Source organism: Belliella aquatica (genome assembly GCF_014637795.1).
Lineage (GTDB): Bacteria > Bacteroidota > Bacteroidia > Cytophagales > Cyclobacteriaceae > Belliella > Belliella aquatica.
The window spans coordinates 57,672-98,623 of the sequence record NZ_BMFD01000015.1; the positions used below are offsets into that span (position 1 = coordinate 57,672).

At 36.5% G+C, this 40,952-nt stretch carries 39 protein-coding genes and 1 tRNA gene (1 of these 40 only partly in view); 22 read left to right on the top strand and 18 right to left on the bottom strand.

The features are described 5' to 3' along the window. Positions 1–246, bottom strand: partial view of a UDP-3-O-(3-hydroxymyristoyl)glucosamine N-acyltransferase gene (gene lpxD, locus IEV57_RS16090; RefSeq protein ID WP_188444072.1) — the start only. It extends 777 nt beyond the left edge of the window; 246 of the gene's 1,023 nt are visible here — the first part of the coding sequence; the start codon lies at positions 244–246; the stop codon falls past the left edge of the window. Between the two features lie 19 nt (positions 247–265). Then, a complete protein-coding gene (locus tag IEV57_RS16095; protein WP_188444073.1) occupies positions 266–1,504 on the bottom strand; it encodes an HD domain-containing protein in 1,239 nt (412 codons plus the stop codon). Between the two features lie 51 nt (positions 1,505–1,555). Between IEV57_RS16095 and porX the strand changes: the two genes are divergently transcribed. From porX to IEV57_RS16110, 3 genes are read left to right on the top strand one after another with little or no spacing between them, the layout of a single operon-like run. Further along, the gene (gene porX, locus IEV57_RS16100) at positions 1,556–3,115 is read left to right on the top strand and encodes a T9SS response regulator signal transducer PorX (protein WP_188444074.1); all 1,560 of its coding nucleotides are present in this window, start codon (positions 1,556–1,558) and stop codon (positions 3,113–3,115) included. A 4-nt stretch (positions 3,116–3,119) separates the two neighbouring features. Beyond that, positions 3,120–3,563: a tRNA (adenosine(37)-N6)-threonylcarbamoyltransferase complex ATPase subunit type 1 TsaE gene (gene tsaE, locus IEV57_RS16105; protein ID WP_188444075.1), complete on the top strand. Its 444-nt coding sequence runs from the start codon at positions 3,120–3,122 to the stop codon at positions 3,561–3,563. Continuing rightward, the gene (locus IEV57_RS16110; RefSeq protein WP_188444076.1) at positions 3,556–4,758 is read left to right on the top strand and encodes an alanine dehydrogenase; all 1,203 of its coding nucleotides are present in this window, start codon (positions 3,556–3,558) and stop codon (positions 4,756–4,758) included. Before tsaE ends, IEV57_RS16110 begins: the two co-directional genes overlap by 8 nt. On the opposite strand, the gene IEV57_RS16115 is transcribed toward IEV57_RS16110, so the two are convergent. Beyond that, entirely contained in the window at positions 4,755–5,228 is a 474-nt protein-coding gene (locus IEV57_RS16115; protein WP_188444077.1) for a response regulator, read from the bottom strand. The two genes, IEV57_RS16110 and IEV57_RS16115, sit on opposite strands and share 4 nt — an antisense overlap. A 223-nt stretch (positions 5,229–5,451) precedes the next feature. Between IEV57_RS16115 and IEV57_RS16120 the strand changes: the two genes are divergently transcribed. The 6 genes from IEV57_RS16120 (at position 5,452) to IEV57_RS16145 (ending at position 12,236) form a co-directional block, all read left to right on the top strand. Continuing rightward, a complete protein-coding gene (locus tag IEV57_RS16120) occupies positions 5,452–6,561 on the top strand; it encodes a ThiF family adenylyltransferase (RefSeq protein WP_188444078.1) in 1,110 nt (369 codons plus the stop codon). Next, the gene (locus tag IEV57_RS16125; protein WP_188444079.1) at positions 6,545–7,240 is read left to right on the top strand and encodes a hypothetical protein; all 696 of its coding nucleotides are present in this window, start codon (positions 6,545–6,547) and stop codon (positions 7,238–7,240) included. Before IEV57_RS16120 ends, IEV57_RS16125 begins: the two co-directional genes overlap by 17 nt. Next, positions 7,237–9,360, top strand: coding sequence for a 7TM diverse intracellular signaling domain-containing protein (locus tag IEV57_RS16130; RefSeq protein ID WP_188444080.1), 2,124 nt, complete (start codon positions 7,237–7,239; stop codon positions 9,358–9,360). Before IEV57_RS16125 ends, IEV57_RS16130 begins: the two co-directional genes overlap by 4 nt. Then, entirely contained in the window at positions 9,353–10,441 is a 1,089-nt protein-coding gene (locus tag IEV57_RS16135) for a hybrid sensor histidine kinase/response regulator (RefSeq protein WP_188444081.1), read from the top strand. The genes IEV57_RS16130 and IEV57_RS16135 overlap by 8 nt, the downstream gene beginning before the upstream one ends. A gap of 147 nt (positions 10,442–10,588) precedes the next feature. Continuing rightward, positions 10,589–11,128 (top strand): inorganic diphosphatase, encoded by a 540-nt coding sequence (locus IEV57_RS16140; RefSeq protein WP_188444082.1) that lies wholly within the window; start codon positions 10,589–10,591, stop codon positions 11,126–11,128. Further along, a complete protein-coding gene (locus IEV57_RS16145) occupies positions 11,100–12,236 on the top strand; it encodes a porin (RefSeq protein WP_229744540.1) in 1,137 nt (378 codons plus the stop codon). The genes IEV57_RS16140 and IEV57_RS16145 overlap by 29 nt, the downstream gene beginning before the upstream one ends. Here the strand turns inward: IEV57_RS16145 and IEV57_RS16150 are convergent. Together IEV57_RS16150 and IEV57_RS16155 are read right to left on the bottom strand one after the other, a co-directional pair. Then, positions 12,233–12,685 (bottom strand): hypothetical protein, encoded by a 453-nt coding sequence (locus IEV57_RS16150; protein WP_188444083.1) that lies wholly within the window; start codon positions 12,683–12,685, stop codon positions 12,233–12,235. The two genes, IEV57_RS16145 and IEV57_RS16150, sit on opposite strands and share 4 nt — an antisense overlap. Then, positions 12,682–13,278: an acyl carrier protein phosphodiesterase gene (locus tag IEV57_RS16155; RefSeq protein WP_188444084.1), complete on the bottom strand. Its 597-nt coding sequence runs from the start codon at positions 13,276–13,278 to the stop codon at positions 12,682–12,684. Before IEV57_RS16155 ends, IEV57_RS16150 begins: the two co-directional genes overlap by 4 nt. A 74-nt stretch (positions 13,279–13,352) precedes the next feature. Between IEV57_RS16155 and IEV57_RS16160 the strand changes: the two genes are divergently transcribed. Continuing rightward, positions 13,353–15,284 (top strand): AAA domain-containing protein, encoded by a 1,932-nt coding sequence (locus IEV57_RS16160; RefSeq protein WP_188444085.1) that lies wholly within the window; start codon positions 13,353–13,355, stop codon positions 15,282–15,284. A 20-nt stretch (positions 15,285–15,304) separates the two neighbouring features. Here the strand turns inward: IEV57_RS16160 and IEV57_RS16165 are convergent, their stop codons facing one another. Beyond that, positions 15,305–15,829 (bottom strand): DUF4924 family protein, encoded by a 525-nt coding sequence (locus IEV57_RS16165; RefSeq protein WP_188444086.1) that lies wholly within the window; start codon positions 15,827–15,829, stop codon positions 15,305–15,307. A gap of 208 nt (positions 15,830–16,037) precedes the next feature. On the opposite strand from IEV57_RS16165, the gene lepA reads away from it, so the two are divergent. The 4 genes from lepA (at position 16,038) to IEV57_RS16185 (ending at position 19,846) form a co-directional block, all read left to right on the top strand. Continuing rightward, positions 16,038–17,825, top strand: coding sequence for a translation elongation factor 4 (gene lepA, locus IEV57_RS16170; RefSeq protein ID WP_188444087.1), 1,788 nt, complete (start codon positions 16,038–16,040; stop codon positions 17,823–17,825). Between the two features lie 315 nt (positions 17,826–18,140). Beyond that, positions 18,141–19,025: a bifunctional 5,10-methylenetetrahydrofolate dehydrogenase/5,10-methenyltetrahydrofolate cyclohydrolase gene (locus IEV57_RS16175; protein WP_188444088.1), complete on the top strand. Its 885-nt coding sequence runs from the start codon at positions 18,141–18,143 to the stop codon at positions 19,023–19,025. Positions 19,026–19,121: 96 nt separating this feature from the next. Next, a tRNA-Leu gene (locus tag IEV57_RS16180) sits at positions 19,122–19,204 on the top strand. Positions 19,205–19,312: 108 nt separating this feature from the next. After that, positions 19,313–19,846, top strand: a complete 534-nt coding sequence (locus tag IEV57_RS16185) for a DsrE family protein (protein WP_188444111.1) — start codon at positions 19,313–19,315, stop codon at positions 19,844–19,846. Here IEV57_RS16185 and rnhB read toward each other — a convergent pair. The 5 genes from rnhB to IEV57_RS16210 all read right to left on the bottom strand — a co-directional run bounded on the left by rnhB (position 19,843) and on the right by IEV57_RS16210 (position 26,087). Next, positions 19,843–20,442 (bottom strand): ribonuclease HII, encoded by a 600-nt coding sequence (gene rnhB, locus IEV57_RS16190; RefSeq protein ID WP_188444089.1) that lies wholly within the window; start codon positions 20,440–20,442, stop codon positions 19,843–19,845. The genes IEV57_RS16185 and rnhB overlap by 4 nt on opposite strands. After that, positions 20,417–23,086 (bottom strand): MGH1-like glycoside hydrolase domain-containing protein, encoded by a 2,670-nt coding sequence (locus IEV57_RS16195; RefSeq protein WP_188444090.1) that lies wholly within the window; start codon positions 23,084–23,086, stop codon positions 20,417–20,419. The genes rnhB and IEV57_RS16195 overlap by 26 nt, the downstream gene beginning before the upstream one ends. A gap of 195 nt (positions 23,087–23,281) precedes the next feature. Next, positions 23,282–23,833 (bottom strand): hypothetical protein, encoded by a 552-nt coding sequence (locus tag IEV57_RS16200; protein WP_188444091.1) that lies wholly within the window; start codon positions 23,831–23,833, stop codon positions 23,282–23,284. Between the two features lie 234 nt (positions 23,834–24,067). After that, entirely contained in the window at positions 24,068–25,219 is a 1,152-nt protein-coding gene (locus IEV57_RS16205) for a glycosyltransferase family protein (RefSeq protein WP_188444092.1), read from the bottom strand. Positions 25,220–25,223: 4 nt separating this feature from the next. After that, a complete protein-coding gene (locus tag IEV57_RS16210) occupies positions 25,224–26,087 on the bottom strand; it encodes a UDP-2,3-diacylglucosamine diphosphatase (protein WP_188444093.1) in 864 nt (287 codons plus the stop codon). 211 nt (positions 26,088–26,298) lie between these two features. On the opposite strand from IEV57_RS16210, the gene IEV57_RS16215 reads away from it, so the two are divergent. Continuing rightward, complete coding sequence (locus IEV57_RS16215; RefSeq protein ID WP_188444094.1) at positions 26,299–26,751, top strand: hypothetical protein; 453 nt, start codon at positions 26,299–26,301, stop codon at positions 26,749–26,751. Between the two features lie 148 nt (positions 26,752–26,899). Here IEV57_RS16215 and IEV57_RS16220 read toward each other — a convergent pair whose 3' ends face one another. Continuing rightward, on the bottom strand, positions 26,900–28,243 hold the full coding sequence (locus tag IEV57_RS16220; RefSeq protein WP_188444095.1) for a sensor histidine kinase: 1,344 nt from the start codon (positions 28,241–28,243) through the stop codon (positions 26,900–26,902). Then, positions 28,233–29,615: a sigma-54-dependent transcriptional regulator gene (locus tag IEV57_RS16225; protein WP_188444096.1), complete on the bottom strand. Its 1,383-nt coding sequence runs from the start codon at positions 29,613–29,615 to the stop codon at positions 28,233–28,235. The genes IEV57_RS16220 and IEV57_RS16225 overlap by 11 nt, the downstream gene beginning before the upstream one ends. Before the next feature lie 213 nt (positions 29,616–29,828). Between IEV57_RS16225 and IEV57_RS16230 the strand changes: the two genes are divergently transcribed. Next, positions 29,829–30,257, top strand: a complete 429-nt coding sequence (locus IEV57_RS16230; RefSeq protein WP_188444097.1) for an FKBP-type peptidyl-prolyl cis-trans isomerase — start codon at positions 29,829–29,831, stop codon at positions 30,255–30,257. A 65-nt stretch (positions 30,258–30,322) separates the two neighbouring features. Here IEV57_RS16230 and IEV57_RS16235 read toward each other — a convergent pair whose 3' ends face one another. The 5 genes from IEV57_RS16235 to hemA form a co-directional block, all read right to left on the bottom strand. Continuing rightward, positions 30,323–30,829, bottom strand: coding sequence for a T9SS type A sorting domain-containing protein (locus IEV57_RS16235; protein ID WP_229744541.1), 507 nt, complete (start codon positions 30,827–30,829; stop codon positions 30,323–30,325). A 21-nt stretch (positions 30,830–30,850) separates the two neighbouring features. Continuing rightward, entirely contained in the window at positions 30,851–31,681 is an 831-nt protein-coding gene (locus IEV57_RS16240; RefSeq protein WP_188444098.1) for a hypothetical protein, read from the bottom strand. Next, entirely contained in the window at positions 31,678–32,439 is a 762-nt protein-coding gene (locus IEV57_RS16245; protein WP_188444099.1) for a UDP-2,3-diacylglucosamine diphosphatase, read from the bottom strand. Before IEV57_RS16245 ends, IEV57_RS16240 begins: the two co-directional genes overlap by 4 nt. Positions 32,440–32,475: 36 nt before the next feature. Next, entirely contained in the window at positions 32,476–34,041 is a 1,566-nt protein-coding gene (locus tag IEV57_RS16250) for a WG repeat-containing protein (RefSeq protein WP_188444100.1), read from the bottom strand. Between the two features lie 280 nt (positions 34,042–34,321). After that, complete coding sequence (gene hemA / locus IEV57_RS16255; protein WP_188444101.1) at positions 34,322–35,590, bottom strand: glutamyl-tRNA reductase; 1,269 nt, start codon at positions 35,588–35,590, stop codon at positions 34,322–34,324. A gap of 235 nt (positions 35,591–35,825) precedes the next feature. On the opposite strand from hemA, the gene IEV57_RS16260 reads away from it, so the two are divergent. From IEV57_RS16260 to IEV57_RS16285, 6 genes are all read left to right on the top strand, one after another. Then, a complete protein-coding gene (locus IEV57_RS16260; RefSeq protein WP_188444102.1) occupies positions 35,826–36,506 on the top strand; it encodes a ComEA family DNA-binding protein in 681 nt (226 codons plus the stop codon). Positions 36,507–36,601: 95 nt separating this feature from the next. Then, the gene (locus tag IEV57_RS16265) at positions 36,602–37,171 is read left to right on the top strand and encodes an RNA polymerase sigma factor (protein WP_188444103.1); all 570 of its coding nucleotides are present in this window, start codon (positions 36,602–36,604) and stop codon (positions 37,169–37,171) included. Beyond that, positions 37,164–37,916, top strand: a complete 753-nt coding sequence (locus tag IEV57_RS16270; RefSeq protein WP_188444104.1) for a hypothetical protein — start codon at positions 37,164–37,166, stop codon at positions 37,914–37,916. Before IEV57_RS16265 ends, IEV57_RS16270 begins: the two co-directional genes overlap by 8 nt. Positions 37,917–37,935: 19 nt before the next feature. Further along, positions 37,936–38,961 (top strand): hypothetical protein, encoded by a 1,026-nt coding sequence (locus tag IEV57_RS16275; RefSeq protein WP_188444105.1) that lies wholly within the window; start codon positions 37,936–37,938, stop codon positions 38,959–38,961. Between the two features lie 34 nt (positions 38,962–38,995). Next, positions 38,996–39,790: an outer membrane beta-barrel protein gene (locus IEV57_RS16280; RefSeq protein ID WP_188444106.1), complete on the top strand. Its 795-nt coding sequence runs from the start codon at positions 38,996–38,998 to the stop codon at positions 39,788–39,790. A 10-nt stretch (positions 39,791–39,800) separates the two neighbouring features. Further along, the gene (locus IEV57_RS16285) at positions 39,801–40,745 is read left to right on the top strand and encodes a DUF4097 family beta strand repeat-containing protein (RefSeq protein ID WP_188444107.1); all 945 of its coding nucleotides are present in this window, start codon (positions 39,801–39,803) and stop codon (positions 40,743–40,745) included. Positions 40,746–40,952: the final 207 nt, after the last annotated feature.

A 40,952-nucleotide genomic window follows, 5' to 3' on the forward strand; every position in this document is an offset into this window, starting at 1 on the left:
AGTGTATGCGTCTTTTACCCTTATTAAATTCGTTGAAATTGCTTTTTTTGCTTGGAAGTCTTCTGAGACAATCACCGCTGAAGCCTCGGTTTCATAAATGTATGTCTCGTATTTTTCATTGGCCAAAAAACTTAATCCTCCAGGTTTTCCTTCTTGGATTTTGTCAAGTCTATTAACTTTCTCAGATCCGTCGCCTTCAACCTTGCCATTCAAAAGCGCTGCAACCTGTTCTATGGTAAACTCCATATTGAATTTTATTTATTATCTACAAAATTAAATTTTTAGCCCGACAAGCATAATGTTTTTTTACAATTTTACTCATTGCTTTGATGTTTGGTAAGTCAGCAGCTTGGGCGACATCAATGATTTCTCCTTTTTTGGTTAAGATGTGTATTCTCTCCTGAGCCACGTAAGCATTATTGCTGATTGATCCGTGAGAAAAGAAATATTTCATATCTTCATTGGGAATTTGAAGTCTTTTTTGGGTTTTTTCTATCATAGAATCCAACTCTTCTTTCGAAAACGCCTCATTACTCAAATTAATTTTAAAGAGATTGCGAGAAAGAAACATCTGAGAAATATTTCTCAAAATGTAATCAGGTTCTTTTTTCCAAAGTTTGATCGCTCCCCATATATCATAGTCATCGAGTTCTAGAAAAGTTTTGATTAATACATCGGACTTCTGAAAATCCTGTAAGGTGATGTCGTTTTGGAGAAAAAACAGGAATTCTTCTGAAGCAAAGAGATTTCTCCCACCTTGTTGCACATCCTTGGCTCTTGAAATCAAGTTGATCAGCATTTTTTCCGCACTGACAGTCGTCTTATGCAGATATACTTGCCAATACATCAGTCTTCGTGCGCTCAGAAAGTTTTCAATGCTGTAAAGTCCTTTTTCTTCCACCACAAGTTGATCGTCCTTGATGGCCATCATTTTGATTATTCTATCTGCACCTATGGTTCCTTCTGATACTCCCGTGAAGAAACAATCTCTTTGAAGATAATCTAGCCTATCTATGTCGAGTTGGCTCGATACCAGCTGATGAAAGAACTTTCTTTCATATTGATTCTTAAAAATTCTTAAGGCAAGATCTAATTGGCCGTTTAATTGTTTGTTTAATAGATCAATCACCAAAAGGGAAAGAGATTCGTGCGGGATGTTTTTGAGTAAGCTAAACTCTAAAGCATGTGAAAATGGCCCATGACCAATATCATGAAGTAATATAGCGATCAGTGCAGCTTCATACTCTTCATCGCTAATTTCATTACCTTTATTCCGGAGATTATCTAAAGTAATACTCATCAGGTGCATAGCGCCGATCGCATGATGAAATCTTGTATGAAGCGCACCAGGGTACACAAAATCTGTCAAACCTAGTTGCTTGATACGCCGTAACCTTTGAAAGTAAGGGTGATCAATAATAGTAAAAATCAATTCACTGGGAATTGTGATGAACCCATAAACAGGATCATTTAATATTTTGTGGCTTTTCAATGTCTCTGACATTTGATTGAAGTCAAAAGTAATTATAATTTTAAAAGAATTAAACCAAATTTTATGCAAAAATTTAAAATCCTTTGGGCTGATGACGAAATAGATCTATTAAAACCACATATACTTTTTTTGGAGCAGAAAGGCTATGAAATCAAAACCGTAAATAGTGGGATAGATGCTATCGAGCAAGTAGAAGAAGCTAATTATGATGTGATTTTTCTCGATGAAATGATGCCGGGAATGACAGGACTTGAGACTTTGCAACAGATCAAAATGATCAAACCTCAAATTCCCGTAGTGATGATCACCAAAAGTGAGGAAGAGCACATCATGGACGATGCGATAGGCGGAAAGATTGCAGATTATCTGATCAAGCCTATTAATCCCAACCAAATATTGCTCTCTGTCAAAAAAATTCTTCAGAACAAGCAATTGATCTCCGAGAAAACAAATCTTTCTTACAGACAAGATTTTATGAATATCAGTGCGGCATGCAGCGATGCTTCCACACATCAAGAATGGACAGAAGTATACAAGAAACTCACTTATTGGGAGCTTGAGATTGACAAGACAGAAAATAAGAGCATGCAAGAGATCTTAGAATCTCAAAAAGTAGAGGCCAATACCGCTTTTGCCAAATTTATCAAAAACAACTATATAGATTGGCTGAATGATTCTAAAGCCGACAAGCCTTTATTGTCGCCAAACTTGATGAAAGAAAAAGTATTTCCTCACTTGAAAGAAGGGAAGCCATTGTTTTTTGTAGTGATTGATAATTTAAGGTTAGATCAATGGGAGATTTTAGAGCCCTTAGTCAACGAATATTTCAACACAAAAGAAGATGATACTTATTATAGTATTTTACCTACGACGACGGCTTTTGCAAGAAATGCGCTGTTCAGTGGGATGATGCCTTCTGACATGGCGAGGTTTCACCCAGATCTGTGGGAAGGGGAGGATACTGATGAGGGAAAGAATAATAAGGAAGAAGAGTTTTTAGCAGAAAATCTCCATAAAAATAGACTGAATATTCGCTACAGTTACAACAAAATTCTTCAAGCTTATCAAGGTAAAAGTTTAGTTGATCAATTTCATAATTTATTGACCAATGATCTGAATGTGATCGTCTTTAATTTTGTAGATATGATGTCACATGCAAGGACAGATATGAAGATGATCAGAGAATTGGCGCCAGATGAATCAGCTTATCGCTCTTTAACAAAAAGCTGGTTTGAGCATTCTTCGCTATTTGAGCTTTTCAAAAGAATCAGTGCAGCAGGCGCGGAGGTGATCGTAACCACAGACCATGGTACCAAACGAGTCAACAAACCATACAAAATCATAGGCGATAAAAATGTCACGACAAACTTAAGATACAAACAAGGGAAGAATCTAAACTTTGAAAGTGGGAAAGTTTTTGAAATCAGCAAGCCTGAAGATGCCAAACTTCCTAGATTTAATGTGTCAACAAGTTATGTTTTTGCCGTGGAAGATTATTTCTTTGCATATCCTAACAATTACAACTACTACGTGAATTACTATAAAGACACATTCCAGCATGGAGGGGTGTCTTTGGAGGAGATAATAATTCCGGTAGTTCATCTGATACCAAAGAATAATTAATATATTGAAAAAAATCTATTGTAATCATCTAGATGATATTCCTCAAGTAGCCAAAGAAGTTGCAGCGCATTGCTTAGCTGAAAAAATATGGATATTTAAGGGGAGAATGGGAGCAGGAAAGACTACTTTGATCAAGTCAATCGCCAAAGAATTTGGGATTGAAGATCTTGTCTCTAGTCCTACCTTTTCAATCGTCAATGAATATATCAATGCTTCAAACGATAAATTTTATCATTTTGATTTCTACAGAATAGAAGATCCTGAGGAAGTTTTGGATATTGGTATAGATGAATATTTCTATGGAGGCTCTTATTGTTGGATCGAATGGGCTGAAAAAATCCCTGAGTACATTCCTGATACATTTATGCTCCTTGAAATAGTAGTAGATAATGATGGGAAACGAGAAATAAATATTTCCAAAATCGTAAATGGCAAGCAGCATGGTTGATACCACCGAAACTGTTGAGATTCTTCCAAAAGAGGCGTCCTTAAAGGTTAAAAAATCAAAGGGCGACTTCGTAATTGGGATTCCGAAAGAACTTGATGAACAAGAGAAACGTGTTCTTTTGACTCCAGAAGCTGTGAAGCTTTTGACGAATAATGGACTCAAAGTGGTCGTAGAGACAGAAGCAGGAAAGCGATCAAAGTTTACGGATAAGGAATATTCTGATGCAGGAGCCAAAGTGGTTTACTCTGCAAAAGAGGCTTTTGAATCAGAAGTAGTTTTGAAAGTAGAGCCACCTACGGTGGAGGAAATCAATCAGATGTTGCCAGGTTCATGTTTGATCTCAGCACTTCAATTGGGAAAGCAAAGCGCAGAATATATCCATGCACTTAACTCAAAGAAAATAACAGCAGTCTCCTTCGAAAATTTGGAAGATAAAGTGGGAGGAATGCCAGTGGTGAGAGCCATGAGTGAGATCGCAGGGAGCACGGTGATGTTGATTGCTTCTGAGTTTTTGAGTAGTGTCAATGATGGGAAGGGGTTAATTCTTGGTGGGATTACAGGTGTACCGCCCACCCAAGTTGTAATTATAGGAGCTGGAACTGTCGCTGAATATGCTGCCCGGACAGCATTGGGGCTTGGAGCCAATATTAAAATTTTTGATAATCATATTTATAAATTAAGGAGAATCAAGCAGCTACTTGGTCAGCAGGTTTTTACTTCAACAATTGATAATATTACTTTAGCACAAGCATTAAAAGAGGCTGATGTAGTGATCGGTGCTTTGCGGGCCGAAAAAGGAAGAAATAAAATAGTTGTTACCAATGAAATGGTAGCGGCAATGATGCCAGGAAGTATTATTATAGATGTGAGTATTGATCAAGGAGGTTGTATAGAAACTGCTGAGATGACAACCCATGCTTCTCCAACCTATCTAAAGCATGATATTATTCACTATTGTGTACCGAATATTGCCTCGAGAGTTTCGAGGACAGCATCGGTTGCTTTGAGCAATATTTTCACCCCTTTACTCCTTCAAATGTCAGATTTGAAAGGAGCAGAGGAGATGATTTTTAATTACAAATGGTTTATGAAAGGTGTTTATACCTATCGGGGAAGTTTGACAAATGCACATTTAGCAAGGAAGTTCCTGATGACTCACAAAGAACTTCAACTGCTATTGGCAGCTAGATATTAAGAAAGTAAGTTTTGTCGAAGTAAAAATTCAAGTTGATCGTTCGATTTGATCAAATCTTCTGTGAGCTTTTTATTTTCTTTTCTCAATGCATAGATTTCAAAGGCATTTTTAATAACTGTTCTCATATAATCCTCTTCCCAAGGTTTGGTGAGGTAGTGATAAACCTGACCTTTGTTGATAGCATCAATGACTGCTTGAATGTCAGTATAACCTGTCAGTAGAATCCTAATAGGATCGGGATAGAGAGGAATGATGGATGCTAAGAAGTCCACACCTGTTTCCTCGGGCATTCTTTGATCGGTGATAATTATATCTACCTCTTGAGTCTTTAAAAAGTCTCTAGCTACTTGAGCCGAAATGGCGATATATACCTTGTAGTCTCTTCGGAATGATGCTTTAAAAGCTTGAAGATTATTCTCTTCATCATCCACGTATAGAATTTTGATTTTTTCCTCTTTAATTTCAGACATTGATTTCTAATTCTTATGGGATCTCAAGCAAGTTAGTTAGTCGGAAACTGATTTGCAACTTTTGAGTTTTTTGACATTACTGAGGTAGAGATATTTCATTTTCTATCACTTATTACCAAATATCTAAATAAAATTCATTTCTGTGAATATTTTTACCTTTTTTTATATGATTCTAGCTACAAAAATATAACTTTACCTCTAACTATCACCTGCAAATAATTAGATGATCACCCATAAAGTACTTGATTTGAATAGTCAAAAAGAAGCAGTGATTTTGAGACCTGATGCACCTAGCGATTTGCAATTGATTCATCAGCTTCGAGAAAATCAACAAATACAAATTTTAGATGAAATAAAGAGTCAAGTTGCAGAACTCATCAAACTCCAAAATCCCAGCCAAAATTGGTCTTCTGAGACTCTGACGGTTGCCGTTGAAGATTTTTTTAATGAGCATGATCAAGAAACCTACGGTGTTTGGGTTTTCTATCCATGGAAAAGCACCCTAGTACATTTGCTGCCAGAGGAAGATTTTATCGCTGTTCGTACAGTGAGGAATAAATTCAAAATTACCCAAGAGGAGCAAGATTTATTAGCAAGTAAAAAAATTGGTATTATAGGGCTGTCAGTTGGTCAGAGTGTAGCTATAAGTCTAGCGATGGAAAGGTCTTTTGGGGAGTTGAGAATCGCAGATTTTGATACACTTGAGTTAGGAAACATGAATAGATTACGCTCTAGTGTGGTCAATTTAGGGGTTCCGAAAACCACTTTGGTAAAAAGAGAGATTTCAGAAATTGATCCTTTTTTGAAAGTCATCATATATGAAGATGGGATCACTACAGAAAATATGCATGATTTCTTTACCAAATCCGGTCAGCTTGATTTATTAATTGAAGAGTGTGATAGTTTGGAGGTGAAGATACAAGCAAGATTTAAAGCGAGAAGTCTAGGTATTCCAGTTTTGATGGATACCAGTGATAGAGGAATGGTAGATATTGAGCGCTTTGATTTGGAACCAAATAGGCCATTATTTCATGGCTTATTATCCAAATTGGGAACTGAGGAAGAAATCCAAGATAATTTGCAACATAATAAAACTAGTATTTTAATGTCTATTTTAGATTACAACAATTTATCTGAAAGAGGTAAAAATAGTATATTTGAATTGGGTAAGACTATTACTAATTGGCCGCAGCTTGGTTCTTCAGTGATCATGGGAGGTGCAATGTGTGCTCATTTTACGAGGGGAATACTTTGTGGTCATGGATTGAATTCCGGAAGAGAGTATGTTGATTTAGACACCTTATTTAGAAATCGGAATGAAAGTAAAAATTAGGGTTGTTAAGGCAATAACCTCACCTGAGGATACAGATAAGTATATTCAAGGTCATTTTAAAGTATTAGAGTCTTATGGAGTTACAAAGGTTACTTCTGCGGATCGTTCTTGGGTTAATAATCCGAATGTTTATTTGTTATTAGTAGAATCAGAAGATGGTAAAAATATCTTAGGCGGAGGAAGAGTCCAATTAAGAGATTCTAAATTCCCATTACCTCTAGAAGGTGCGATTTTCGAAAAAGATGAACGTATAGTCGAGTATATGACTAGGTATGACAATCTTAGAGTTGCTGAATATTGTGGCCTGTGGAATTCGAAAGAAGTGTCTGGTTACGGTATTGGTAGTATTTATTTAATTAGAATTGGAGTAGCATTAACCTCTTTTTTGAATTTAAATTGTCTCATGGCTTTTTGTTCTCCATATACTGTTGCAAATTCTCAGGCAGTTGGATTGAGAGTAATTGAAGAATTAGGCACTAATGGAACATTTTTATACCCAAAGGAGGGGCTTGTTGCTACAATAATGGAAGTGGATGATGTACAGTCACTTGATAGAGCTAAAGAAGAGGACAAGGAATTTATTTTTGATTTGAGAAAAAACCCTAAACAAGTAAAAATATTAAACAGTAAAATGGGAGATATGGAAGTAGAGTTTGATTTGAATTTGGGAAAAATATGAAAAAAGGTCAAATAAATAAGCAACCATTCATTATTGGGTTAGTAGTTACTTTATTTATTTTTGCTCCTGTTTTGGCTTTTTTAAATTCAATAGGAAATGAACCAACTTTTGAAGTAAAGGAGTATTTTGTGTACAACGATGATTCTTTTAGTGAATATACAGAAATTCTTCAACCACAATCAACTTCCCTAAACTTAGGTCATCAGAATTTTGCATTTTTAGGTTTCGATATTTCCTCAGCTTTATTTGAAAATGGTGAATTGGCACTTGAGGTTAGAAATCCAACTTTCAGAGAAGTTGTCCTGTACCAGAGAAATGATCAAGGAGAATTAGAAGAGTTGGGAAAGGCTGGATCTGACTATGGTAGATCTAATTTGTTTTCAAGTCCAAATCCCCTTTTTGTATTAGAGCAGGATAAAAATATTGATCAGCTTTTCGTTGCTATACGAAGTAATGAACCAATAACAGTAGAGATTGCTGTGTCTTCATATACCACTTTTCATTTCATGTATAATCAGAAAATGCTGATTATAAATGCCTATTTGGGAATAATGTTCGCACTTTTCCTATACAATTTTATTTTGTTTTTTCTAATTAGAGATAAAATTTACTTCATATATTCTATTTATATATTGTTTATAGCTTTAGCACAAGCGTCCTTAATGGGGTATTCTTATTATTATTTTTTTAATCTAAACCCTAGCCTTTATGAATTAAGTATCATTGGTTTTTCCTCTATTTCTGGAGTTGCTGGTATTACGTTTATGCGTAAATTTTTAAAAACAAAAGAATTCACACCTTTGCTTGACAAGTTTTTAGCTATAAATATTGGAGTTTACATACTTGCTTTCTTAGTAAGGCTCTTTGGGAATATAAAATTAAGTTATGGATTAACGGATGTCTCTGGTTTAATGGTAATAGTCTTATTTGTTTTGACTGCCACAATTATAGCCAAGAAAGGATATCGACCTGCAAATTATTTCATCATTGGTTGGTTTTTCTTCTTTATTGGGCTTTTTGTGTTTATACTACAATCAAACGGAGTGATAAAATTGAACATGATTGCCAATTTCCCAATGCTTGTGGGAACGGCAATGGAGGCAATATTACTTTCTTTGGCATTGGCTGATAAGATTAATATCTTGAAAAAAGAAAAAGAAGACGAACAGGCAGAAAGATTAAGGATTCTGAAAGAAAATGAAAGTTTGATTTTGGAGCAAAATGAAATCTTGGAATCCAAGGTGAAAGTAAGAACTGAGGAGTTGGAAGAGACCCTGAGAAATCTTCAAAACACGCAGACACAATTGGTAAACCAAGAGAAAATGGCTTCTTTGGGACAACTTACAGCAGGAATCGCGCACGAGATCAATAATCCGATCAATTTTGTGAGTTCCAATATTTCACCACTCAAGCGCGATATCAAAGACTTGATGGAAATTGTGGATGTCTATCGGGAAAAAGGTGAGGAGCAATTCAATGAAAACACCAAAAAAGAACTAAAAGACCTGGAAGAAGATCTTGAATTAGATTATATCTTGACGGAGATCGATCAACTTTTAAAGGGAATGGATGATGGAGCTAAACGAACCGTAGAGATTGTGAAAGGACTTCGGTTGTTTTCAAGAGTTGATGAACAGGATGTTAAAAAAGTGGATATTCATGATGGAATCAATAGTACATTGGTTCTTTTAAATAGCTCCATGTCAGGGAGGATTAAAATTGAAAAAGACTTTGCAGAAATACCAATGATAGAATGCTTGGCTGGTAAAATTAACCAGGTGTTTATGAACATCATTACCAATGCCATCCATGCATTGACGGATCATTTAGCTGATAATCCAAATCCATTAATAATTATAAAAACTTCTCAAATTGGTGAGTTTATCAAGATAGAAATAGGAGACAATGGGCCTGGAATGCCTCTCTCTGTTAAGGAGAGGATCTTTGAACCATTTTTCACTACTAAGGCAGTAGGGAAAGGGACTGGCCTTGGATTGTCAATTGTTTATACTATTATTGAGAATCATAAGGGGACTTTAGAAGTAGATACTAGCGAAGGTAAGGGGACCAATTTTATAATCACCCTACCGATTTATCAAAATACGCCACAAAATGACTAATAAAATACGTGTTTTATATATTGATGATGAGGATAATAACTTAAACTCTTTTAAAGCTAGTTTGAGGAAAGATTTTCATATTATTACAGCTATAGACGCCGAAGATGGTTTGAGGATTGCTGAAAAAGAGGAGTTTCATGTGGTTATTGCGGATCAGAGAATGCCTGGCTTGACAGGGGTGGAATTTTTTGAAAAGTTAATGCATATTAATCCTGATCCGATTAGGATTCTTTTGACTGGTTATTCTGACATAGCAAGTGTAATTGATGCAATCAATAAAGGGGAGGTTTACAGATTTATCGATAAACCTTGGAATCTTGAGCAAATCAAAAATGCAATCAAAAATGCCTCAGAAATCTACTTTACAAAGAAGGAACTCAAAGACAAAAATGAAAGATTGAAAAAAGTACATTCAGAAATGAATCAATTTGTGTACAGTCTTTCTCATGAATTGAGAGGTCCTTTGATGAGTATTTCGGGCGTATCAAAGTTGGCAAAAATGGAAGCAAAAGATCCAAGCATTTTGGAGTATTTTGACATGATTGACTCTGCTACCTTGAGATTGGATGACTTTATTTATAAAATGTTAGACTTCTATCGCTCTACCAAAATCGATAATAAGGTCTCTGAAATATCTTTTGATGAAATTGTCAATCAACAATTAGAAGCATACAAAGAAAAGTGGGGTTTGGAAGATATCAATATAGATATTAATATAAATCAAGCTACAAAATTCTACTCTGATGATGCCAAATTGAGAGTAATTCTCAATAATCTCTTTAGCAATGCTTATAAGTTTCAGAAAATTGAGGGCGATAGTAAATTCATCAAGCTTATCATTAAAGTAGATGAAAAAGAAGCACTAATTCAAATAGAAGATAATGGAATTGGAATTGACGAAAAATACCATACCGAGGTATTTAATCTTTTTCATCGTGCTACGCAAAGGAATGTAGGCTCTGGATTGGGACTTTATATGGTCAAAGAGTCAGTAATCCAAATGGGTGGTGAAATCAAACTCGAGTCCAAATTGGATCATGGTACTATTTTTACAATATCACTTCCGTCTTTGAAAAAATAAAAATCAAGTCACTTCCATATGAAATTTCCCGCTTTTCATTATAATTTAAAAGCGCCTCTTAAAATAGAATGCTTTTGCTTTGATAAAAATGAGAATAGGAGGTAAATTGCACCCCATTTATAAATTGAAAATTTAAAGTTTTTAGATATGATTAATCCATGGCACGATGTGCAAATTGGCAAAGATGCTCCTGAATATGTGATGGGAGTGATTGAAATCCCAAAAGGAAGTAAAGGGAAGTACGAGTTGGATAAGAAAACAGGGATGTTGATCCTAGATAGGGTTCTTTTTTCAGCCGTTCATTATCCTGCAAATTATGGATTTATTCCACAGACATTCTGTGAAGATCATGATCCATTGGATATTCTGATTATCTCTCAGATTGATATTCCTTCGATGACTTTAGTTAAAGCGAAGGTGATCGGTGTAATGAGAATGGTAGATGGAGGCGAAGCGGATGATAAAATTATAGCAGTAGCAGCTGATGATCAGTCGGTTAATTATATCAATGATATTGACGAATTGCCACCTCACTTGATGAAAGAAGTTCATAGATTCTTTGAAGATTACAAGAAATTGGAGAGCAAAGAAGTGAAAGTAGAAGATTTCTTAGGTAGAGATGAAGCCTATAGAATCATACAAGAAAGTATAGAGCTTTATGATAAAAGCTTCAGAACAAAACGATAATCAGAAGCCTGAATTTTATGAATTCAGGCTTTTTTCTTTATATTTATTTTTGATGAAAAAAGGGCTTTTTGTTTTAATTCTGCTTTGGTCTAGTGTCCTTCTGGCTCAAGAAAATACAGTAAATAAGGATAGTAAATTTTCATTTTCAGGATATTTAGAAACTTATTTTTCATATGATTTCAACCAACCTGATGATCATTTTCGACCTGATTTCCTTTATAATTTCAAAAGGCATAATGAGTTTAGTGTCAATTTAGCTTTGCTTCAAGCGTCTTATCAAGATGGAAATATGAGAGCAAACCTTGGATTGATGTTAGGGAACTATGCTCAATTTAATCTTGCTGACGAACCTAATTGGGCACAGATGGTCTATGAAGCTTCTGTTGGTTTTCAACTTTTGGATAAACTTTGGCTGGATGTAGGGATTATGCCTTCACATATTGGTTTCGAAAGTGCTATTGGAGCTGATTGTTGGCATTTGAGTAGGAGTCTCTTGGCTGAAAATTCACCTTATTTTTTGACAGGAGCTCGATTTTCTTATGAACTTAACTCTCAGATCGATCTGACCCTTTGGCTTACAAACGGTTGGCAAAATGTACAGCGGATACAAGGGAATCAAGCACTTGGATTGGGACTGGGTGTGAATTACAGACCTATTGAAAATCTAGAATTGAATTACTCAAATTATTTTGGAAATGAACAAGGAGGTTCTTTCCGACAAAATAGATTCTTCAATAATTTTTATGCACAATATCACTTTGGGAAATGGGGCGCAACTCTAGGGACAGATTTTGGTATAGAGCCAACTATTTCGGGATCTATGAATGAATGGACTGGAATAACAGCATCACTAAAAAGAATGATCACTGATAAAATCACTTTAGCTGGAAGAGCTGAGTATTATTCTGATCCCGCGGGTGTGATTTTGAGTGAAGGATTAAAAGTCTCTAGCTTATCTTCAAATATCGATTATCAGATTCACCCTGCTGGATTGATTCGACTGGAGTTGAGGCAATTTATTGGACAGGAAGCAATTTTCGATCTACCTGCAGCGAGGTTCAGTAAAGGAAATACAGCAATGACAGTGTCTTTTTCAACAAAATTCTAACGATTCTTTACGCGCTTTTTACCTGATTTTTTTATCAAATATTGCACGAATTCCTCATAATTCACGTGCTCGTGATTGCTCATGGTGAATGATGTTTTGTCAGAAAAAGCGACGGTAAGCTGCTTGAATTCTTTTTTATTTGCAATAATTTTCTCTTCGTCCCAAGCTAGAATTTCGCTTAAATCGTAAGTTTTACTTTGACCTCTGAGTGGTAATCGGGTGGTGATTTTCTCTTTTCCAGCGGAGATAAATTTGTAGCCTGCCATCATTTTAACCAAAAGCATTAGTACAACGACTGTGAGCAATGAAGCACTGACGAGATAAAAAATCAAACCAAAGCTTCGTGCTGTGGCAAAATCGTTTAGGATATAAATCAATCCACTGATCAAGATCAAAAGTACAAGGCTCAATGAGAAATAGGTGTTTTTTTTAGGTCTGCAGTGAATCATATTTCTGATTTCAATACTTGATATCTGTTTTTAGAGAATTTTACTAAATCTTCAAAGAAATCTCCAAAATGTACCCTCAAAAATTCGTGATTTTCATCTAAAAAAATATGTGCCTTTTCCATTTTCGAATCAAAACGAGTTCTCTTTGATAATCCAGTAAGGGCTCTTCTGATACCGTCCATTTCGGAATAAGAATAAAGCCAATTGTAATGTTTCATGTATTGGAATGCTTTCAAGAAATTTTCAGGAAGAATTTCTTGGTATTTTTCTACCAAAGAATAAGTGTTTTGGGCAAATTCCGCAAGAGGCAAAGGATGGTAATTGTTCCAGTATTTGCCTAAAAAATAATCGAAATACATGTCTGTAATTACGCTTCCATAGCGCCCGAATTGAGGTTTCAACATCTCTTGAGCATCCTTTACAACCGGGTGATGATCAGTGAATTTATCGATATCACGATGTAGAACAATACCGACCACAATGTCTTTCTCATATATATCTTCTATTGGCCCCCTTACAAAGTCGCCAATAAAGTTACCAATAAGTACCTTTGGGTCATCGAAAGAAAGATATGCGTGTGCTAAGAAATTCACAGACTTAAATTATATTTATTTTAAAGTAAACCACATCGATATTCTTTTGGTTCTAGATCTAAAATTAAAGATTCATGCCGAATATACAGGAAGAATTAAAAACTTCATTAAAACTTTTACAGCTCGAGTGGAAAGAAGATTTGGAGCAATACAAAAAAAAGTTTTTATATACCTCAATATCAGACAAAAAGGAACAAGGAGTATGTTGGTATCCTTTACAAATAAAAAAATCAAAAATTGGTCTTGGTGACCGCTTGATACTAGAGTTGGAGAGATTCGACACAAATCAGTCTCATGTATTCCAATCTGGTAAATCGGTTTCTGTTTTTTCTAATGCAGATGGATTTCAAGGTCATGATTTCAGAGTCAATGGTGTGATTAATTTTGTAAAAAGGGATGTCATGACTCTTACCCTTCAAGGGAATGAATTTCCTGACTGGCTTCATTCTGGAAAAATTGGTGTCGATCTCCTGTTTGATGAAGCAAGTTATAGAGAAATGGAGTCGACCATGAAGTCTGTGATTAAAGCCGAAAAAGGAAGACTTGGTGAGTTGAAGCAAATTCTTTTAGGAGAATCTCTTCCCACTTTTTCTCAAAAAGTATATGCAGATACACAAGAACTCAACCCAGCTCAAAATCAAGCGCTAAGACTAATCAATCAGTGTGATGATGTCGCCATCATTCACGGCCCTCCTGGTACTGGTAAGACAACAACGCTTATTGCAGCTATACAAAATACATTGAGGACAAATAGACAAGTCCTAGTCTGTGCACCTAGCAATGCAGCAGTGGATCTTTTGGTAGAGAAGTTAGCGGATAAAGGTGTTTCTACTTTAAGGATTGGTCATCCTGCTCGTGTAGATGATAAGATTTTAGCCCAAACATTGGATGCAAAGATTGCTTTGCACGAAAGCTATAAAGACCTCAAAAAACTTAGAAAATCTGTAGATGAATACAGAAAATTAGGGCGAAAGTACAAGCGAAATTTCGGTCACGAGGAAAGAGTCCAAAGAAAGCGTTTGCTAGATGAAGCGACTAGGATGAAGGAAGATGCTGATAACCTTGAAAATTATATCATGTATGATGTCTTTCAGACTACTCAGGTCTTCGCAAGCACCCTTGTGGGTTCATCCAACCAAGCCCTGAGAGGGATTCAATTCCCATACGTATTCATAGATGAAGCGGGTCAAGGATTGGAAGCTGCCACTTGGATTCCTATCATGAAAGCTGACAAAGTAGTGATGACAGGTGATCACTTCCAACTTCCTCCGACGATCAAGTCTTATGAAGCTACGAAAGCAGGTTTGAGTGAAACACTTTTTGAAAAAGTAATCAAAAGACAACCTGAGGCTTCGAAAATGCTTACCGTCCAATACCGCATGCCAGAGAAAATCATGGGTTTTTCAAGTAAGTTTTTCTATAAGAATAATCTTGAAGCAGCAGAAAATACGCGTCTGCATTTCCTTTCAGAAGACGAGCATGTATTGGAGTTCATAGATACAGCAGGTTCAGGTTTTGGTGAACATCAAGAAAAAGAATCATTGAGCACACTGAATGCTGAAGAGGCCAAATTCACCTTGAAATACTTAGAAAATATGCTCAAACGAGTAGGGATAGGCAAAATCAAAACAGAAGGTTGGAATATCGGTTTAATTTCTCCTTACAGAGCACAAGTGAGAAAATTTCAAGAGTTGATATTTGAGAGTTATGACTATCCAAATTTGAGGTCATTTTCCGAACTCTTGACAATAGATTCTATAGATGGCTTTCAGGGACAAGAGCGAGATATCATCTTTATCAGTTTGGTTCGTTCTAATGCCAATGGGGAAATAGGATTCCTATCAGACACCAGAAGGATGAATGTGGCGTTGACAAGAGCCAAAAGAAAATTGGTTGTGATCGGAGATAGCTCTACGCTGAGCAGCAATGACTTCTACAATGCTTTTCTTGGCTATGTTGAAGAAAAAGGAGATTACAAGAGTATTTACGAGTTTTTGGAATACTGATTAACCAGGATGAATATTTCTTATTTCTGATTTGCATAAGCAAAGCTCAGGTAACTCAAAACATTGCCAAAAGCTTCTGTTGCCTCCGTGTAACCCTTTGGGATTTCTCGGCCTTTGAGTTTAGCCAGTAAAAGTCCATAAATTGCATTGAGGCATACTTGAATTTCATTTCCGACAGGCTTATCTCCAGCCTCCATGATCATTTCAATGACATAAGGCTTTGCACTGTTGTAGGTATCGAAATATTCCTTATCAGTTTTTAATAATGTCCAATGAATCTTTGCCAAATCATCTACGATATCCTGAACATTTGAAAGATGCCCTGACGTTGTGATTTTTTCTGAAATCATCTGCTCACAGATGCTTGCAAACCAAAGCCTCGTTTCGTCTTTTTCAGTATCAGAAATTGGATAATGAGAAATGACAAACTGCCTGATTTCTTCCATATTGAAATTGTAGGCGCGAATTAGATCTTCCATCTGATACATGTATATGATGTATTCAGCGATGTTCTGGCTTTTCTTTTTTTCAGCGATCGATTTCATGTTTTCTCAAATTAGTCTGCAAAGAAAGGAATAAAGGTGTATTTTAAACAAAGATCTTCAACAAGGATTTTTCATTATGTATGAATTTGTTAAATATTTAAGTTAATAAAAAGTAATTAGTAAAGTAATAGGCTGAATTTCTCGTGGATACTCCGAACATATACTATTAATCCACATAAAATTCCCTATTTTTGCACCCTGAATAGATATGAAAAATATAAGAAATTTCTGTATAATCGCCCATATTGATCATGGGAAGAGTACATTGGCGGATAGATTGTTGCAGGAGACCCACACTGTTGCAGATAGGGATATGCAGAATCAATTGTTGGATAATATGGATCTGGAAAGAGAGCGTGGTATTACCATAAAGTCTCACGCAATCCAGATGAAATACATGCATGAAGGAGAAGAGTACACACTCAATCTTATTGATACTCCTGGTCATGTGGATTTTTCCTATGAAGTGTCCAGATCTATAGCTGCTTGTGAAGGAGCTTTATTGATTGTAGATGCCTCTCAAGGTATTGAAGCTCAGACGATATCAAATCTATACCTTGCTTTGGGTCATGATCTTGAGATTATTCCTGTTTTAAATAAAATTGACCTACCTGGAGCTGATCCAGATTCAGTAGCTGATGAAGTGATCGATTTGATCGGTTGCGATAAAGAGGATATTATTTTGGCATCGGGAAAAACTGGAATTGGAATTGACGATATTCTGAAAGCAGTAGTGACTCGTGTGCCTGCTCCAAAAGGAGAGATAGATGCGCCACTTCAAGCGATGATTTTTGACTCTGTTTACAATCCATTCAGAGGGGTGGAGGTGATTTTCCGTATTTTTAATGGGACAATTAGTAAAGGAGACAAAATCAAATTCGTCAATACAGGTAAAGAGTACGAGGCTGATGAAATTGGGATTTTAGGTCTCAATCAGATTCCTCAACAAACGATGTATGCTGGAAATGTTGGTTACCTCATTTCAGGAGTTAAAGTTGCCAAAGAGATCAAAGTTGGTGATACAATTACCCATATCAAGCGTCCATGTGACAAAGCCATTCAGGGTTTTGAAAACGTAAAGCCAATGGTTTTTGCTGGGATTTATCCAGTAGATACAACCGAATATGAGGAACTTAGGGCTTCAATGGAAAAATTGCAATTGAATGATGCCTCTTTGGTGTGGGAACCTGAGACTTCCGTTGCCTTGGGCTTTGGTTTCCGTTGTGGATTTTTAGGAATGTTGCACATGGAGATCATTCAAGAACGATTGGAGCGGGAGTTTGATATGACTGTGATCACCACAGTTCCTTCAGTCCAATTCAGAGCATTGATGACCAATGATACCTATGAAGTAATCAATGCCCCATCAGATATGCCTGACCCTACGAGGTTTAAGCATATCGAAGAACCATTTGTCAAGGCATCGATCATCACAGCTTCAGAATATGTAGGTCCTGTTATTCAGCTTTGTATGGATAAGCGAGGACAGATCAAAAATCAAGTTTACTTGACAGCAGAAAGGGTGGAGTTGCAATTTGACATGCCATTGGCAGAGATCGTCTTTGACTTCTTTGATAAGCTGAAGACTATTTCCCGCGGCTATGCTTCCTTGGATTACGAGTTGAAGGGTTATCAACCTTCCCATATGGTTCGTTTAGATGTGATGCTTAACGGAGAACCTGTGGATGCGCTTTCAGCCATTGTTCACAGGGATAAAGCATACGAATGGGGCAAAAGACTTTGTGAGAAATTAAAAGAATTGGTGCCAAGACAAATGTTTGAGATTGCGATCCAAGCAGCTATCGGTACAAAAATTATTGCAAGAGAGACTGTAAAAGCTTTGCGTAAAAACGTATTGGCCAAGTGTTACGGTGGTGATATCTCCCGGAAGCGTAAACTCCTCGAAAAACAGAAAAAAGGTAAGAAAAGAATGCGTCAGGTTGGTAATGTAGAAGTACCACAAGAAGCATTTATGGCTGTGTTGAAGTTAGACTAATACCTAGACGTAAGACTTAAGATACAAGATATAAGACTCGGGTAGCAAGTGCATGTTAAGTAAATGAAAGATATATTCTTTGCGATATAAATTGAAATAAGCTTACCGCGATATATTTGACCCTCGAGAATTATGAATTTTAATCCTACGTTAATTAAATTGCTATTTGAAAGATCTAAAAAAAGATGTCATTTTATATGAGTTAATCATGAAAGTTTGGAGGAGTCTCTCCAAACTTTTTAACTTTAAATCCTTCAAACCTTACAACAATATTCAAAATCTTTCAATTTTATAATTTTACAATCTACAATCAAAATGCTTCTAATCGACGGTAAGAAAACTTCGGAAGAAATTAAATCAGAAATTGCTGCTAGAGTAGCGGAAATCAAAGTTGAAGGTGGGAAAATCCCCCATTTGGCTGCGATTTTGGTAGGAAGTGATGGTGCAAGTCAGACCTACGTAGGAGCAAAGGTGAAATCTTGTGAGCAAGTTGGCTTTCAGTCTACCTTGGTGAGATTAGAGGAATCGGTATCAGAGGATGAGCTTTTGAAAGTTGTAGAGGAAATCAATAAAAATCCTGAAATAGATGGATTGATTGTGCAGTTGCCTTTGCCAAAGCATATTTCTGTGGAAAAAGTAACCAACAAAATCAAGCCTGAAAAGGATGTTGATGGATTCACTCCTGCCAATGTTGGGAGAATGACCCTAGGATGGCCTGCTTATGTGGCTGCTACACCTTATGGAATAGTAGAATTGCTGAAAAGATACAACGTAGAAACATCAGGAAAGCATTGTGTGGTAATCGGAAGAAGTCATATCGTAGGCTCGCCTATGAGTATTTTGATGGCAAGAAATGAATATCCTGGAAACTGTACCGTAACATTGACACATAGCAGAACACAAAACCTTGCTGAAATCACAAAGACGGCGGATATCTTGATCGTTGCGATTGGGAAGCCTGAGTTTGTTACAGCTGATATGGTGAAGGAAGGGGCAACTGTGATTGATGTGGGAATTCATAGAGTCGAAGATTCCAGTAAAAAGTCGGGCTTTAGATTGATCGGTGACGTGAAGTTTGACGAAGTGGCTGCAAAAGCTTCAGCAATCACCCCTGTACCAGGCGGAGTTGGTCCAATGACGATAGCTTCCTTGCTATACAATACACTTTTGGCGGCAGAGGGAAAAGTTTATGCAAAATAAGAGCTTGATAGTGAGCTTAAACCTAGTTTTACGCTTTAATATGTAAAAATTGATTTGCAAGGAAGGTCATTCCTTTCTACTTTTGCAAACTATCACGCGCACGTGGTGAAATTGGTAGACACGCCATCTTGAGGGGGTGGTGCCTTACGGGTGTGGAAGTTCGAATCTTCTCGTGCGCACAAAAAGCTCCAAGAAATTGGGGCTTTTTTTATTTATTCTTATTTAAATGGGGAGGGATTAAAATTATAAAAACCTAACTTTTGACCCGAATTAAAAAGAACAATATCATGAAAGTTCGTGTCTTAAGCTTAGTTTATTTCATCATTTGTGGAGTTGCAGCAGCCCAAACCGCCCAATTTCCAATTGTAAAAGGCTTTGGGGGGATATATGAAATTCCTGAGGCAACCGAAAGACCTGATCCTGATGGAGAATACAAAATCATCATTGATTTGGTTTCTGCCTCAGATGATCCCAAGCAGATCAATAGAATGGTTGATAATATCGCCCGAATGATCAATCTTCATGGAATAGCGGGAGTGTCAAATGAAAATATTAGCGTTAAAGTAGCCATACATGGCGGTGCGGTTTTTACTATTTTGAATGATGCTTATTATGAAAAACTTTATGGTGTCAAGAATCCTAATTTACCTGTCTTTAAAGCATTGAAAGATTCTGGAGTTGACTTGTACGTTTGTGGTCAGTCACTCATAGCTAGAGGAATGAAACCAACTGATGTCTCAGATGAGGCTGAACTTGCTTTATCCATGTTGACTACTTTGACCAAATATGTCCCTCAAGGATACATGCTATTGCGCTTTTAAAATTCCAGATTAATCTGCTCAGGCAAATGCTTGAAGAATTTTCGATGGATGGGCGTCAGTCCTAATTTTCTGATTCCCTCTCTGTGGGCTTGGGTAGGGTAACCTGCATTTCTTTCCCAAGCATAGCCAGGATATTTTTCTGCGTATGAGCACATCAGGTCATCTCTGTACACTTTTGCTAAGATAGATGCTGCTGCTATGCTGGCGAATTTTCCATCTCCTTTAATGATGCAGCTATGGGGGATTTTACTCTTTGTCTTAAATCTATTCCCATCTATCAAAAGATGTTCAGGTGTGACACTCAAAGCCTCAACTGCGCGATTCATAGCCAAAAAGGAAGCGTTGAGGATATTGATCTCATCGATTTCCTCAACGCTCGCTTCTGCCACGGCCCAAGCAATGGCATTTGTTTTTATTTCTAATATTAAAGACTCTCTGTTGGATTTACTGAGTTTCTTGGAGTCATTGATCAATTCATGTGCATAGTTAGCCGGCAGAATCACTGCTGCGGCCACCACGGGACCACAGAGGCATCCTCTGCCCACCTCGTCACAACCCGCTTCGAGTCTGTTAGATTCTAAATAGGGGAGCAGCATCGCCTTCTTTCTCTTCTACTTTGTGGAATTTATAAATCATCTCAGCTACAAGACCTGTCCAACCTGTCTGATGCGAAGCACCTAATCCTCTACCATTGTCCCCATGGAAGTACTCGTAAAAGAGAATGTGATCTTTAAAATGTGGATCTTTCTGGATTTTCTTATTGTCTCCATTGAAAGGTCGGTGTCCATTTTCATCTTTCATAAAGATTTTCATACATCGATAAGACAGTTCCTTGGCAATCAAATCCATCGTTAAGAAATTTCCAGATCCTGTTGGGTATTCAATCGAAAATTCTCCGCCATAGTAGAAATCATACCTTTTTAGAGATTCGATAATCAAGTAATTAATGGGAAACCAAATCGGCCCTCTCCAGTTGGAATTACCCCCAAACATCAAAGAGTCAGATTCTCCAGGGATGTATGATATCGTCGATACATCGCCGTTGATTCGCATGGAGTAAGGATTTTTTTCATGGAATTTAGAAAGAGACCTAATTCCAAATTCGCTCAGAAATTCATCAGAATCCAGCATTTTTTCCAAAATACTCTTCATTCTATGTCCTCTCAACAAGGCAAAAAGTCTTCTTTTATCCTGCCCAGGTTGGGTCCAACTTGTGACAAGGGCTGCAAGCTTCGGCTTTTCTTTTAAGAAAAATTCCATTCGCTTTTTGAATTCTGGCAAGTTCTCGAACATTTCTTCCCGAATCGGTTCTACAGCAAAGAAAGGAATGATTCCCACGATGGATTTCACTTTCATCACTTTCGGATCTTTTCCAGGCATATGGAAAATATCATAGAAAAAATTGTCCTCATCATCCCAAAGGCTGATATTTTCTCCCGAAATATTATTCATCGCCCCAGCGATGTAGAGGAAATGCTCAAGAAATTTGGTTGCTGTATATTGGTAGGTTTTATTGTATTCACAAAGGTCTAGGGAGATTCTTAGTAAGTTCAAGGAGAACATAGCCATCCAAGATGTAGCATCTGCTTGCTCCAATTTTCCTTTGTAGAGTGCTGCGTGGCTTCTGTCTATTAGGGAAATGTTATCTAGTCCCAAAAACCCACCTTCAAAGATGTTTTTGCCATCATTGTCCTTTCTATTCACCCACCAAGTGAAGTTCAGCATGAGTTTGTGAAGCGCTCTTTCCAAAAACTCCTGATCACCAACTCCACCTTTCATTTTCTTATCAATTTGATACACCCTTTCTACTGCATAAGCATGAACAGGTGGATTGACGTCACTGAAATTCCACTCGTATGCAGGCATTTGCCCATTCGGGTGCATGTACCATTCATTGAGAAGGAGTATCAATTGATCTTTTGCAAAATCGGGGTCAATTCTCGCGATCGGAATACAATGAAAAGCTAAATCCCATGCGGCGTACCAAGGATATTCCCATTTGTCAGGCATGGAGATAATGTCGTAATTCTGAAGATGTCTCCATTGATGATTTCTCCCTTTTTTCCTTTCAATAGGAGGGATATATCTTCCTGAATCTCCATCAAGCCATCTTTCTACATTGTAGTAGTAAAATTGCTTTCCCCACATCATGCCCCCAAAGGCCTGACGCTGTATTCTTTTCAGATCTTCATCTTCGATGGTTTTCTGAATTTCATGATAAAATTCATCTGCATCTTTTCTTCTTTCGTCGAGAATTTCCTCACATAGCTGAATAGCACCTTCTGCACTTTGGTGCATCATGCGGAATTTGACCTCGACACTTCCTCCTGCCGGTACAGTTAATTTATAAATTGCGGCTGCTTTTGTTCCGAAATTTTCAGGATTAAGATGTCGATCATCACCATCTACGACATAATCGTTAATTCCATCTTTGAGGAATTTTTTTTCGTTTGGGATGTGATAAAGTCGCTCTCTGTTGGTTTCGTTGTCACAAAACTTCAGTTCAGGATCACCATCAAAAGTGAAAAAGTAATTCCCATTTTTAGGCGTAAACGCCTTGATCCTATGTTCATCGATTTTACTGAGTTTGGGCATAAATGGTTCATGACCTGTAAACCAGGTTTTTCTAAACCAGATTGTTGGCATCACCCAGATTTCCGCATCTTCGCTACCTCTGTTGTGTACCGTTGCCTTTCCCACGATGTCTTCCGCGTCTTTTTTGGCATATTCTAAAAATATATCAAAATAAGCATCTTCTTCAAATATACCTGTATCGATGAGTTCGTACTCTCTGTCTTTTTTACCTCTTTTTCTATTTTCAAATACCAAGTCAGCATAGGGGAATTCTTGCTGAGGATATTTGTAGAGCATTTTCATGTAGCTGTGAGACGGCGTACTATCGAGGTAATAATACAGTTCCTTTACATCCTCACCATGATTTCCTTGATTGCCTGTCAAACCAAAAAGTCTTTCTTTGATAAGTGGATCTTTCCCATTCCAAAAAGCCCAACTCACACACATTTTTTGTTTGTGGTCACTAATCCCACCTATTCCTTCCTCACCCCATCTATAGGCTTTGCTTCGTGCCTCCTCATGCGTCACGTTATCCCAAGCAGATCCATCCCTACTGTAGTCTTCCCTAACTGTTCCCCACTGTCTCTCTGTTAAATAAGGGCCCCACTTCTTCCAGTGTTTTTTCTTCTCTTTATCTTCTAGAAGCCTTTGCTTTTCTATATTCATCAACTTGATTACCGATTATCAATCCGAAATTTACCATTTTTTAAGAGATGAAGTTTAATCTAATCGATATGAAAGCACAAAAAACAGCAAAAAAGATTTCGCAATCGTTTTAATTGCAAGTAAATGCTTGTAATGAGAGTGAAAGAAAATGATAAATTTTGTTTTGTTTGTATTATTTTGGTAAATGAAGGATTTCTATATGATTTGGAAGAGCAAACTAAAAATATTTCCTTGACCAAAATTTTTGGTTGCTCGCGTGAAGGTGAGAGGGATAGATTTCACGCTAAATTTTTCTGAATGAATGTAACTTAATGAAACACCCCCTTCAATTCCTAATCGATAAATATCGATAGAACCTGAATTCAAAGCTCCGCCTTGTCCTCTAATTCCACTAATCCAAACTAGAGATGGCCCTACAAATGGAGCAAGTTTGAATTTGTTTGTAGCAATGATGTCGAAATTCAAATGCGTCCCGAATGAGACTGAAGAATAAAACTCAGGACCAAATTGAACATCTTTCCTACTAGTCAAAAGCGCGCCTTGTAAGGTGGGTGTAAGAGAAAGCTTTTTGTCTTTCAAATATATTTGTCGTTGAATAATAGCGCCATACCCTCGATTCTCATCAAGTCCTGATGGTCCAAAAACACTAATCACACGTCCACCACCCATATAAACCTGAGCTTGTAATGTGCTTGAAAAAGATACTAGTATCAGAATCAGAAATGATATTTTTGTCAGGAGTTTCATTTGGCAAAAAGTTATTTAATGTTGAAAATATGCTTTAGAGCGAATTCGAAGAAAAGAATAAATAATTTAAAAATCTAATTTTAGGTGATATAAATTAAGGTTTGTAAAAAGATGTAATTACAAAAATTTGATTGTTATAATTATATTTTTACAATTTATATTGCTAATAATGCCTCATATACCTTTATGAAAATTTATCTAATCGGCTGTGCTATGATAAATAATTCAAAAACCTCACACCCATTCACTTCCTAGATTAATTTTCCATCTGGGAGAAAATGTTGGTCCTCTGCTATTCGATTTTGTTTCTAAAGCGTGGATCTCTTCTTTGATAGATTGGGTAAGTAAATTGACCCAAGTTCGCATCTCGTTCTCTTCAAATTCATGCGTTGATAAGTAATGATCAAAAAGTCTGAAATCAAATTCATAATGACTTATTCCTGCTCCAGCTGCCATAGCATCTAAAGCGTTACAAGCTTGTTCGTATTGACCGGCAACAGGAATCATCATGACGGGTTTGCCGAGATACATGGCCTCACATATGGATTCAAATCCTGATGTACAGATGAGTCCTTTACAACTTGCCATTTTTTGTAAGAAAAGTTTGTCATCGACTTGGTGAAATATCAAATTTGGAGATGGCTGATAAATTTTCTCTACACCATTTTTATCCCAAAAAGCTTCAATCTTGATTTGTGGGTTTTCTTCAGCAAAGTGAATGACTTCTTCTCCATAACCTGGATTGACCATATAAGTGAGAATAAAATCACCTTCCTGAATTTCCAAATCAAAGATAGCTTTTCGAAGAAGTGGTGGAATTACCTTGAATTTTGAATTTGGATTATTTTCTAATTCAATAAATGACAATCCGAAAATCTTATCTGCACCCATAGCGGTGAGTTTTGTATTCAGCTTAAAAAGTTGCTTTTCAAGCCCTTTGGCCTTCGCAAACTTAAACTCTGGATGATGAATCATGTATTGATGACCGATTACCCAAAATTGAGCTTTTGGACGAAAAATCAAATTATACATCCCACCAAGAAGGTCATAAAAATTGACAATTATGTCAGGTTCTAACTCCTTAACCAAAGCATCAATTTTTCTTAGACTTCTTTGAAAAGTACGAATCTTGAAAAAATTTGTGCGAAGTGTTTTTCCTAATAAGATTTGTTTATGATTAGCATCTGTCTCGAAATTCGGACTTTCGATGGGATGAATTGGAGACTTTAAGTTTTGATAAACAAAAGCTGGGATTTCTCTCCTCTTACTTTTACCAATGCAGGAAGCTACGACTTCATGACCGGCATTTTCGAGGATATCAGCCAAAGCAATGGCTTGTGTCATATGCCCTCTACCTTCTCCCTGAATAATAAACAAAAACTTCATCTTCTTATCTGAAAGGTGGTAATATATCGTCGTTTGGCTTATCGAAAGCTACAGTTCGAAAGTCCTGATTGTTGCTCGGCGCTACGATCTGATAATTAGGAGTAGGTACTTCATCAGCTTTTTTGCTGAAGTCTAATTCATTGTAATAGATCAATTGCCAGTTTCCATCATGGTCTTCAGCCAATGCACTCATCGTTTCAACCCAATCTCCAGAATTTAAATATTCAATACCATCAATCATTCGGTTTTCTGCTTTATGAATATGGCCACAAATGATTCCGTCACATTTTTTTGCTTTTGCCATCTTGGCAAGCTCTTCTTCGTATTGGTCGATGTAAGAAACTGCTGATTTTACTTTTCCTTTGATATATTGACTCAAAGAGAAATAGGCCAAACCTCTTTTTCTTCGATGATAGTTCACCATTCTATTCAACCACAATAAAAAAGTGTAGCCCATATCACCTAGATATGCAATCCACCGAAAATTTGAAGTCACACTATCAAAGATGTCGCCGTGTGTGATGAAGTATTTTTTACCATTTGATTCATAAATCATGTCCGAAAGAATAGACAGATTTCCTATCTGAAGCGGAAGGATTTGATCTAAAAAATCATCATGATTTCCACGTAAATAAAAAACTTTCGTGTTTTCTTGCTCAATCATCTTGAGCATCCGATTAAAGAATCGGGTGTGTTTCCTTTTCCAAGAACCTGATTTCTTCAATTGCCAGCCATCGATGATGTCACCATTGAGGATAAGATTTTCACAGCTGTATTGCTTCAGAAATCTTGAAGCTTCTTTTGCCTTAGAACCTTTGGTGCCAAGGTGGACATCTGAGATTACGATTGTTTTGAAATGTGTTTTCAAAGTCTATCAGTTTTTTTTGCAATTTAATGCGCTGATATGAATTGGTGATGTTGCCTATGTTATGGTTATGAGATGTTTAACTCGTTTTTTAGGCTCAAAATGAAGAGTAGGTTAATACAATATTAAAATAGCCGTTTACGCAAAATAGATGGAGATAAACTTTGAAGCAATTGACTTCGTATTTACCTTACACTTTCATACTTCAGAAATAATGAAAAAGAATTTATATCTAGTTTTATTTTTTGTTTTCACGTTTTTAGCTTGTAATCAAGATGATAAGGATCCCCAATTCAACATTCTTGGTTATTGGAATATTGCTACTGTGACTAATAGTTGGACGGGAGAGGTCACTTCTGGTGATCAAATCAATTTTAGGGAGCGGTATATTTTTAATGATGATGGTACCTTTATCAAGTTTTCTGATAAAAATCATAAATATGGTAAGCCATTAGAAGAGTCAACTCAAGCATTGGGTATTTACGAAATCATACCATCAGAAAACAATCGCAACGCTTTGGATTTGAAGTTAACTTTTGAAACGAATGTTGGAATGGCATCTAGCTGTGGAGGGAATTTGGAATATCTGATTCTGACCAAAGAAAACAAATTGGTGAACAACTCCTGGGCAACCTGTGATGGACCTAGTTTTACCTACCAAAAATGATTTAGTTATTGTGAATTAGTTATCGGCGGGGAGTTGTTAGTAAGCCTTTAATATTCGAGATTCTTTTAACTACGTTTTTATCTAAATTATTTCACCATAGACAATTAGGAACACTAATAACTAATCAACAAATAACTAGTAACTTTTTTTAGGCGTTAAAAATCAATTTAAAAGTGGTTCCTTCTCCTAATTTAGAGCGGACTTGAATATTCCCTTTGTGTCTTCTCATGATTTGCTTGGAAAGGCTGAGACCAATTCCAGAGCCTTTACTTTTTGTAGTGAAGAACGGAATGAAGATTTTGGATAGCGCTTCTTCTTCTATTCCTTTACCTGTATCGGAAACCTCTATGATAATCTTTCCAGATTCATCAATAAACGCATCAATAGAAAGCACTTTAGATACCGCATCTTGCATGGCATGAATGCCATTGTGGATCAAGTTGATTAGGACTTGCTCAATTAGGTTTTGATCACCAAATAAAATCAAATCATTAGGTTCAACAGTGCATTTGGTTTGTATTTGATTGGCTTCAAATTGATTTTGCATCAGGGTTTCCAATTGCAAAAAGAGATTTTTAATATTGATGGTTTGGAATTTAGGAGTAGGAATATGCGCCAAACTTCTGAAATCACTAACAAAATTGATCAATCCTTCACTTCGCTTCTCGATCGTGCTGATTCCCATCAAATAATCTTCCAGATCGGTTGGCTCTACGCTGGCTTCATCATCCATCTTTTGCTCAATATCTCCTTTGATGGTGGAAGCTAAAGAAGATATCGGAGCGATGGAATTCATGATTTCATGGGTAAGGATTTTGACAAGGTTTTGCCATGCTTCCATCTCTTTCTCCTCCAATTCACTTTGGATATTTTGGAGAGACACGAGCTTGATTTTCACGTCTCGCATCAGCAATTCGATCACATAAACCGATAGCTGCATAATCCCATCAGGATGGGCGATTTTGATCAACTCGCTTCCACCTGTTCGAAGGTTATGAATCGCTTGATCCAGTTCTTGGTTGACAGCTTTAATTTCCGAAATTTCGTGGAGTTGGGTAATGTTCAGCATTCTCTTGGCTGCGGTGTTGAGAATTTGGATCTTACCACTTTCTTCAAAAGTGATCAACCCAATACTCAAATGCTGGAAAACAGACCTAAAATACTGATAATTGGCTTCTTTTTCTGCTTGATCTTCTTTGAGTTTTGCTAAAATGGCATTGAACTCAATATGCAAATCATCCGTTTCTGTGCCATCAAATTTCACAGGAAAAAGAGAAGTAAAGTCGTCTTGCTTAATGTTGTCAAGAAACATGCGCACCTTTTTGAAGGAGCTTTCTGCATAGCTTAGCAGGAATATTATTTGAGCTAAAATCAGAATGATAAATAGAGATATAGCAAATACTCCTGCACCATTCAGGATGAAGTAGGAAAGAAAAAATAACGATATAGCAAGAAGGATGATTCTCCCAACTAAGCCAATTTTATAATCCATATTTTTCTAATCTTCTATAAAGGGACGCTCTAGTCAATCCCAACTCTTTGGCAGCTTTAGAGATATTCCCACCATTTTTGTCAATGGCTTTTTGAATTACATTTTTCTCTACTTCGTCAAGGTTGTATGAAGCAGGTGTTGCGATTTTTTCATTGGTTGGTTTGGAAGATAGGAAGAAAAAATCTCTACTATCCAATTCATTTCCATCGGCCATGATAATTGCTCTTTCGATGGCATGTTGAAGCTCTCTGATGTTACCAGGCCAGTTGTACTGCTGCAATAGCTGCATAGCAGCAGCCTTGAAGCCTTTGAAATCTTTGCGGTATTTCTGCGCATAGACTTTTAGGAAGTGCTCTGCCAATAAAGGAATATCATCTAATCGTTCTCTCAAAGGTGGAAGGAATATCTCCACAGTATTGATTCTATAAAGTAAATCTTGACGAAATGTGTTTTCCATGACCATTTCATGTACGTGCATATTTGTCGCGCAGATCAACCTAATGTCAACAGGAATGGCTTTGTTGGTTCCAATTCTTGTAACTTCTCTTTTTTGTAAAACAGTCAGGAGCTTAGATTGTAATGGCATACTTAGATTTCCTATTTCATCCAAGAAGAGTGTTCCATTATCTGCTATTTCAAATCGACCAGCTCTATCATCTTTGGCATCCGTAAAAGCGCCCCGCTTATGACCAAATAGCTCACTTTCGAAAAGTGTTTCGGTAATTGATCCCATATCCACACCCACAAAAATATCATCTTTTCTCAAAGACCTATCATGGATAGCTCTTGCAATAAGTTCTTTTCCTGTTCCATTTTCGCCCAAAATCAAAACATTGGCATCTGTTTGTGCGACTTTGTCAATTATGGAGAAAATATTCTTCATGGAAGCACTTGTGCCGATGATATCAGCATAAGGCTTTTTCAAATCAGACTGAAGCTGCTTTTGCTTTTTGGAAAGCTTGTCTACTTGATCATAACTTTCTTTCAACCTGCTCGCTGAAGTCAAAGTGGCAAGCAGTTTTTCGTTTTGCCAAGGCTTTAGGATAAAGTCTGAAGCACCTTCTTTTAGCGCTTTTACTGCCATTTCTACATCGCCAAAAGCAGTAATCAGAATTACAACAGCTTTGGGATCAATCTCTTTGATTTGCTGCAACCAATGAAAGCCTTCTTTGCCAGAGGTGGTATCTTCAGTAAAATTCATATCCAACAAGATCACATCATAACTGTTGTTATTGACTAAAAAAGGAATTCTTCTCGGATCTTTTTCAATGGTAACTTCTTTTGCATATTTCTTTAAATGCATTTTTGCTGCAAACAATAAGTCTTCGTTGTCGTCGATGATGAGGATTTTTCCTAATTGCTGATTATCCATGATCTTGTTTTTTTATGTTTTATATACAAAATGATGCCATACGGAATATGACCTGAATATGAATAGATTAAGTGAATTTATAAATATTATCGTTCATAAACGAACGCTTTTTGATCGATTGTGAACATAATAGAACTTCATTGGACTTTGGTTTTAATCCCTATCAAAAATCCTTAACTTTGATGCTTTATAAAACAGAATAAAATATATACTATGTCATTAGCAAGTAAAGGAAATTCGGTAAAAGTTCACTACACAGGGAAATTGAAAAGTGGAATTGTCTTTGATTCTTCAGAAAACAGAGAGCCGCTTCAGTTTGTCTTAGGTGATGGAAATATGATCAAAGGCTTTGATACAGCTGTTCATGGAATGCAAGTTGGGGAAGCAAAAAGCGTTACAATTCCAACAGATGAGGCTTATGGTGTAAAGAGAGATGATATGTTGGTTGATATCCCAAGAGCAGAAGTTCCTGAAAACATCTCTCCTGAAGTAGGGATGGATTTGACGCTTCAAGGTCCACAGGGTCAACCAATGCCGGTAAAGGTCGTTCATGTAGACGAGGAGAAAATCACCTTGGATGCAAATCACCCATTAGCAGGTGAAGATTTGATTTTCGATATCACACTCGTAGAAATAGGTTAATCAAAATATAGCATTAAAAAAGCCTGCAAAATTAAATTTTGCAGGCTTTTTTATTTTCTTAATATTTAATCATTAACCTGAGCATCTACTCCACTCTTTTTACCTGGTGGGATTGCATAGATACTCTTGGTTATGTTATACTTTGAGTTACCCACTTCCACTACAAATAACTGACTTTGCAAGTGGCTTAAATCATAAGATTTAATATTTCCATCTTCGGGCATGATTTTATCTTCAAACAAAAGATTGCCAAGGGTATCAAATACCTTAACTTTTGTGATAACTTTTGATTTTTTTTCTAGAATAATAGAAAATTTTTTGATGCCATCAGGCTGCAAATCAAAACTAACGCGCTCTCTATTGAGGTCAGCAGGAAACGAGATTTCTGTTTCTACTTTTGTTCTTTTTTTGAAAATCTGGGCATTGGATACAAACGGTAAAACCAGCATAATTGCTATAAATAGCAAAATTGATGTGCGTAAAAATTGGCTTAGGTTTATAGGTTTACTCATGTTTTGCAAATTTGCAAAAATCAATCCATTTTTACAGCCTTTTGCAAAAGGATTTAACAATTTTTTATAAAATTGATCGTTTTACTCTGCTTTTAAGGGAGATAACGCTTTCGAATAAATTTTTATCGATTCTCTGTCATAAAAAATAATGGCCTTATTTGAAATCAATATTTGATGCTGCTCAAGCTCTTGCGGGATTTCAAATGTTTTAGGTGCGTTTGTCAAAAAATCAGTCATGATTAGATGTGTATCGGTAACAGAAACTAGATTCTTCTTCCAAAAACTTAGTCTTTGACCATTTTCAAAAGGCAAACTTTTGATGAAATTTGCTTGATTATCCAATATAGCGACACCTTCATCAGTGATTTTTAGGAACACTAAGTTTTGATATTCTTTGATTTCTTGCACAGCTAAGGCAGAGTTGGTCAAAATTAAATTGAGCGGTTGCTGCTGAAGAATTTGATTTCTTCGATGGTCAAATTGATTCAATCTAAAATCTGATTCATCATAAATCCAAATGATGTTGTTATTGCCTAGTGTAGCAGCCCGCGCGAGATTGATGCCTTTTTGTTGTATTCTATTCTCAGATATTGGATTGAGAAAGCGATCAAGGATTCTATATTCTTGAAGGTCAACTGAAAAAGTGAAAATATTCACTGTCCAAGCAGCTTCTAGCTGATTGATTTTTCCTTGGCGTGTGGGCGAATAATTATTGACAAACTCCCCCGAATGCTTATATTGAAGTATATCTCCTTCCTGATTTACGACGAATAAAAAACCCTGATTATCCAGGGATATTTGGGTGATGTTGTCAATTTTGATTTCTATTGGATTTTCCCAACCAAAATTTTGAGCTCTGGTGAAATTTCCTTTCAGGGAAAAGAAGAGAAGAATAATCCAATATTTTTTCATTTTTCAAATGTCCTGAGATGCATTTTTTCACCATCAAATTCACCAAAAGTATATTGGCTGACCCATTCTCCTAGATTGATGTAAGTGGAAGTTTTTCCGACTTCAAGTTCCAAAGGTAGGTGTCTGTGTCCAAAGATATAGTAATCGAAATGCGTATTCTTATTTATCCCTTTACAATATTCCCAAAGCCATTCTTGATCGCCTTTGAATTCATTTTCATTCTTTTCAATATTGGAAATTCGACTTTTTCCAGACCATCCTTGTGCAATTCTTATGCCCAAATCTGGATGAAGCCATTTGAAAACCCATTGGAGAAAAGGGTTCATAAAGCCTTTCTTAAGTAATTTATAAGTGTTGTCTCCTGGACCTAAACCATCTCCGTGACCGATTAGAAATTTTTTGTTTTCAATGATCAATTCTATTGGATGATGATGTACGGGAATGCCAAGTTCTTTGGTGAAGTAGTCTTTCATCCAAAGGTCATGGTTACCTGTAAAGAATATAATAGGGATATTTTTGTCTCTTAATTCAGCAAGCTTTCCTAAAAAACGAATAAATCCTTTTGGGACCACTTTGTCATATTCAAACCAAAAGTCGAAGATGTCACCTACCAAGAAAATAGCTTCTGCTTCTGCTTGGATACTTGTAAGCCAACGAACGATCTTTTCTTCTCGTAGTTTACTCGTTTTTTCATCTGGGGCTCCCAGGTGAAAATCTGAGGCGAAAAACACTTTCTTTTGATGCAGTTGAATATTCATTTTTTAAAATACTGAATTCAAAGATAAATAATATTCTTAATCTGCTCGTTTTCTTTTGTTACTCTTCTCTTCTTCTTTCAAAACAGGTGCAACGTAAATGTCTTCTGCCAAAATCAATCTAGAAGCTTGATCGAATAGAATGTTTTTGTAGTAAAGAGGGAGTACATAATTCCCTTCTTCGTCCATAATCCCATAGTTATCACCTTTTCGGACCAGAATGATGTCTTGGGCTTCTTTCCTGATTTCATCAAATTGTGGAGCAATTATTTCTTTCCCAGCGGCATTAATCAAACCAAAGACCCCATCTTTTTCTGTGATATAATAACTGTCTGGAAGAGATAAGATTTCATCATAATCTTTGCCTTCGATGATTTCTCCTGTGCGGTTAATCAATTGACTTTTTCCATTTTTCTTGACAATTGCAAAACCTCGGTTAAACTTTCCGACTGCATCAAATTCAGGGTTGATGACAATTTGATCTTGCTGATTGATAAAACCCCACTTCCCCATGTTTTTGACTGCTGCCAGGCCTTCGGAAAATGAATTTACTTCATCAAACCTAGAAGGGATGATCCAATTCCCACTTTTGTTAACAAAGCCAAATTTCCCATATTTGATAGATGGATATAAATTATCACTTCCTGGGAATATCTGCTCCAAGTCTGAGGAAAGATTGACTTCCCAACCATTAGAACCTAACAAACCAACTTTATTGTCCCTAGAGAATACATTATAATGATTTTTTCCGACTTGGTTAACTTTTTCCATTCCCACCATATCAAGAAGAATCCCGTCATTTTTCATCACCCTGCGGAGTTTGCCGTGGATGTATTCTAACATCATGTTATTTTCCAATGTGATCTTGTGATAACTCGTGTATTTGATGTCTGCACGCTCTTCTCTTCCTTTGATTAGCATATATTGGTTACCATCAAAAGCATAAAAATAGTCCTCTTCCAAATAGGTCATTTCATCAATGATCGGATCTAGAATATAATTACCTTCTCTATTGATCAAACCAAAACCTGTAGTTTCGTGAGAAATGATAAAGTTCTCGTTGATTTCTCTTAGATCTTTATAAACTTTGTAAGGATTTTGAGAAATGGGAAGATAGTAGCCTTCAGAATTTTTCCCGATTACCTGACCGTTTTGGGAAAGGATAGCTGAATCAAATTCACCGATCATTTCTGTAGTCCTTTTCATTCGGTTATAAAGCCAGAATTTTTTCCCTTTTTGAGCAAGAACTCTCGTGTAGAATACTTGAATGTCTTCATATTCAGGAGCAAAAATTTCTTCTCCATATTCATGAAAAGCGCCTTTACCTTCTGGTCCACTTACTATAATCCACGGCTCTAAATACTGATAGACAGTTTCTCCTTTGAGATTGAAAAATGGTTTGTATTCCTTACTCAAAAGACGAAGCTGATTGTTGGCTGTGCTTACTCTGACTGATTCGCTTAAAATTTTAATCTGATCAAAATTGATTCTTGATTGCAGTTTGAAATTATGGTCATAAACTTCCCATGTTTGTCCTTTGACAGATACAGATACCATTGTCCCGACCACCAACAGCGCAACTGTCAAATATTTTATTAAATTCATAAATCATGTAATTTGAAAGTAAAATAAGGGCTTTAGAACTGCAATTCAAAAAGATATTTGATGATTAGCATACCAAAATAAAAAGGATGTCTGATTAGGCATCCTTTTATGTTTCCGTATAAAAAATTATATGGATATCCGCTTTTACACCAGTAGCCACTAAAAATAATCTAAATCCTAAATTTAAAGTGCTGTGGACTATTAGCTGTGGACTATTGACAATTATCCGCAAGATTATATGTGGTAAAATCACATACTGGTATCATTGCGGGTAATCATATTATTTTTTATCACTTACTCTTTCTAAATCAAAAAGATCAGTGAGTAATTCCATCATTTGATCTGCTTGGTCTCTTTGGCAAGCAGCTTTCAATTGTACTACTGGGACTTTCAAGATTTTTTGCATCATGCTCTTTGTGATTTTGTCAATCACTGCAATTTCTTTTTCATCAGCATTCTTTAAGAACCTTTCCATTTCTTCTAAACGGATTTGCTCTAATGCATTTTTAAATTTATTGATGGTAGGAGAGACCATCATCTCCTTTTTCCAGTTGTAGAACTCTTCAATACTTTCTTCTATGATCTGCTCTACTTGTGGTACAGCTGCTAATCTATTTTCAAGTGTTTCAGAAGCTTTGCTACGGATATTATCCACATTATAAAGTAATACACCCGGAACATCTTCTATAGAAGTCTCTATACTTCTAGGTACTGAAAGGTCTACAAAAAGCTTGTAGCTTGGTATATCGAATGTTTTAACAAGATTTTTTGTAATGAATGGATCAGATTTCATGATGGAGGAAATGATCACATCAGCATTTTGCATAGCATCCATTACATCTTCAAAAGGAATGACATCGAATCCCATTTCTGCTGCCAATATTTGAGCCTTTTCAAAAGTTCTATTGGTTATGGTGACTTTTGCGTTTGGTAGATGAACCATATTCTTGGCTACATCTTCTCCGATTTCACCAACCCCGATCAATAAAATTCTTGGCTCGAAAGTGTTTGATGTAAGTTCTTGAATCAATTCTACCGCAGCATAAGATACAGAAGCAGCGCCATCTCTGAAGGCTGTCTCTTGAACCACTCTCTTATTTGTAAAAAAGATCGTGTGCATCAATCTGTGAAGAAAAGGACCTGCCATATCTAAATCAGATGTTGCTTGGTACGCTCTCTTTACTTGATTAGAGATTTGCATATCTCCCACAACTTGCGCTTCAAGACCCATAGACACTTTGAAAAGATGATTGATTGCATCTTTATCATCATTGTATATCTTGAAATATTCTATATAATCAATGATTGAGTTTATTCCCTTCTCTACACCAATCAATTTGATAATCTCTGAGCTCAAATCTAATTCATGTGCGTAATAGATCTCTGTTCTATTACAAGTGCTGAGGATCAAAGTATCAGTTACACTGAAAAAGTCCTTTAATTTAACCAAAAGTGAATGAATCGAAGCTTCGTCCAAAGCAATGATCTCCCTGATTTCTACAGGTGCACTTTTATGTGATAAACTTATGGCTCTAAACTTGTTTTGCATTTTACTTGACTTTCGGTTACAAATTTAATTTATAATGTGTAGCAAAAGAATATTTTGGATAATCAGATATTAATTTAAAATCTATCTAAATAAGAATTTTGTTTATCCCAAACTCTGCTACAAATGTCGTCAATATTGGAAAATAATACCAATCTTATTAACTTATGAATCATAGATACGATCTATAAGGTTTCTTTGGATTATTCCTTTTGATAGAATTTTTAAATATGCTGTCATGATTCGAAAATTGAAGTTTTTTCTCAAAAATTACCTAGGATTTAGCAATCGAGAATCCAGGGGCTTTATCCTTCTGCTTCCTGCACTTTTGGTCTTGTATGCAGTTCCTGTTGTGTATGAAAGTATCATAGCTAAGAGGAATCAAATAGACTATGAAATCTATCTCAATAAGATGGATAGTTTGGAAAATGCAGGATGGAATAGATTAGAAACACAATATTATCTGAGTTCTAGCCAAGACACTTCCAAAACTAATTCCAGACGTAGAAATCAGCCACAACTCAACAAAATCTCTTTTGATGAAGCAGATTCGATTGTTTTACAAATTGTACCAGGTATCGGTTCAGCTACAGCAGGCAGAATAATCAAATTTCGAGATGCAATTGGTGGGATGCACTCCTCCGAGCAGTTACTTGATGTCTATGGCATGAGTCCTGAAGTAATGGAAAGGGTATTTGAATATTTTGAATTTACGCCTGGCATAAAAGCTAAAATCAATATCAATACAGCAGATATCCAAACTTTGGCAGCACATCCGTACATTAATTATGGTAGCGCCAAAGTAATTGTAGCTTACAGAGATCAACATGGTCCTTATAGTGTAGCTGATGATTTGCTCAAGGTAAGAATCTTCAGTCAAGAGTGGATCGATAGAATTAAGCCTTATTTAACGTATTAATTTAGATGCATTGAAAATTTTTTAACTTTTTTTCACACCTTCATGCAACCAATTTTTAATGAATTGTATCTACCTATTTGAAAGACGCATTAAGCATGTTTACAAAGAAAACTTTTAAGAATGAATCTGAAATCATAGAAGGCTGTCTCAAAGGAGAGCGGAAAGCGCAGCAGCACTTGTATGAGACCTATTCGAAAAAGTTTTTTGCAATCTGCCTGAGATATATCAAGGATAGAGATTTGGCTGAAGACGTAATGATCGAGTCTTTTATGAAAATCTTTGAAAAACTGAATCAATTCGAATCCAAAGGAAGCTTTGAGGGATGGATGAAAAGAATCATAGTCACGCAGGCATTGCTCACTTTGAGGAACAACAAAAACCTCAATATGCAAATCAACATGGACAATGTCTCAGATTTATCCAATCATCAATACGAGCTGAACCACTTGGAAGCAGATGAATTGATGGAATTGGTTGAAGATTTACCAACAGGATACAGAACTGTGTTCAACCTCTATGCAATCGAAGGATACAGCCATGCTGAGATTAGTGATTTGCTTGGAATTACAGAAAGCACATCCAAATCACAATTGAACAGAGGAAGAAACTTATTGAAACAAAAAATAGCCTCACAACAACTTAAAGAAAGGAGAATCAATGGCTAACGAAGATAAAAAGTTTGATGATTTGTTTAAAAGCAAACTCTCAAATCACGAAATCAAACCTTCATCACTGGCTTGGGAAAGGCTAGAAGGGAAATTAAATAAAAAGGAAAAAGCAGCATATTTTCCATTCTTAAGAATAGCCGCTTCAATCATCTTGCTACTCGGAGTTGGTTACATCGCTTGGTTTATTTCAAAAGAAGACATCAAGGAAGCGCAACCTCAGCTAGCAGAAGTAGTCGAGCAATCCGAAGAACCTGCGTTAATCCAAGAGGAGTTGATTATTGAAGATCAAAGCAGCGAAACTACAGTGTCTTCTGAAATACAAGAACAGCAGGTTATTCCACAAAATGAGGAAAAAAAGGGCAGTCAAAAAGTTGATATCAAGAAAATTGAAGAAGTGAAAAAACAGGAGTTTATCGCGGAAATCAAACCTATAGAAAAAACAGAAGTAGTAGTTGCTTTGCCAGAATTAGAAATCCCAGAACTTGATATAAATGAAGCAGTGGCAATCAATCAGCCTAAAGCGAATGAAGTTGAAGAGGAAATAAATTATAAAATCACGATTATCGGAAAAGGTATAGCTGATTCAGAACCCGAGAAAGCTGGGTTGATAGGTGAAATTGAAAATAAAGTAGAAAAAATAGGTGGCTTATTGAATAAAGTAGATCAGGGGTTTGCAGACCTGCAGGATGCAAAAAACAATCTCTTTACCTCGATTACCTCCAGAAAAGAAAGAAGTAAATAACCGATTTGAAACTAAGATCATGAAAAAATATTTGTTGTTATTTAGTCTGATGGCCATAGTGAATTTCGCTTTTGGAAGCCATCTTGAAGCGCCCCACGCTGAGAAGGACAGTATCATCGTAGAATTTGGGAAATCAGGGAAAATAGTCCTAATCGTTGAAAATAAAGAAGATTTTGAACGATTGAAGAAAATGGATATCAATCAAATCGTGAAAGAACTGGACTTGAAACTGAATGAAGAAACAGGGGAATTGACAGTGGTTGAAATCCAAAGCAAATCAGGAAGTAAAGAGATTGTAAGAGTAAATGAAAACGGAGCAGAAACGGAAGTTGCGGTGGGTAGAATCAAGGTGATCGTCGATGAATCTGGTGGTAATACCAAAGTGAAAGTAGAGTCCTCCGAGAAAAAGCGAAAAGACCCTCCTTTCAAGACGTATTTTAATCTTGATTTAGGAATTAATACATACTTAGATGGCGCTGGTAATTTTCCATCATCGAGTGATCCTTATGCAACCAAAGGCTGGGGGAGTTGGAATGTGGGTTTGAACTGGATGGCTTCACAGAGATTGGCAAAAGGGTTTCACTGGGACTTTGGGATAGGTTTTCAGTGGTACAATTTCAAATTTGAGAACCGAGATTTTCAAGCAGTTCGTGGTGATGAAGGGATTGATTTTCTTCAAAGAGCGGATGTTAACGGATTCAAAAGCAAGATTTCTGCTTCTTATTTAACTGCACAAACGCTATTGAAAATAGATTTTGGAAAAATGACCGATAACGGTAGAAGAGGGGTAAGACTAGCAGCAGGTCCTTACATCGGCTATAGATTAGGTGGCAGAAGTAAATTTGTTTACCGTGAATTAGATGGTGGTGGACGTCGGAAAGAAAAACAAAACACTGGGATTTATTTAAATAATTTGCGCTATGGCGTGAGAGGTGAGTTGGGCGTAGGGAGATTTAATTTCTTCAGTACCTACGACATGAACACCCTCTTCCAAGATGGAAAAGGTCCAGAACTTCATCCAATTACATTTGGAGTAATATTTTAAATGATTAGAAGAACAACATTTTAAATTTTAACAGATGAAAAAGCTACTATTATTGGTTAGCCTGGGATTATTTTGCTCAGGAGTGTCAGTTGCACAAGAAGAAGGGACTGAGAAGAAAAAGGAGATAGTGAAAACCAAAGACTTTAAGTTGTTTGGAGCAGAATGGCACTATGAAAAGTTTGATGACAACACTTTCACATTGGAGTCTGAAGATGGAGATATGCAATTTGATGGAAGTAATAAACGAGCCTTCGAAAGATCTCTCAACTTAGATTTGGGTATCAATACTTGGATAAATGATGCTTCTGCTCCTGTGAGCAAGCCTTGGGGAAGCTGGAATGTCGGGATCAATTTCCAAAGACAATATAAGATGGGGAATAACTTTTCTTTAAACCCTGCATTAGGTGTGAGCTGGTTTAATTTTAAGTTTGAAGATAGAAATCTAATCGCAGTAAAAACAGCAGAGGAGATTGAATTCCAAGATTTTACAGATGGAACAGGTACCAAATCAAAAATTTCAGCTTCTTATCTGAATCTAAGTTTGATTCCCACTTTTCATAGCAGTGATGGGAAATTTAGATTTGGAATCGGTCCTTATGCAGGACTAAGAATCGGAGGGAGAGGCAAATTTGTTTATGATGATCAAGATGGCCGGTCACGCAAAATCTTCGAAAGGTCAAATATGTATGCAAACAATTTCAGATACGGTGGTAGAGTAACACTAGGTATTTCGAATGTTGATTTGTTTGTCAATTATGACCTCAACGAATTTTTCGAAACAGACAAAGGTCCTAGGGTAAATGCATTGAGTTTTGGTTTAATTCTTTAATTGAAAGCGAATGAAAATCTTTAAAAACAAATTTCACATCATTTTGGGTTTCCTTGTTCTGTTGAGTTCATCAGGATTAATGGCTCAAAAACAAGTATTGGTGGATACTCAAAGGAGTTTTGAAGGTATCCAAAGGATAGAAGTCAGCAGCGGAATGCTGGAAATGGAGTATATAGGAAATTCAAACAAAAAAGAGGTGAGTATTGATGCCTATTTAGAATCGAGTCAGGGGAATCAAGATATCATATTTGTAGCAGTAGGAGATGTATTGAAAATTACTTACCAACAAAATAATAATGGCAGTAACTCTTGGAGAGGAAACCAAACCAAAGGGCATATCAAAATCTCAGGACCGGAGAAAATGCTCTTGGATTTATCCGCAGGGTCGGGAACTATCAAAGTGGATAGGTTAATCGCTGCCCAAACGATCATTAGAGTAGGTTCAGGAAGAATGGATGTTTCCAATATTACCGGTGCTTTGGAAGCTAAAGCCTCATCGGGAAGAATGAATGTAAATGGCTTGAATGGCAATTTGGATTTGAGACTGTCTTCGGGATCAGCTTCTTTATCTGACGTAATGGGTCAAGCAAATCTGACTTTGTCAAGTGGTTCTGTCAAAGGTGATGGCATAACCGGGCCATTGTCCTTATCTCTTAGCTCGGGAAGTGCCAAATTATCAGGAGTTGACCAAGTGGAATTAGTGAAAGTAACTTCAGGATCTGCTGAATTTACACAATCTGGCCTTGCAGACTTGACCAATTTGAGGTCCTCTTCAGGAAGTATAAGAATCAAGACCACTTCGAATATTGATGATTACAATTACAATCTGAAAGCATCCTCAGGATCATTGAGAGTAGGGAATAACTCCAAAAGCAAAACCCTACAAATCAACAACGGGTCTTCAAAAATAGTAAATGGCACAGTAAGCTCCGGATCAATTTTGATTGATAATTAAGTGGTTAAGGGAAAGAAGTAAAAATACAAGGCAAGAAAAACACCTTGATGTTTTTCTTGCCTTGTTTGATGTTCAGTGTATTATTCTTTAGGATTTTATTTTTATGGTAATGTGGTCAAAAATAGTTGGTGACTTTTGTTGAAAAATTTCTTAACATGCCATGCAGATTCGAAGAGGACGTAAGCTCTGCTGAGGAGCAACTTACCA

Bases quoted from the DNA above. Each gene is read 5' to 3' on its own strand.
- IEV57_RS16095 (WP_188444073.1), bottom strand. From the start codon at position 1,504: ATGTCAGAGACATTGAAAAGCCACAAAATATTAAATGATCCTGTTTAT.
- porX (WP_188444074.1), top strand. From the start codon at position 1,556: ATGCAAAAATTTAAAATCCTTTGGGCTGATGACGAAATAGATCTATTA.
- IEV57_RS16110 (WP_188444076.1), top strand. From the start codon at position 3,556: ATGGTTGATACCACCGAAACTGTTGAGATTCTTCCAAAAGAGGCGTCC.
- IEV57_RS16115 (WP_188444077.1), bottom strand. From the start codon at position 5,228: ATGTCTGAAATTAAAGAGGAAAAAATCAAAATTCTATACGTGGATGAT.
- IEV57_RS16120 (WP_188444078.1), top strand. From the start codon at position 5,452: ATGATCACCCATAAAGTACTTGATTTGAATAGTCAAAAAGAAGCAGTG.
- IEV57_RS16125 (WP_188444079.1), top strand. From the start codon at position 6,545: ATGAAAGTAAAAATTAGGGTTGTTAAGGCAATAACCTCACCTGAGGAT.
- IEV57_RS16130 (WP_188444080.1), top strand. From the start codon at position 7,237: ATGAAAAAAGGTCAAATAAATAAGCAACCATTCATTATTGGGTTAGTA.
- IEV57_RS16135 (WP_188444081.1), top strand. From the start codon at position 9,353: ATGACTAATAAAATACGTGTTTTATATATTGATGATGAGGATAATAAC.
- IEV57_RS16140 (WP_188444082.1), top strand. From the start codon at position 10,589: ATGATTAATCCATGGCACGATGTGCAAATTGGCAAAGATGCTCCTGAA.
- IEV57_RS16145 (WP_229744540.1), top strand. From the start codon at position 11,100: ATGATAAAAGCTTCAGAACAAAACGATAATCAGAAGCCTGAATTTTAT.
- IEV57_RS16150 (WP_188444083.1), bottom strand. From the start codon at position 12,685: ATGATTCACTGCAGACCTAAAAAAAACACCTATTTCTCATTGAGCCTT.
- IEV57_RS16160 (WP_188444085.1), top strand. From the start codon at position 13,353: ATGCCGAATATACAGGAAGAATTAAAAACTTCATTAAAACTTTTACAG.
- IEV57_RS16165 (WP_188444086.1), bottom strand. From the start codon at position 15,829: ATGAAATCGATCGCTGAAAAAAAGAAAAGCCAGAACATCGCTGAATAC.
- lepA (WP_188444087.1), top strand. From the start codon at position 16,038: ATGAAAAATATAAGAAATTTCTGTATAATCGCCCATATTGATCATGGG.
- IEV57_RS16175 (WP_188444088.1), top strand. From the start codon at position 18,141: ATGCTTCTAATCGACGGTAAGAAAACTTCGGAAGAAATTAAATCAGAA.
- IEV57_RS16185 (WP_188444111.1), top strand. From the start codon at position 19,313: ATGAAAGTTCGTGTCTTAAGCTTAGTTTATTTCATCATTTGTGGAGTT.
- rnhB (WP_188444089.1), bottom strand. From the start codon at position 20,442: ATGCTGCTCCCCTATTTAGAATCTAACAGACTCGAAGCGGGTTGTGAC.
- IEV57_RS16195 (WP_188444090.1), bottom strand. From the start codon at position 23,086: ATGAATATAGAAAAGCAAAGGCTTCTAGAAGATAAAGAGAAGAAAAAA.
- IEV57_RS16200 (WP_188444091.1), bottom strand. From the start codon at position 23,833: ATGAAACTCCTGACAAAAATATCATTTCTGATTCTGATACTAGTATCT.
- IEV57_RS16205 (WP_188444092.1), bottom strand. From the start codon at position 25,219: ATGAAGTTTTTGTTTATTATTCAGGGAGAAGGTAGAGGGCATATGACA.
- IEV57_RS16215 (WP_188444094.1), top strand. From the start codon at position 26,299: ATGAAAAAGAATTTATATCTAGTTTTATTTTTTGTTTTCACGTTTTTA.
- IEV57_RS16220 (WP_188444095.1), bottom strand. From the start codon at position 28,243: ATGGATTATAAAATTGGCTTAGTTGGGAGAATCATCCTTCTTGCTATA.
- IEV57_RS16225 (WP_188444096.1), bottom strand. From the start codon at position 29,615: ATGGATAATCAGCAATTAGGAAAAATCCTCATCATCGACGACAACGAA.
- IEV57_RS16230 (WP_188444097.1), top strand. From the start codon at position 29,829: ATGTCATTAGCAAGTAAAGGAAATTCGGTAAAAGTTCACTACACAGGG.
- IEV57_RS16240 (WP_188444098.1), bottom strand. From the start codon at position 31,681: ATGAAAAAATATTGGATTATTCTTCTCTTCTTTTCCCTGAAAGGAAAT.
- IEV57_RS16245 (WP_188444099.1), bottom strand. From the start codon at position 32,439: ATGAATATTCAACTGCATCAAAAGAAAGTGTTTTTCGCCTCAGATTTT.
- IEV57_RS16250 (WP_188444100.1), bottom strand. From the start codon at position 34,041: ATGAATTTAATAAAATATTTGACAGTTGCGCTGTTGGTGGTCGGGACA.
- hemA (WP_188444101.1), bottom strand. From the start codon at position 35,590: ATGCAAAACAAGTTTAGAGCCATAAGTTTATCACATAAAAGTGCACCT.
- IEV57_RS16260 (WP_188444102.1), top strand. From the start codon at position 35,826: ATGATTCGAAAATTGAAGTTTTTTCTCAAAAATTACCTAGGATTTAGC.
- IEV57_RS16265 (WP_188444103.1), top strand. From the start codon at position 36,602: ATGTTTACAAAGAAAACTTTTAAGAATGAATCTGAAATCATAGAAGGC.
- IEV57_RS16270 (WP_188444104.1), top strand. From the start codon at position 37,164: ATGGCTAACGAAGATAAAAAGTTTGATGATTTGTTTAAAAGCAAACTC.
- IEV57_RS16275 (WP_188444105.1), top strand. From the start codon at position 37,936: ATGAAAAAATATTTGTTGTTATTTAGTCTGATGGCCATAGTGAATTTC.
- IEV57_RS16280 (WP_188444106.1), top strand. From the start codon at position 38,996: ATGAAAAAGCTACTATTATTGGTTAGCCTGGGATTATTTTGCTCAGGA.
- IEV57_RS16285 (WP_188444107.1), top strand. From the start codon at position 39,801: ATGAAAATCTTTAAAAACAAATTTCACATCATTTTGGGTTTCCTTGTT.